This window comes from Aureimonas sp. Leaf454, from assembly GCF_001424685.1.
Taxonomy (GTDB): Bacteria; Pseudomonadota; Alphaproteobacteria; order Rhizobiales; family Rhizobiaceae; genus Plantimonas.
The window spans coordinates 55,491-110,007 of record NZ_LMQT01000023.1 but is presented as its reverse complement, the minus strand read 5'-3'; the positions used below and the strand labels follow the sequence as shown (position 1 = coordinate 110,007).

Below are 54,517 nucleotides of genomic sequence, written 5' to 3'. Positions count from 1 at the left end.
ACTTGGCTCTGATGGACGTCAATCTGGCGCGCGGGACGAACGGCGTCGAAACCGCCATTCAACTGCGACAGCGCTTCGACGTGCCCTCGCTCTTCATCAGCGGCAATCTCGATCCCAAGACCCGCGCCACCGCCTCGCGGTGCCGCCCGGTCGGCTTCGTGCCGAAGCCGTTCTCGCAGACCGACGTCCTCAGCGTGATCGCCACCGTCGCGGCCTGACGTTTCCATTCACCGATCCGCGCCCGTGCGGGACGTGCCGTCCCCGGGAATCGTCGGCGCTGCGCCTGCAGCGAAAGTCTCCGGCCGTCGGACGGGGATGCAAATGGGGATGGCCGGTGCCGCGTCGACGGTCAGAAGAACTCGAGCTCTCCGGTGTCTTCCTCGACCTGCGCCAGACGCGACGGATCGCTCGGCGCGCGTCCATCCAGCCGTTCCTTCAGATCGCTCAGCGTGATCAGGGACAGGGCTTCCTGCGTCTCGACGACCATGGACTCGGGGGATGCCATGGCCAGACAGGCCGCGAAGTCCGACAGATTGGCCAGGATCTGCTGGGTCAGGTCGATGCTCTGGGTGGCCCGGACGAAGTCCATGTTCTGCAGCGCCGGGGTTCCATCCTCGGCGAAGGCGAGGTGGTGAAACTCATCGGTGGCGTCCGCGAGGGCGTGAAGCTCGTAGGACATCCGCATGAGGACGTCGGACATGGTGGTTTTGGTCATGGATCGGACCCCGGCGCTGGACGAGATGGAAGACATCAGAAGAGCTCGAGATCGCCGATCGATTCCTGCCGGACGCGCATAGGCGGCGGCGGCGGAAGGCCAGCGGATTTTTCGATGAAGATTTGGCGGGCCCGCCCGCTATGGGGCCAGTATTCGATGCGTCGGCCCTTTTCGCCGCCGACATCGCCGCCCGTATAGGAGATGCGCTCGTCGGTGAGGAACGTGCGGGCGAACTTGACGTTCTTGGCGCCGATGTCGGTCAGTCCCTCGATCGTGCGGGCGCCGCCGAAGAGCTTGGCTTCCATCCGTTCCTTGCGGGCGCCCTTCTTCAGCAACCCGTTGATGAGGAGTTCCATCAGATAGAGGCCGTAGCTCTCGGAGCGCGAGGACTGGCTGCCGTCGGCCGATCCCGGCAGCAGGAAATGGTTCATGCCGCCGACGCCGGCGACGGGATCGCGGATGCAGGCCGCGACACAGGAGCCGAGCAGCGTGGTGAGGACGAGATCCTCGCCGACACCCCACTTGGCCTCGCCCTGGATGAGATTCAGACGTCTGCGTGCGACCGGCTCGACCATTATTGCAATCGTCCCACAACGGCTTCGAGGGTCTTCTGGAGGACCGGCACGGAGACCGGCTTGACGAGGAAATTGTTGACGCCGAGGGCGGCCGCCTTCTGAACGAGCTCCTTGTCGCCCCGTCCGGTCAGGATGACGAAGGGCGTCTTCTTGGTCGGCGCATAGGAGCGGATCGCCTTCAGAAGCTGCAGGCCGTCGAGCTTGGGCATGTTGAAATCGGAGATGATGAAGTTGGCGGGTNGGCGTCTTCTTGGTCGGCGCATAGGAGCGGATCGCCTTCAGAAGCTGCAGGCCGTCGAGCTTGGGCATGTTGAAATCGGAGATGATGAAGTTGGCGGGTGAGGCCATCATCATCTTCAGTGCCTCTTCGCCGTCCACCGCGAAGCTCACCTGCGTGATGCCGATCTGGTCGAGGGCGTCGCGGATCAGCATGCGGCTCGTACGCTGGTCGTCGACGACCAGGACTTTGAGGCTCTGCTTGCTGGCCATACCATGGAATCCTTCGATACTTGTCTGACGAATGCCGTCGCGGAGCAGACGGGGCCTAGGTTGGCCTTCTCTTCGGTCCGGCGGCGAGTCTGTGCCCCGCCGACCGAACCCTGCAGTCCTGTGTGCCCTTGCATTCAACCCGATCGGGCTTAACAAATGGCTCGCAAGTTCATCGCATCTGTCGCAACCCCTCGACGAACCCCGCACTTTGCGACCGGTCGACGAGGACGATGGCAAGGACCGTTGCGACGACGGGGGAGGCGGTCGCGCCGGAGCGGCGCGGCCTTCGCGAAGCGAGGTTCAGCCGAACGTTTCGCGCACGATGCCGGTCAACGGCACGCGCTTCTGCGCCGCGCCGATCTCATGGGCGACCCTCGGCATCCCATAGACGAGCGACGTCGCCTCATCCTGCGCCATCGTGCGCGCACCCGCCTGGCGCATCTTCAGGAGGCCCTCGGCGCCGTCGCGCCCCATGCCGGTGAGGATGATTCCGGTCATCCGCCCCTCCACGAGCTCGGCCGCGGAGTGGAACAGCACGTCGACGGAGGGCTTGTGTCCGTTCACCGGCTCGTCGCCGCCCAGGCGGATGCGCTGGCCGCCCCGGCCGTGCAGCGACATGTGCTGTGCGCCGGGAGCGACGTAGACATGGCCAGGCTTGATCACGTCGCCGTTGCGTCCTTCCACGACGCGGGCCTTGCAGATCTTGTCGAGCCGGGCCGTGAAGGAGGAGGTGAACGCGGCCGGGAGATGCTGGACGATCAGCGTCGGCGGACATTCGGCCGGAAAGTCCGACAGAACGGTGATCAGGGCCTCGACGCCGCCGGTGGACGATCCGATGAGGACGACCTTCGGCCAGTTCGCATGCTCGGCGTAGACCGCCTGCGCCGGCGCCGGGGCGGCGCGAGCCGTCTCTCGAGCGCCGCGCTGCGCGACGAGACGGGACTTCGCCTTCGCCGCTTCCTTGATGAGCCCCGGCAGATGTTCCAGCGTGTTGCCCTGAAGCCCGCTCGGCTTGGAGATGCAGTCGAACGCGCCCGTCTCCAGCGCCTGCAGCGTCGCGGAAGCGCCCGGCTGGGTCAGGTTCGAGACCATGATGACCGGCGTTGGCCGCAACCGCATGATCTTTTCGAGAAACTCGAGCCCGTTCATGTTGGGCATCTCGATGTCGAGCGTCACGACATCGGGATCGAGTTCCTTCATCTTGTCGCGCGCTTCGAGCGGATTGGCCGCTTCGCCCACGACCTCGATCTGCGGGTCGTGGCTGATCGCATGTTTCAGCAGGGCGCGCATGGTGCGCGAATCATCGACGACGAGGACGCGGACCGGGGTCATCGGACGTCGGTGTCCAGGCGGCGGTAGGCGGTCGTGCCCTCGAAGGCGAGATGGTCCATGGCAGGTCCCGTCAGTCGCTCGGAATGGCCCATGTAGAACCAGCCGCCGGGTTCGAGATAGCGGCAGAAGCGATGCCAGATCTTTTCGCGCGTCGGCTGATCGAAATAGATCGTGACGTTCCGGCAGAAGAGAGCCTGGAACGTTCCTTGCATCGGCCAGTCGCCGATGAGATTGAGTTCGCGGAACGAGACGAGGTCGCGCATGGCGTCCGAGACCTCGCTGGAATCGTTCGGCGCCGGTTTGAACCAGCGCTGGCGCAGCGGCTTTGGAACCGCCTCCAGCGTCGCGTCGTCGTAGATTCCGGCGCGCCCGAACGCGACGACGTTCGGATCGATGTCGGTGGCCAGAATGCGCACGTCGTGATTGGCGGCGTCGGGCATCAGCGACAGGATGGTGAGGGCGATCGAATAGGGCTCGTGCCCGTTCGAGCAGCCGGCCGACCAGATCCGCACGCGGCCCCCGCGCTTGGCCTGCGCCAGGAGCGGCGGCAGGAGGTCGCTCTTCAGGTGCTCGAAGTGATGGTTCTCGCGGAAGAAATGCGTGACGTTCGTCGTCAGTGCCGCGAGCATGCTCATCCGCTCGCTGGCGCCGCTGCTCCCGGCGATGTGCTGGCAATATTCCTTGAAGCTCGACAGGCCCAGCGTGCGCAAGCGCTTGGCGAGCCGCGAATAGACGAGGTTGCTCTTCGACGGCGACAACAGAATGCCGGAATCCTCGTGGAGGATCTTGGCGATCATCGTGAAGTCCGCGTCCGTCAGCAGAAACTCGCCCGAACCCGGCTTGTCTCCATCTCGCCGGTCTGCATCGAGCCTTGCCATCAAACTAGCCTTCCTCATGGGACCGAGGCCGGCGGCTCACGCTGCCGGCCCATTGTCTGCGACTGCCTCAGGCGGCCATTTCGCTCGGGGGCAGGACGCTGTCGACGGCGATCATCGAGATCATGCGGCCCTCGAAGGCCATGACGCCGCGAACGAAGGTCCGAGCCAGTTCCGAGGCGATGTCCGGCGTCGCCTGCAGCAGGTCGTCGCTGACCGTCAGGATGTCCGACACCGCGTCGACGAGCAGGCCGACCATCTGTCGATCGACGCGGACCACGATCACGACCGAGCGGGCCGTGGGTTCGGTCGGGCGGAAGCCGAGCCGCGCCGCGAGATCCACGATCGGCAGAACGGTGCCGCGAAGGTTGATCACGCCGACGACGAAGTTCGGGGCATGGGGGAGGGGGGTGGCCGCCGCGAAGCCGCGGATTTCGCGGACGGAGATGATGTCGACGCAGAATTCCTGCTCGCCGATCCGGAACGCGATCAACTCGCGCAGTCCGACTTTCTCGTTGTGGTCGTAGTCTGCCATGGCCGTCACTCCGCTGCCTGTAGGCCGTTGCCGAAGAAGTTCTGTTCAAAGCGAGAGGTGGCCGCGACGGCATCGACATCGAGGATCAGGGCGACCCGGCCATCGCCCATGATGGTCGCCGCGGCGACGCCGGGCACTCGTCCGTAATTCGACTCGAGGCTCTTGATGACGACCTGCCGCTGGCCTTGGATACCGTCGACGAGGAGCGCCGAGCGATTGCCGTTCTCCGCCTCGACGAGGATGGCGACGCCTTGGATCGCGTCCGTCGGCTGGTGACGGTAGCCGAGCTGCTGGGCGACATCGATGAGCGGCAGGAACGTATCGCGCACCGCGATGAGGCGCTGGTCGGAGCCGAAGCCGCGCACCTCGGACGGTTTGGGCTTCAGCGTCTCGATGATGGCGGTCAGCGGCACGACCAGCGTCTGGCTGCCGGCCGAGACGATCATGCCGTCGAGAACGGCGAGCGTCAGCGGCAGGCTCATGGTGAACATCGAGCCCTCGCCAGGCTTCGAGGCGATCGACACACGCCCGCCGAGCGCCTGGATCGAACGCTTCACGACGTCCATGCCGACGCCGCGGCCGGACAATTCGGAGACCTCCACCTTGGTCGAGAAGCCCGGCAGGAAGATCAGGTTGTCGATCTCCTCGTCGGTCAACGCGGCGTCCGGCGGGATCAGGCCCTTCTTGATGGCGATGTCGCGCACGACCGGACGGTTGATGCCGGCGCCGTCGTCCGAGATCTCGATGACGATGCGGCCCGAGCGATGCATCGCGGCGACGCGGACCGTTCCCTCTTCCGGCTTGCCCGCGGCGAGCCGCTTCTCCGGCGATTCCAGCCCATGATCGATGGCGTTGCGGATCATGTGCGTCAGCGGATCGGACAGGCGCTCGATGACGGTCTTGTCGACCTCCGTGCCTTCGCCTTCCGTCACGAGCTTGACGTTCTTCTTCGTCGCGTCCGCGACCTCCCGCACGAGGCGGGGCAGGCGCTGGAAGACCGACTTCACCGGCTGGGCGCGGATCGCCATCACCGAATCCTGGATCTCGCGCGTCAGCTGCTCCAGCTCGTCGAGGCCGACGGCGACGTCGGAGGCGTGGGCGAGGCCCGCCTGGGTGACGCGCTGGGAGAGCATGACCTGGTGGATCACGAGCTCGCCGACGAGATCGATCAACCGGTCGACGCGCTCCAGATCGACGCGGATCGTCGCGCCGGCCTGGCCTCCACCTTCGTTGCCGGAGGCGGGGGCAGCGGCGGCCGGAGCGGCGGCTGCCTTCGCAGGCGCCTTGGCGATCGCCGGCGGGGCATCCGCCACGGCCGCGACGGCGGCGGGCTTGGCGGGCGACTTGGCCTTGGCCTTGGGCTCGACCGTCTCCACGGCCTTCGGGGCTTCCGCCGCCTCGTCCGCCGCCTGCATCCGGGCGAGAAGCGCGGCGATCTCCGGGTCCATCGCGACGTCGTCATCGCCGGCGTCGAGGACCCGCTCGATGATCACTTCGGCCTCGTAGGAGGCGAACTCGAAGATCTCCTGGAGCGCGGCCTCGTCCCGGTCGGTCGTCAGATCGATCGTCCAGGCGAGGAACGCGCCTTCCGGATCGCAGTCGGGGAGAAGCGGCGTGTCGGTCGTATCGCAGGTCACCCGGCCGAGACCGAGAGCGAGCACCTCACGGATGAGGCGTGCCGTCTCGTTCGCCTTGGCGTACATTTCCGGGCGCGGCTTGAAGGTGATGCGGAACTTCGTCGCGGTCTCGGCGAGGAGATCGTCGAATTCGATGGCGACCGGGGTGAAGTCGAGGCCGTCCATTCCGTCGCCGTCCATGGCGGGGAACAGCGACTCCTCGGCCTCCTCCACCTCCGGCGCTTCCTCTTCCTCGACCTCGGCGGTCTCGGAGGCCGACAGCGGCTTTCCCTCGACGAGCTCCTTCAGCTCCGCGACGAGCGTCTTGGTGCGCGCGGCATCGACCGAACCGCCGTCGCGCGCCACCGTGATGAGGTCGGCCAGGACGTCGGCGGCGCGAAGGAGGACCTTCAGCACATCCGGCGTCGGCTCCATGCGATCGGAGCGGACCTCGTCGAGCGTCGTCTCGAAGATGTGGGCGAAGTGGACGAGATCGTTGAGGTTGAAGGCACCGGCGCCTCCCTTGACCGAATGGACGGCGCGGAACACCGCGTTGACGGTATCGGAGTCGGCCGAACCGCTCTCCATGGCGAGAAGGCCGGATTCGAGCTCCCCAAGCTGCTCGACGCATTCCTCGAAGAATGTCGCCCGGATTTCCGCCATCGCGTCCATAGTCGTCTCCAAGGTGCCGGACATGTCCGGCGGTCAGGTCTGGTCTGCGCTTCCGGGCCTACGTCTTCCACGATGGGGCAGGAACGAGGCTGGAGAGACGCAATCCCCGTTCCGCCCCGTGTCGCGGGCCGGCATGTCCGCCGGTGCGCGAAAGGGCGTCAGGCCGCCACGCGCCGGATGGCGTCGACGAGCTTCACCGGGTCGAACGGCTTCACGATCCAGCCGGTGGCGCCGGCGCGGCGGGCGCGGGCCTTCTTCTCCGCGTCGCTCTCCGTGGTGAGGACGAGGATCGGGATGGCGCGGAACGACTGGTCCGAACGGACCTCCTCGATGAACTGGAGGCCGTCCATGCGCGGCATGTTCACGTCGGTGATGATGACGTCGGGATAGGCCATGCCCTGCAGCACTTCGATGCCGTGGACGCCGTCTTCTGCCTGCACGACGTTGAAACCCGAAGCTTCGAGAGCGCGGCGCAGCATCTCGCGCATGGTGCGGGAATCGTCGACCGTGAGAATGGTCTTCGTCATCGGGTGATCTCCTTGTCGATCAGACTGTCGACGGTGAGCCCCAGCAGCTGCAGCCCGTCCTGAAAGCCCTGGGAGGGCTTGGCGATTTCGAGGGCGGTCATGTCGCTCTTCCAGGTCACGACTGCCGAGAGCAGGACCTGGAGACACTGGCCGCCGATCCGTTCGACGGCCGAGGCGTCGATCACGATCGGTTCTCCGCGGGCGGCGAGGAGGCTCTCGTGAAGCGCTGCCGCGGCGGGATAGTCGAGATGGGGCACGAGCTCGATCGTCGCCCCGGCTTTCGGGGCCGCCTTCGCGGCGGCCGTCTTGGGCTTGCGCATTTAGAACTCTTCCCCATCGCAGGTGTTGAGGTCGACGGCGGGAGCTGGGGCTTCGGCCGTCCGGGACGACGCCGCCGACATCGCGTGTCCGCATCTTCCGGTCCGACCGTCCCGGACGAAGGCGCGTCCGGTCGTTCGGCGGGAAGGGGCGGAGACGTGGCGCATGGTGGCTCGTTTCGAGTGGATCGGGACCGACCGTGGCGATGATGCCGGCAGGACACGCAGCGCGCCGCGCTCCGCTTTGCCTTCGGGGTCTTGCAAAACAACCGTAGGCGGGAACTCCTAAACCTTGGTTACTGGCGGACCAAATATCAACCAAGCATTGTCGTGCCACAGCCTGATGATCTCCCGCGCATCGCGGGAGACGCAAAGACTTTGTTCGGCGTTTTCATGCAAGGCTCGGACGTGCCAGCAAGGACCCGACCATGCCCGATCTCGAGAGTGCCGGACCGAGCGCCGACGTCTCGCCCCAGCGTCTGACGGGCTGGGGACGCACGCGCCACGCGACGACGACGGTGGCCGAGCCGTCCGACGAAAGGGACGTTGCGACGTCTCTCGCCACGATGCGCAGCGCGCGGGGCATCATCCCCTTCGGCGCCGGCCGGAGCTATGGCGACGTCGCGCTGAACGACGGCGGCGCGACGCTGATCGCGACGGACCTCGATGCGATGGCCCCCGTCGACGAGGACGGATGCCTAGTCTGCGGCCCCGGCGTGACGTTTCGACAGGTGCTCGAAAAGGAACTGCATCGCGGATGGATCATGCCGGTCTCGCCGGGGACGGCCTTTGCGACCGTGGGCGGCGCCATCGCGAACGACGTCCATGGCAAGAATCACGACCGCGCGGGAAGCTTCGGCGACCACGTCCGCTGGATCCGTCTGGCACTCCCCGATGGACGCATCGTGAGGACGTCGCCGGTCGAGGACCCCGACCTCTTCGACGCCACGATCGGCGGGCTCGGCCTCACCGGCATCATCGTCGAAGCCGCGATCGGATTGAAGCGCGTGGCGTCCTCCCACGTGACCTTGCGGGAGGATCGCGCGGGCGATATCGAGGCGTTGATGGACGGCTTGCGGCGGGGGCGCGAGACGTCGAGCTACACGGTGGCCTGGATCGATGCCGTTGCGCGAGGAAAGAGCCTCGGACGGGGAATCCTCCAGGCGGCGGAACCGGCGGACGGTCCTCTCGAGCCGGCACCGCCGCTGCGCGCGCGTCGCCTGCCGTTCGATCTTCCCGCTCTGGCGTTGAATCCGCTCAGCATCGGGGCCTTCAACCAGCTCTACTTCCGGCGGGTTCCAGCGGCCGGCCGGGACAGCCGGGTGCCCCTGACGACCTTCCTATATCCGCTGGACGCCCTTCTCGACTGGAACCGGATGTACGGGCGGCGCGGCTTCTATCAGTTCCAATGCGTCATCCCGGAGGCGCAGGCCGATCTCGGCATCCGGCAACTGCTGGAAGCCATCGCGGCGGACGGATCCGGTTCCTTCCTGGCCGTTTTGAAGACGCTCGGCCGAAGCGGACGGGGGCATCTTTCCTTTCCCATGCCCGGCTTCACGCTGGCGCTGGATTTTCCGGCGCGGAACCGGACCCCGGATCTCATGAGCCGCCTGGAGCGGCTGACCCTCGACCACGGCGGGCGGATCTATCTCGCCAAGGACGCCTGTCTCTCGCCGGGGGGATTTGACCGCATGTATCCGCGGCTCGGCGAGTTCCGCAGGGTCCTCGACCGGATCGACCCGGAACGACGAATGGCCTCCGATCTCTCGCGCAGATTGCAGATCCGCGCGAGATGAACGGGCTTCACCCCTTGTCGCGGGACCTGCGCGCCGGCTTCTTCTGGTCTGCCGACAGCGGCAGTTCGTCGGCGAGGCTGACCTCGACCTCGTGGCTCGGCCCACCCGCGTCCTCGCCGAGATCGGTGAGGCCGGGCACGTCGGCCTGGTTCTCCGCCATGAATGCGGGCTCGACGACCTCGTCGAGCGTCTCCCCGACTGGTGTCAGGGTGGCGTCGTAGCTGTCCTGCAGCGCGATGATCTCGCGCGCCGAAGCCCAGTGGCTCGCCGCCCGTCCGTCCGGACGGCCTTCATGTTCCCAAAGCTCGTGCGCCTTCTGGCGAATGCGGTCGTCATCGTTCATGGCCCGTCTCCCATTTCGCGGATCAATGGTCGACCGTTCCGTAAGTTCCCCCGCAACAAGCAGCGAAGTATCGAGAAGCAAACTGATTTATCGGCAAAATGTGTTCACTGAACTTTAAATCGGCGATGACAGTTTGAGACGGAGAGCCACCGAAGAGTCTGAACCGATGACGATCCTCAATCGCCGCTCCGTGATCCTCTTGGGAGCTGGTATCATGACCCTCGGCTTTCATCGGGCCTTCGCCGACGAGCCGATTTTGACCGTGAGCGGTGCGATCTCGGCTCCTGCTGAGCGCAGGTTTACACTGGCTCAACTCGAGGCGCTTCCGGCCCTTCGCTTCACGACGACAACGCCTTGGCACGAGGCCCCGGTCACGTTCGAGGGTGTCGATCTCGATGCCTTCCTCACGACGCTGGGAGCCACCGGCTCGAAACTGCGCCTCACCGCCCTCAACGACTACGTCGCCGACATGGACATCGCGAGCGTCGCCGGTCAGGGCGCCATTCTCGCGTATCGTGAGAACGGGCAGACGATGTCTGTCACCGAGCGGGGACCACTCTTTCTGGTCTTTCCGTTCGACGACAACGCGGCTTTGAAGCTCCCCTCGTTCTATGCACGCTGCGTCTGGCAGCTCGCTTCGCTCGAAATTCTCTGAGGCCGGGAACGACATGTTTCGGCTGGCCCGCTCTTTCAAGCTCTTGCTTGCGCTGTTGACCGGTGCCTTCGCCGTCCTTGCGATCTGGGCGTCGTTTCTCATCGTGAAAAGCCAGAAGCAGATCGTCACGACGCCGCGCTACAACTACTCCTTCGATATCGCGCAGGCGAGCAGCGAGATGTTGCGTCTGCAGGTCGCCCTCGCATCCCGGCTCGTCCCGCAAACGGGGGCGACGGACGATGACGTCGCGCTGCGCAGAGATATCCTCCAATCCCGGATCAAAGGCCTGCTGGACAAGATGCTGATCGGCTACGGACCCAGCGTCGCCGCATCTCGCCAGACCTTCGAGGATATCAACGTCGCGGTTGAGACGATCGGAGCGATGTTTGAAGACCTCGATCGGCCCGAAGTGGTCGGAAAGGCGATCGCGATCCTCAAGCCCTTGAACCGCCAGCTCGTCCGCCTCGCGTCGATTTCGCATGTCGAGGGCAGCGACGCCCACACGCGCGAGCAGGGTCATTTGAGCGACGCGTTCACCGCGCTGTCGGCGATCATCGTCGCGATGATCTTGTCCGGTATTTCCCTTCTCTGTGCCGTGTTTGTCCAAAGTGAAAAGGCCAAGCGTACCGCGCTGCGGGATGACCTGACGGGTGTCTCGAACCGCTTGGCCTTCAGGAACCAACTCCGATCCAAAAAACCCTATCAATCTCAGGCCGTCGTGCTTCTCGACGTCGATCACTTCAAGAACATCAACGACACGCTCGGCCATGCGGCGGGCGACCTCTTGTTGATCGCGATGACCGGACGGCTCGTCGACGCGGCGGGTGAGGCCGCCATGCTGGCGCGCCTGGGAGGAGACGAATTCGGCATTCTCTTCGTCGGCGAAGCGGCCGGGTCCGAAGCGCAGAGTTGCGCGGAAGCCATTCTGGGATCGCTTCGCGCGCCGCTCTTCGTGGACGGACATTCCCTGTCCGTGAGCGCCTCGATGGGGATCGCCGTCGACGAGAGATCGGAATGGCGCGACGAAACACCCTTGATGAAGAGCGCCGATCTCGCGCTCTACGCCGCGAAGGCCGCCGGTCGAGGATGCGCGCGGCTGTTCGCGCCCGAAATGGAGAATGGTCTCATCCGGCGCCAGCGGATCCTGAACGGCCTGAAGATGGCGATCGCCCGGAACGAATTCTCCCTCGCCTTCCAGCCGATCGTCTCGCTCGAAACCCGACGGCTCGAAGGCTTCGAAGCCCTTCTGCGATGGCGCCATCCCTCGTTCGGTCCGGTTTCTCCCGCCGAATTCATTCCGGTCGCAGAAGACAGCGGGCTGATCGTGGAGATCGGCCGATGGGTCGTGGAGGAAGCCTGCCGGACGGCCGCCGCATGGCCCGAGAGGATCAGCATCTCGATCAACGTGTCCGGCCGCCAGTTTGCCGATCCTCGGCTCTGCGGCTGCATCGAGGACGCGCTTCTGCGCCACGGCATCTCGGCCGGACGTCTCAACGTGGAACTCACCGAGAGCATCCTCGTCGAGCAGGACGAGGACGTGCTGGCGATCCTCATGCGGCTTCGCAAGCTGGGCGTGGCCATCTCGCTCGACGATTTCGGCACGGGCTATGCGTCGCTCGGCTACCTCCGGCGCTTCGCCTTCGACAAGTTGAAGATCGACCAGAGCTTCGTTCGCGACAGCCCGTCCGACCTGTCGAGCCTCGCCATCATCCGGGCGATCTGCGACCTCGCTCTGGCGCTCGGCCTGAAGATCGTCGCGGAAGGGATCGAGACGCAGGAGCAGCTCGACCAGATGATCGCCGCCGGCTGCCACGACGGGCAGGGCTACCACTTCGACCGTCCCCTGTCGGCCGAGGCCGCGAGCGAGCGGGTCGCGCGCGATGGCGTCGTCGCGCTCTCGGCGATGCCGGCCGCCGCCATGCGCTGTCCGGTCGAGCAGGTTCGGCAGATCGCCTGATGCCGGGAGACATCGCAAATGGCTCCCGGGGCTTTGTTTTGGGGACTGTCGCAAGCCTCTGGCGCGTCTGGGACCTTCGCCATCTCTTCAGCGGCTGGACGCGTCCGCGTCTTCGGCCGCTGGTATGACGCGGTCGGCGTGTCTACGACATCGCGGTGCGCGAGGAGACATGCCTGGGGCGACATGGCTTCCTAAGCTTTGTCAGGGATCCGTGGAAACCGGTATCCCGAAGAGACAAGCGGCATCGTCCAACGAGGGGCCTTCTGGTTCAGCATGAACCGGAGAGTCTCGCGTGTCGAGCGAAGACGCCCCACGCCTGGAACCGCGCAAAGCCATGACCGAACGCCCCAACATCCTGATCTTCATGGTCGACCAGCTGAACGGGACCTTCTTTCCCGACGGGCCTGCGGACTTCCTTCATGCCCCGAACCTGAAGGCCCTGGCCGCCCGCTCGCTCCGCTTTTCCAAGGCCTACACCGCGAGCCCGCTCTGCGCGCCGGCGCGGGCGTCCTTCATGGCGGGTCAGTTGCCCTCGCGCACGGGCGTCTACGACAACGCCGCCGAGTTCGCCTCCTCGATCCCGACCTATGCCCATCACCTGCGGCGCGCCGGCTACCACACCGCCCTGTCCGGCAAGATGCACTTCGTCGGACCCGATCAGCTTCACGGCTTCGAGGAGCGACTGACGACCGACGTCTATCCCGCCGATTTCGGCTGGACGCCGGATTACCGCAAGCCCGGCGAGCGGATCGACTGGTGGTACCACAATCTCGGCTCGGTCACGGGCGCGGGCGTCGCCGAGATCACGAACCAGTACGAATACGACGACGAGGTCGCCCATTTCGCCGGTCAGAAGCTCTACGACCTCGCACGCGGCCGCGACGATCGCCCGTTCTGCCTCACCGTCTCCTTCACCCATCCGCACGATCCCTACGTAGCCCGTCGCCGCTATTGGGATCTCTACGAGGATTGTCCGGCTCTGGCCCCAACGGTCGGCCGCATCCCCTTCGACGAGCAGGATCCGCATTCCCAGCGCCTGATGCGCGCCTGCGAGGACGAGAAGTACGAGATCTCTCCCGAGGCGATCGCCCGCGCGCGTCGCGGCTATTTCGCCAACATCTCCTATGTCGACGAGAAGATCGGCGAGATCCTCGACATCCTCGCCCGCTGCCGGCTGGAGGAAAACACGGCCGTCCTCTTCCTCTCCGACCATGGCGACATGCTGGGCGAGCGGGGGCTTTGGTTCAAGATGAACTTCTTCGAGGGCTCGTCCCGCGTGCCGCTGATGCTCGCAGCCCCTGGGCTCGACGGCCGCCGCATCGATGCCCCGGTTTCCACGCTCGACCTCGTGCCCACGCTCGCCGAACTCGGCGGCATCGATCTATCCGAGGTCGAGCCCTGGACCGACGGTCTGTCGCTGCTCGGCACCGCCGAGCGGGGCGAGCGCGCGGCGCCGGTCCCCATGGAATATGCCGCCGAGGGTTCCATCGCCCCGATGGTCGCCCTGCGGGACGGTCCCTTCAAGCTCTCGCGCTGCAGCGCCGATCCCGATCTTCTCTTCGACCTCGACGCCGACCCGAACGAACTGGCCGATCTCTCCGGAGATCCGGCCCATGCCGCGACGCGCGAACGCCTCTCCCGGGCGATCGACGCGCGCTGGGATCTCGCCGCCTTCGACCAGGCGGTTCGCGAGAGCCAGGCGCGCCGCCACGTCACCTATGCTGCCCTGCGCAACGGCGCCTATTACCCCTGGGACCACCAGCCGTTGCGCCAAGCTTCCGAGCGCTACATGCGCAACCACATGGACCTCAACGTCCTGGAGGAGAATCAGCGCTATCCCCGCGGCGAATGAGGGCGGCCGCGCCCGCGACCGGCGAGGGGCGATCGGCGAGGGGCGGTAGTCGGGGGCGGCCGGCGAGGGGCCGGCGAGGGGAATGGGCCGGCGGCTTGGCGGCGACCGGAAAGAGCTTCGATCTCTCGGTGCTTTCGCAGGTCGAACGGGTTATGAGACCGCGAACGGCCTTCGGCCACCAGGGCTCCTCATTCCCGGCAGTGCATGTGAACGGCAACAGACTGATCGTCGGCATCGTCCTGACCGTCTTCGCGGGCACGGTCTTCTCGGCGATGGACGCGGGCGCCAAATATCTCACCCTCCATCTGCCGGTGCTGCAGGTCGTCTGGGGGCGCTACGTGTTCCAGACGCTCCTGATGAGCGGTTACCTCGCGGCGACCACCGGCCCCCGCTTCCTGAAGACACGCCGTCCCGTGCTGCATCTTCTGCGCGGCATGACTCTGCTCGGCGCGACGCTTCTCATGTATATCGGCCTGTCCCGCGTCTCCCTTGCCGATGCGACGTCGGTGATGTTCTTCTCCCCGATCATCATCACGATCCTCTCGGTCCTGTTCCTCAAGGAGACGATCGGCCTTCACCGGATCCTCGCGGTCGTCGCGGGCTTTCTCGGCGTTCTCCTCATCGTGCGTCCCGGCGCCTCGGGCACCGATCCCTATCTCTTCTTTCCGCTCGCGGCGGCCGTGTTGAACGCGGTCTATATGCTGCTGACGCGTCAGCTGGCGGGCAGCGACGAGGCGCCGGCCACCCAGTTCAACACCACGGCGGTGGGGGCGCTGATCCTGACAGTCCTCGTCGTTCCGCAATGGCAGACGCCGAGCGCGACCCATTTCGCCCTGCTCGTCTTCGTCGGCTGCGTCGGGGCGATCGGTCACTTCTCCCTCGTCGTCGGCTTCCGCTACGCCTCCGCCTCGCTCCTTTCCCCGTTCCTCTACAGCCAGGTCCTGTCGGCCACCGCCATCAGTCTGCTCCTGTTCGGCGATCATCTGCGCTGGACGACGCTGGTCGGGACGGCGATCCTCATCGCGAGCGGGCTCTACATATGGTGGCGCGAGAACCGCCGCGTCCTTCCCGCGGTCGTCGAGACGACGGATCCGTAGGAGCGCACCCATTCGGGGCGATCGCCGGGCGGAACGGACCGGCCGTATCCAGGCTTCCGTTGGACGAAGCGAGGATTCGACGTGCTGATCTTTCATCCCGTCCTGGTGGCCACCGACAGCAGCGACGAGGAAGGCCAGCTCGCCTTTCACGACGGCAAGCTCGTCGCGATCCTCGTTCGCCTCGCCGGGGTGGAACATCGCGAGGATCGGGGCCGGCTCTATGTCGAGGCGAGCTTCGGCTCGCTGTCCGGCCATCCCGCGCAGACCTTTTCCTCGCTGGACGAGGCCGCGGACTGGCTGAACGTGGAGCTCGGCGCGGGTGCGCAGACGCCGGCTTGCGGCCGCACCTACGAGACCGGCAAGCCCGTCAGCCCGGGGGAGGTCGCCGCTCTCGCCCAGCGCGACGATCGCGCCGCCCCGCGCTGACGGAACACCGGCGCGTTGAAGCGTCGGGCCATCGACGCCATCTGCGTCCCGTCCGCTTCCCGAGACGAAGGCTTCGCCCGTGCGCTTCATGCTTCCCGCCGTCATCGCCGCCTTGTTCGTCGGCCTGCCCGCTCTCGCGGACGAGGTCGGGGACATCGGAACGGACTGGCTCGGCAACGAGATCAAGATTGAAGCCGTGGCGGATCCGAAGATCCGGGGCGTCACCTGCCATGTCAGCTATTTCGATCGCGGCGTCGTGGATCGTCTCAGCCAGGGCAACTGGTTCGAGGATCCCTCCAATTCCTCGATCGCCTGCCGCCAGACCGGGCCGATCGTGATCGGCGACATCGACCTCGACGAAGATGGCGAGGAGATCTTCTCCACCCGTCGGTCCCTCGTCTTCAAGGCGCTGCAGGTCAACCGCGTCTATGACAAGGCCAACGACACGCTGATCTATCTCGCCTTCGCCCGCGAGATCGCGGAGGGCAGCGCGAAGATGGCGATTTCCACCATCCCGCTCTTTTCCGCGGCCCCCACCTGGGAGAAGGGTCGCCCGCAATAAAGAGAGCCGAGGAGGGCCTTGCGGGCGCTTGCCACCCGGTCCCTCTTCGCCCGCCGTCTCGCCGTCTCGCCGTCAGGCCGAGGCCAGCGCCGTCTCGGCGAGCGAGACCCAGTAGGCGATGCCGAACGGCAGAGCGCGATCGTCGAAATCGTAGCGCGCCTGGTGAAGATTCGCCGAGGGGCCGTTTCCGATGAAGACATAGGCGCCCGGCCGCGCCTCCAGCATGTAGGCGAAGTCCTCTCCGGCCATCAGCGGGGGCGCGGCTCGATCGACCTGCGCCTCGCCGACGAGCCGGGCCGCGACGTCGCCGCAGAAGGCCGCCGCCCCGGCATCGTTCACGGTGACGGGATAATTCCGCACGTAGCTCGTCGTCGCCGTGCAGCCATGGGCGAGGGCGGTTCCCTCCGCGATCGCGTGGATGCGCCGCTCGGCGGCATCGCGCGTTTCGCCCCGCAGCGAGCGCACGGTGCCGGAGACCAGCGCCTCGTCGGGAATGACGTTGTGCGCGAAGCCCGAATGGAATTGCGTCACCGAGACGACGAGCGAGTCCAGCGGATCGGTGTTGCGCGAGACGATCTGCTGGAGGGCCTGCACGATGGCGGCGCCGGCCAGGATCGGATCGGCCGTGCGGTTCGGGATCGCCGCATGACCGCCGCGTCCGGCGATCGCGATCGAGAATTCGTCCGTCGCGGCCATGATCGGACCGGGCCGCATCGCGAACCGGCCGACGGGAAGACCGGGCAGGTTGTGCATTCCGTAGAAGGCGTCGGGGGCGAAACGGTCCACGAGCCCGTCCTCGATCATCGCGCGCCCACCGGCGCCGCCCTCCTCGGCCGGCTGGAAGACGAGGATCACCGTGCCGTCGAACGCCCGCGTCTCGGCCAGTGCGCGCGCGGCGCCGAGCAGCATGGCGGTGTGCCCGTCATGGCCGCAGGCATGCATCACGCCCGAAGTCTTGGAGGCGTAGGCGAGGCCGGTTTCCTCCAGGATCGGCAGGGCGTCCATATCGGCCCGGAGCGCGATGCGGCGCGAACTCTCGCCGCGGCGTCCGCGGATGGTGGCGACGACGCCGGTGCGCCCGATGCCGGTCGCAACCTCGTCGCAGCCGAACGAGGACAGACGGGCGGCAACGAAGGCGGCCGTCTCGTGAACCTCGTAGAGAAGCTCCGGGCGCTCGTGCAGATGATGCCGCCAGCCGAGGGACTCGTCGATGGCGAGCGCGATGCGGCTGTCGTGAAGCATGAGGTCCATTTCGTTGGTCGCGCCGCTTGGCGGCCGGGATCCGACACCCTTTGCCGGCGATGTGACGCCATCTTGCCATGACACGGTCACACAGGCGAGATAGCGCGACTCCGGAAGCCTGTCGCGGTCGGTCCGCGAAGAATGGCGAAACCTGAAGGAAATCCGCTTGAAAGCCATCCGGCTTCCCTTGCGTGGCGCCACGGCTCTCCTGGCTGTCGCCTTTGCCGCCACGGTTGTCTCCGGCGCCCGCGCCGAAACCTCGATCGTCGTCGATGTCGCGACCGGCGCCGTCCTGTCGCAGAAGGACGCGACGAAGCGCTGGTATCCCGCTTCCACCACCAAGCTCATGACGGCCTATGTCGTCCTGAAGGCGGTGAAGGAGGGACGGATCAAGCTCGACGCTCCGGTCGTGATGACCCGCTACGCCGCGGCGCAGGCGCCATCCCGGATGGGCTTCGAGCCGGGCTCGGTCATGCGCCTCGACAACGCCTTGCGCATGATGATGGTGAAGTCGGCCAACGACGTCGCCGTCGCCATCGCGCAGACGGTCGGAAGCCATCTGCAGACCGGAGGAGCCGCGTCGGCCGAACGGTCGCCGGCGGCCGAGCCGGTCTCGGTCGGCGGGCCGCCGAAGGCTCCGACCCTCGACATCTCCTCGCCGGAAGCGGGCGCGCTGGCGGCTTTCGTGGACGCCATGAACGCCGATGCCGATCGGCTCGGGCTGAAGGACACCCATTTCATCAACCCGAACGGCCTGCCCGGCGAAGGTCAGCATTCGAACGCGCGCGATCTCGCCCTTCTCGGCGTCACCATCCGGCGCGAACTGCCGGAGTTCCTCCCGTATTTCGGCACCGAGGCGATCTCGGCTGGCGGTGCCGTGCTGCACAACGGGAACGGTCTGCTCGGCCGCTTCTCCGGCGCCGACGGCATGAAGACCGGCTATATCTGTGCCTCCGGCTTCAATCTCGTGGGGTCGGCGACGCGCAACGGCCGAACGCTTGTCGGGGTGGTGCTCGGCTCCGATCGATCGAGCGTGCGTGATCGTCACATGGCGGCCCTGCTCGAGGACGGCTTCGGCGCGACGCCCGGCGCAGGCTCCATGAAGATCACCGACATGGCCGCCGGCGGCGGGGAGACGGCCGATATATCCGAGCGCATGTGCTCGCCGGCCGGTCGCACCGCGCGCGCCAATGCCGTCAAGGCCGAGGAGGCCGCCATCGCCGAGGCGACCGCCAAGAAGAAGCCCTCTCCGGTGGATCTCGAAGCGCTGCCCGAGGCCGGCGGTCCCCCGACGATCGTCCAGGTCGGGCTCGGCGGCGCGGCGGGCACCGAACGGATCGCGGCGAACATCTCGCTGATCCCGTCCTACGGAATACCCCGGCCGACCTTCCGCCCGAACCAGCCGAACGACGCCGCCCATGCCGCCGCGGCGGCCGCCAAGGACGCCCCCTTGCGCGGCTCCGACGACACGCGGACGGCGTCGGCCGCCAATCTGGCGGATGATCTCGGCGTCACGAAGCGCGGCGGCATTCCCGTTCCGACGCCGCGGGCGGCAAACTGAGCGCCCCCGGCCTGCCCGCGGGCGCAGGGCCGAGGCGTCCGGCTCTGACCGGTCCGGTTCGCGTCACGGTTCTCACCGGGTTCCTCGGAGCGGGCAAGACGACGCTTCTCAACCGGCTTCTGTCCGATCCCTCGGTCACCGAGACCGGCGTCATCGTCAACGAATTCGGGGAGGCGGGGATCGACCATCTCCTCGTCGAGACCGCGCGCGACGGCATCATCGAACTGTCCGATGGCTGTCTGTGCTGTACGGTGCGCGGGGATCTCGTGGACACGCTCGCCGACCTCGCCGACCGCATGCAGACGGGCCGCACGCCGGCCTTGACGCGCGTGGTGATCGAGACGACGGGTCTCGCCGATCCGACGCCTGTGCTCGCCGCGCTGATGAGCCATCCCGCACTCGTCCAGGCCTACGCGCTGGACGGCGTCGTCACCGTCGTCGATGCGCTCTCGGGTCTCGAAACCCTCGAAAGTCACGAGGAGGCGCGCCGTCAGGCCGCGGTCGCCGACCGGCTGGTGATCACCAAGACGGACCTCGCCCCCGCCGGCGCGAAGGCCGCGCTGTCGGACGTGCTCGTCGCGCTGAACCCGCGGGCGCCGATCCTCGATGCCGGCCGCGGCGAGGCGCTTCCCGCTGTTCTCTTCGGCTGCGGCCTCTTCGACCCCGAGACCAAGATCGCGGACGTCGCGGGTTGGCTCGGGGACGGTCGACGCAGCCTCGCACGCATGCCGACGGAGCCTCGGCATCATGAGCATGAGCATGAGCATGAGCATGAGCATCACGGGCACGATGCTCATGGACACCATGGACACCCTGCCCATGAGCACCATGACCATGGGCAAGTCGGCCCGGTCTCCTCGCGCCATGGCGGCATCAATTCCTTCTCGATCCTGCACGGGGCGCCGATCCCGGTTGCCGTGATCTACGAGTTTCTCGATCTTCTCGCGGGCACGCAGGGTCCCCGGCTTCTCCGGATGAAGGCGGTCGTTGCGACCGTGGAGCAGCCCTCGCGCCCGCTCGTCCTGCACGGGGTTCGGACCTACCTGCATCCACCGGTCCGGCTGCCCTCCTGGCCGGGGGGAATGGCGCCGAGCTCGCGGCTCGTCCTCATCGGAGACGATCTCGACGAGCGCCACGTCCGCGATCTCTTCGCCGCCTTCACCGGCACGCCGCGCCTCGACGCGCCGGATCGGGCGGCGTTGACCGACAATCCTCTGGCCGTTCCAGGCTTCGCCTTCTAGAGCCTCGTGCGAGACTTGGATCTGCCTCCGCCGGCTTCGTCGCCGGGCAGCGCTGGCGGCATGGGGCAGCGCTGGCGGCTAGGGAAGCACTGGGGGGATGGGCGGCGCCGGGTTGATCGCGGCATGACGTTTCGCGCGCGGCTCCGGCGACATGGGAAAAATGTGCCGGGCGGACTTCGCTAAATGTTCAGGGATTTGACGGAGTGTCGTCGGGCCTCCTGATCGGGGCCACGTTGATTCCGCCGCTTCCAAACTCCTCCGGGCGATCCCCATGTTCCGACGCATTGCGCCGCGAGATCTTCGCCTGGGAATGTTCGTGGAGCGCATCGACGGCGACTGGATGGACCATCCGTTCTGGCGTGCCGGCTTCGTGATCGCCAAGGCGACGGACCTTCTCAAGCTGCAGAACAGCGTCGTACCCTCCGTCGTCATCGACGAGAGCAGGGGCGTCGCGGCAGAGCGGATCGCTGCGGCCAACCCGGCGAGGCCGGGCTCGTCGAACCCGCCGAAGCTATCGGGACAATCGAACGTCGCGCGACGCCGCCCGCTCCAAGCCGCCGCGCGAACGAGCGAGGCGCTGCGCCTCAACCGCAAGGTTCACGTCTGGCGTCGCGCCGTGAAGGATCTGTTTCTCGACGTGCAGTCGGGAAAGGCGATGCGGCCCGAAGCGTGCCGCGAGGTGGTCGATCAGATCTCCGCCTCGCTGGCCGAAAACCCGAAGGCCCTGATCCGTCTCACGCGCCTGAAATCGATGGACAACTACACCTTCCTCCATTCGGTGTCGGTGTCCGCACTCCTCATGCACCTCTACCGGCACCTGGGACGCGAGGAGGCCGAGATCCAGGAGATCGGGCTCGCCGGGCTCTTCCATGACATCGGCAAGCTCACGGTGAAGCCTTCGATCCTCGGCAAGATCGCGCCCCTCACCGATGCGGAACGCGAGGTCATCCGATCCCATCCCGAGCGCGGCCGTGACATCCTCGAACGCTCTCCCGATCCCTCGCAGATCCTGCTCGACGTCTGCCTCCATCACCACGAGAGGATGGACGGCACCGGCTATCCCATGGCCCTGGCGGGCGAGGAGATCAGCTTTCATGCGCGAGCCGCGGCGATCTGCGACGTCTTCGATGCGCTGACCTCCGTGCGTCCCTACAAGGCGGCCTGGACCCCGGGCGCCGCCTTGTCGAAGATGCGCAGCTGGACCGGAGCCTTCGATCCGGACCTGCTGGAGGTGTTCGCCACGTCGATGGAGCTCAGCGTCGACGAGGTCGAGTCCCCTGCACCGTCCGACACGTCGTCCTTTTCCATCAACGGCTATTCCGATCCCTCCGCCGCCTGAACGGCCGGTCTCGGGGCTGCTCCATCGCCGCCCCTTCGCTCAGGTCTCCTCCGCGCGCTCGATCAGGAAGCGTCGCGCGCCCGCGTCCTCGCTGGTGTCGATCAGGCGATGGCCCTCCGACCGGCAGAGATGGGGGATGTCGATGCCGGCCAGCGGGTCGTCCGCGATGACGAGGAATCGCGTCCGCGGGGCGGATCGCGACAAGGCCCGCCGCGTCCGCAGGGCGGGCAGCGGGCAGCGGAGGCCGCGAAGATCAAGCTCTCTGACGTCTTCCGACATGCGGGTCTCGTTCCTACATTGACGCTCGATCCTACCGCGCTGCAACGGAAGCTGCCATGAGCGACTATTCCATCGATCCCCAGCGGATCGTCGATTTCTGGCGCGATGCCGGCCCGGACCGATGGTTCGTGGCGGACGAGGCCTTCGATGCCACGATCCGGCAGCGCTTCGAAGACATCTACGAACGGGCCGCGCAGGGCGATCTCGACGCCTGGGCGGACGACGCGACGGGCGCGCTGGCGCTGGTGCTCCTGCTCGACCAGTTTCCGCGCAACATGTACCGGGGCACGCCCCGCATGTATGCGACCGACGCCAGGGCGCTCGCCATCGCCAAGGCGGCGCTCGCCCGCGGCGACGCGGTGACGCTCGGCGAGGACGTGAACCAGTTTCTCGCCATGCCGCTGATGCATTCCGAGGATCTCGCCGATCAGGATGCCTGCGTCGAATGGATGCGGGAGATCGGTCCGGAGAACCTGCCCTTCGCCGAGGAGCACCGCGACGTCGTCGCCCGGCATGGGCGTTTCCCGCATCGCAACGCAATTCTCGGACGGGTTTCGACCGACGGCGAACGCGCCTTTCTGGACGAAGGCGGCTTCGCCGGTTGATGCGATGGACCGTTCCGGCGCGCGGCCGACGCAAAGCGATCCCGCCGCTTTCGCCGCGAACGGGGCCTTAAGCTTCCTCGGCTAAGGATCATCGCGACGGGATCGTGTCGAGTCCCCGGTAGAAGCGAGTCGATCCGAACGTGATGCCTTCGGCGGAACGGATGGCGGGGCACCTGATGCCGCCGCGCTGGATGGAGCGGGCAAGGCCCTTCCTGGCCGGTCTCGACGCGCTTCTCGGCGGACGCGGGGAACGGGCGGTCTCGGCGCGGATCGCTCTCTTCGCCTTCTCCGTCCGGGTCGTTTCCGCTATCATCGCCTTCGTCAGCCAGGTGCTTCTGGCGCGTTGGATGGGCGCCTTCGAATACGGCATCTTCGTCTTCGTCCTCGTGGCCTCGGTCATTCTGGGCGGACTGTCCTGCCTCGGCTTCCAGACTGCGGTGATCCGCTTCGCGCCGGAATATCGGGCGACCGGACGGCTGGAACTGCTGCGCGGGCTGCTTCTCGCCAGCCGCCTCTTCGCCGTCGCCGTGGCGAGCTTCGTCGCCGGGCTCGGTCTTCTCGCGCTGCGCCTCGCCCCGGACGCCGTTCCCGACTACTATGTGCTGCCGCTGGTGATCGGCGCCTTCTGCCTGCCCGTCATGGCGCTCGGCGAGGTGCTGGATGGAACGTCGCGCGCGCATGCCTTCGCCAAGCTGGCCCTCTTGCCGACCTTCATCGTCCGCCCCTTGCTGCTCCTTCTCTTCATGGAGGTCGCGACCGGTCCTCTCGGCTACGGCGCGAGCGCGGTGACGGCCACCGGCTGTCTTCTCGCCGCGACCTGGGCGACCACGGCGGTTCAGCTGCTGCTCGTCGGGCGCAACGCGGCGAGGGCCGCGGGGCCCGGATCGCGCGCGATGGCCTTCCGGACCTGGGTCGCCGTTGCCCTGCCGATCTTCCTGGTGGAGGGCTTCTTCAACCTCCTGACCAATGTCGACATCCTCATGGTCGGCCACTTCATGACGCCGGCCGACGTCGCGGTCTACTATGCCAGCGTGAAGACGCTGGCGCTCGTCCACTTCGTCTATTTCGCGGTGAAGGCGAGCGCGGCGCAGCGCTTCTCGCAATATCTGCACGCCGGCGACCGCGCCCGCTACGACGCTTTCGTGCGCGAGACCATCGCTTGGACGTTCTGGCCTTCGCTGGCCGTCGCCGGCGCCATGCTCGTCGGCGGCGAGCTCCTGCTCGGGCTCTTCGGCCCCGATTTCGAGACGGGGTTCCCGCTGCTCTTCGTGCTGGTGGCAGGCGTCCTCGCCCGTGCTTCGGTGGGTCCCGCCGAAAGCGTGCTCACCATGTCGGGCGAGCAGAAGGCCTGCGCAGGGGTCTACGTCGCGACGATCGTCGTGAACATCGCCCTCAACATTCTGCTGATCCCGGCTCTCGGCCTCTTCGGCGCCGCCCTCGCGACGAGCTCGGCCATGATCTTCGAGGCGCTCGCGCTCCATGCGATGGCGCGCCGCCGCCTCGGGCTCGTCCTCTTCGTTTTCGCGCGGCAGGTGCGCGTCCCATCTCGAACGGCAGATCCAGCGGAGTGCGACCGATGAGCGCCAAGCCCCTCGCCGACGAACTGATGGCCTCGCCGAGCGCGGCGCCGGCCATGGCCTTCGTGCAGAGCGCGACGGAGACCGGCCTGCCCGATGCCAGCGTCTCGCTGCTGCGCGAGGACGGCGTGCGCCGCGTCTCGATCTATGCCCCGCGCGCGGCCTTCTCGCTCGTCGACGAGCTGGATTTCCTGACGCGACGGGCGATCGACCACAATGTTTTCTTCGCGCCGCAATTTCTGATCCCGGCCATGCCGCGGCTCGACGACCGGACGGTTCGCCTCTTCGTGATGCGCGACGAGGGAGCCCGGCGCAGCCGCGTTCGCCTTCTCATGCCTTTCTCGGTGGAGCGCGCCGGTCTGATTGCCGGACCGACCGTGATCCGCGCCTGGACCCATCCGTTCGGGCCCCTCGGCACGCCTCTCGTCGACAGCGACGATCCCGCCGGGACCTTGATCAGTTGTCTCGAAACCATGTCGGCTCCCGCGCTTGGACTGCCGGGTCTCGTCGTGTTTCCGGACCTGCGTCTCGACGGCGCCTTCGCGCGGACGCTGATCGCAGCAGCCGAGAAACTCCGCCTGCCCATGGCGAGCGCCAACACGTTCGACCGCGCCAGTCTCGACGCGACCGCGAAGCAGAGCGTCACGTCGGCCTTGTCCTCGAAGCGTCGACGGGAAATCCAGCGCCAGCGGCGGCTTCTGGAGGCCAAGGGCGAGGTCGTCTTCGAAACCGCGCGCGAGACGACGGCCGTGCGCCATGCCCTGGAGGACTTCCTGACGCTGGAGGCCAGCGGCTGGAAAGGGCGCTCGCGCAGCGCCCTCGTCATGGACCGCTACAAGGCCGCCTTCACGCGCGAGAGCGTCAATCGTCTGGCGGAAAAGGATCGCACCCGCATCTTCACGCTGCGCCTCGACGGCGCGCCGGTGGCCAGCCTCGTCGCCTTCGTCGTCGGCGGCGAGGCCTTCGCCTGGAAGATGGCGTATGACGAGAGCCACGCCGCGGCCTCGCCGGGACTGCAGATGATGATCGAGGCGAGCGATGCCCTGATCGCCGACCCCGACGTCCTGCGCGCCGATTCCTGCGCGGTGCCGGATCATTTTCTGATGAACCGCCTGTGGAAGGATCGCCTGACCATCGGCACGCTCGTCGTCGGCCTTTCGCCGGATGTCGGGCGACGCGTCGACCAGGCCGCGGAGGGCTTGGAGCGCATGCGCCGCTCCCGCAACATGGCGCGCCTGATGCGCGAGCGTCTGAAATCCATGTTGAAGATCGGCTGATCGGCGCGTCGGCTCAGAACCGGACGTCGAGACGCTCCAGCCCGCGAAAGTGCCAGCTGTTTCGCACCCGCGGGGCGTCGGCGATCGCGATCTGCGGCAGGCGCTCGTAGAGGACGCGAAGGGCGAGGCTGAGTTCGAGGCGGGCGAGCGGGGCGCCGAGGCAGAAATGGATGCCGCCGCCGAAGGCGACATGAGCCGGCGCCGCTCGCGTCGATCGATAGCGATCGGGCCGAAACGCGCCGGGCTCGTCGTAGACGGCGGGATCGCGATTGGCCGCTCCGAGCAGGAGGCCGACGCCGTCGCCGCGCCGGAGCCGCCATCCCGGCGCGATCTCGAAATCCTCGAGCGCCAGCCTCTTGAAGAGATGCAGCGGCGTGTCGAAGCGCAGCATCTCCTCCACCGTCGCTGCGCTCGACGTCTCGCTTGCAAAGAGCGCCGCGCCGGAAAGGCCGGCTTCGGCGATGGCCCGGACGCCGTTTCCGATCTGATGCACGGTCGCCTCGTGACCGGCATTGAGGAGAAGGACGAGCGTCGAGACCATCTCGTCCTCGTCGAGCCGCCCACCGTCTTCCTCGGCCGCGATCAGGTGGGACACGAGGTCGCCGCGGGGCGTCCTGCGACGCTCCGCGATGGTGCCGCGCAGGAGATCGCCGAAATCGCGGGACGCCTCGTCGGCCGCTTTGCGCGTCGCGGCGTCCGGGTTCGGGCGGTACATCTCGACCATGGCGTGCGACCAGGCGAGGAGGGAGGGCGTGGCCGCCGCATGGACGCCGATCAGTTCGGCGATGATCGCGACGGGGAGGGGCGTCGCGAAGGCCTCGACGAGATCTACCCGGCCCTTGGGAAAGGCGTCGATCAGCTCGTGGGCGACCGTTTCGATGCGCGGCGCCAGACGCTCGATCGCCCGGGAAACGAAGGCGCGCGTGACGAGGCCGCGCAGCCGCGTGTGGGTCGGCGGTTCGAGTTCGAGCAGCGAATGGGCTTCCAGGGCGTCGAAATGGCGGAGATCGCCGCTCGGCGACGTGCGAAGGGCCCGTCCCGTTCCCTCGTCGATCGGCAGGACGCGCCCCAGCCGCCGGTCGCGCAGGAGCCCGGAAACGCCGGCATGGGAGGCGACGAGAACGAGGTGTTCCTCCGTCCAGACCGCGATTCCGCCCGCCGCGTGGAGCCCGGCATAGGCGGGATAGGGATCCTGGAAGAAACCGGGATCGCCGGGATCGAAACGGATCCGGCGGTCGGACAGGTGGAACGAGGCGTCGTGCGAGGACATGTCCCGTTTTACAACATCGGTCCCGGGACCGAGAGGGGATTTTGGATGCGAGCGGCCCTCGTCGAGCACGAGAAGCGCCGGCCAGTGGTTCGAGAGAGCCCCGACGTCGTCATGGCCCTCGACCGGCGCGCTCCGACCCGTTGGCGTCGCGCCGCCACCGCGCGCGGCCCTTGGGGCCCTTCGCGGTCCGGTCCGAACGGCAGGATCGGAACATCCGTCGTGCGATGGCGACGACAGGGTGTCTTCGTGCCGAAGGCATGGGATCGAGCAAGAAAGAGATGGTGCGGGTGGCCGGGGTCGAACCGGCACTCCTTGCGGAACCGGATTTTGAGTCCGGCGCGTCTACCAATTCCACCACACCCGCAGCGGCCCGGTCGTTGCGCCGACCGGTGGACCGTCGGCAGCGCGAGCTTCTCGTCTCATGCCACGGCAGGCCGAAACGGTCCAGAACTTTCCGGCGTCGGGCGCTCCCATCAAGCTCCGAACGCCGATCCTCTCCGCGTCTTCCCCGGCGACGATCTTCCCGCTGGCCGATCGCGATGGTAGAGCGAGGGCTCCCATGGGCGGCCGCCCCGTGCGGTCGCGGAAAGGAAGCCACGCTCCATGTCGACGTCCGTTTCCCTTCGCCGACCGACGGGCCTGCGCCAGACGCTCGGCGCGGCGATCCTTCTCGTCGGCAGCGCCGCGACGGTCGGCACCGCGCTGCTCTTCGAGCATGTCGGCGGCTATATCCCTTGTGCCCTCTGCCTGCAGCAGCGCACGCCCTATTACGTCTCCATCGGTCTCGCGCTCGCGGCCCTTCTCGCGGCGAGGACGCGCGCATCCGCGATCCTGACGCGCACGCTCCTGCTCCTGATCGCGGCGGCCATGCTCTACGGCCTCTATCTGGCGGTTTTCCATGCGGGCGTGGAATGGAAGATCTGGGCCGGCCCGACCGACTGCGCCCTGGCCGGCGGCGCCGATCTCACCGGCGACATCCTCGGCACGATCGATCGCATCCAGCCGCCGGCCTGCGACCAGGCCGCAGGCCGCTTTCTCGGCCTGTCCTTCGCCGGCTGGAACGTTCCGGCCTCGGCTCTCTTCGCCTTCGTCGCGCTGCGCACGGCTTTCGGCCCGGCGGACCGCTTCGCCTGAGCCCGGCGCTCGGGGGCCGTCGACCGACCTATTCCGGATCGAGTTCGGAATCCCAATAGAGATAGTCGAGCCAGCTTTCGTGAAGGAAATTGGGCGGGAAGAGCCGGCCGTTGTTGTGGAGGTCGTGGACCGTCGGCTGGAACGGGGTCTGATGCGGCACCATGCCGGCATCCCTCGGCATCAGGCCGCCCTTCTTGAGATTGCAGGGCGAGCAGGCCGCGACGACGTTTTCCCAGGTGGTGAGACCGCCGCGCGAGCGTGGAATGACGTGGTCGAAGGTGAGTTCGTTGGGCGAGCCGCAATACTGGCACTGGAAGCGGTCGCGAAGGAAGACGTTGAAGCGGGTGAAAGCGGGATGCCGGGCCGGCTTCACATAGGCCTTGAGGCAGACCACGGAGGGAAGCTGCATCGTGAAGGTCGGGCTTCGGACCTCCTGGTCGTATTCGGCCAGAATGGTCACACGGTCGAGGAACACGGCCTTGATGGCGTCCTGCCAGCCCCAGAGCGAGAGCGGGTAATAGCTGAGAGGACGAAAATCCGCGTTGAGGACCAGCGACGGTGGCAAATGCTGCGCGACCGCGATCGTCAAGTACCCGACTCCTTTACGAACCGTGACTGCACTTTACGTCTGTCGACTATCGTGTCCTATCATGTCGCCTTTGTGAAGCCTTGGTTTTCCGCGTCGAATGGGCGCGTTCCCGGCGTGTCGGCGGGTGTCGGGCCGCCTCGCACGAGGACGGCATAGAACGCCCAGAGGAGACGCGCCGCGATCGAGCGATGGGGTGCGAAGCTCCTCGCGTGCTCCGCGACCGCCCGGATGCCCGGCCGCTCGGCCCGTCCGAGCGCGTGGCCCAAAGCTGCGCGCAGCGCCAGATCGCCGGCGGGAAAGATGTCGACATGCCCGGCCGAGAAGAGAAGGAAGCACTCCGCCGTCCAAGGGCCGATGCCGGGCAGGCGAACGAGTTCGGCGAGCGCTTCGTCCGGTGCCGCGCGGGACAGGCGCACGAAGTCGAGCTCTCTCCGGTCGACCGCCTCCGCGATGGCGAGGAGCGTGCGCTGCTTGGCGCGCGACAGGCCCGCCGCCCGAAGCACATCCTCGCCCGCGCCGCGGATCGCCGCCGCGTCGTCGAGATCGACGAGGGTGCCAAGGCGCGTCAGGATGGCGTCGGCGCTCGCCCGCGACACCTGTTGTCCGATCATCGTGCCGACGAGGCCGCGCAGACCCGGCGGCGAGACGCGCAGCGGGATCGGCCCCGCGCGATCCGCCACCGCTTGGAGAGCGGGTGCGAGGGCGAGGAGGGCGCGAAGCTCGCGGGCGATGTCGTCCTCGGTTCGGATCATGCGTTCCGTCGTGTCTCGTTGATATTCCCGGCACCGGGCCGGAGCCCGCCGGTCGAGGTCCGCCCCCCTTGCATCCACCACCACCGGCCCGGCAGCATCGCGCGATGAGCTTTCGCGATCCACCCGTTTTCCGCTTCGCCCCGAGCCCCAACGGAGACCTTCATCTCGGCCACGCCCTGTCGGCGCTGATCAATCACGCGATGGCACGCGAGTCCGGCGGACGGTTCCTCCTGCGCTTCGAGGACATCGATCCCGAACGCTGCCGTCCCGATTTCGAACACGGCATCCGGCGCGACCTCGCCTGGCTCGGCATCGACTGGGACGGCGAGCCCCGTCGCCAGTCCGAGCATTTCGCGGACTACCGCGCCGCCCTCGAACGGTTGCGGGACGAGGGGCTCGTCTATCCCGCCTTTCTGTCGCGCGGCGAGATCCGCGCCGCCGCAGAGCGTTCGGAGCGCGAGACGGGGCTGTCCTATCCGCGCGATCCCGACGGCGCGCCGCTCTATCCCGGCCTCGACCGCGATCTGCCGCAGGCGACGCGGGCCGCGCGCATCACCGCCGGCGAGCCCCATGTCTTTCGCCTCGACATGACGCGGGCGGTGGCGCGCGCGGGTGTCCTCGGCGTCGAGGAGACCGGCTCGGGGCCGGACGGCGAAACGGGCCGTCTGACGGTCGATCCCGCCGCCTGGGGCGACGTGGTGCTGGCGCGCAAGGGCCTGCCGACGAGCTATCATCTCGCCGTCACGCTCGACGACGCCATTCAAGGCGTCACCCATGTCGTGCGGGGGCGCGATCTCTTCGCCGCGACCGCCGTCCACCGTCTGCTCCAGGCCCTCCTCGATCTCCCGGTGCCGGTCTATCATCACCATGCGCTGGTGCTCGGCCAGGATGGGCGCAAGCTCTCCAAGAGCCGCGGCGACGTCTCGATCCGCGCGCTTCGCGAAGCCGGCGCGAGCCGGGAGGACCTTTGCCGGCGTCTCGGACTGCGATCAGCCGAGAAGGGCGAGCCAGAAGCTGAGCGAGGCGACGGCGAGGAAGGTTGAAACGAGGATCACCGTCGCCGCCAGCCGCTCGCCGGACTGGAAATGCGTCGCGAGCAGGAAGGCGTTGATGCCGGCGGGGCAGGCCGCCGTGATGACCGCCGCCTTCAGCCAGACCGGCGGAAGAAGCCCGACGCCGAGCACGTAGACGATACCCGGCATCAGAAGGAGCGACAGGAGCGAGACCAGGGTCGCGGCTCGCAGGTCGCCGCGCAGGCCGTAGCGCGTCAGCGACATTCCCATGGCGAAGAGCGAGACCGGCCCCGCCGTCGAGCCCAGAAGCCGCGCCGCCTCGTCGAGATCGCTCGGCAGGCCGAGACCGGTGAGGCGAAGGGCGAGTCCGCACAGGATGCCGACGACGATGCCGTTGCGCGAGAGGTTGCGACCGATCGCGGCCAAGGTGCGGGCGACGCTGGAAGGCTTGGGAACCCCATCGTCGCCCGGCGCGTCCTGGGTTGCCGCGCGCTCCATCAGCAGCGTCGCGGCGATCATCATCGTGGGGAGATGCACCGAGATGATGAGGAACAGCGCTTCCAGCGCCTCCGCGCCATAGGCGCGGTCGACGGCGGGAATGGCGACGAAGACGGTGTTGGCGAAGCTCGCGGAAATGCCGGCGACGACGCTCGTGCGCCGGTCGGTCGCGAAGAACCACTTCACGAGGATCGACGCGGTCCCCCAGGTCACGGCGACGGCGACGAAATAGGCGAACCAGAGATAGAGCGGATTGGCGTCGGCGAAGCTTGCCGTCGCCATGGTGCGGAAGAGAAGGGCGGGCACCGCGATCACGAAGACGAACTTCGTCAGCCCGTCGCCGACGGAGGCGGCGAGCAGGCCCGTTCGAGACGAGAGATAACCCGCCGCGATCAGCGCGAAGATCGGGACGACGACGTTGAGGATGGTCTGCATGAAGGCTCGTTCGCCGGTCGGGGTCTCGTCGCGGCGCATCGCCTTTGCAAGATGTTCAGAGTGTGGATTTCCCGCTGATTTGGCAAGGCATTTCCATTCCGTCCTGCCGGCTGCTATCTCGCGGGTGCGCGTCGTCTCGGCGGCGCGGTCTGCCGGACGCACGCCCGATCGCCGGGTGCCCACGCGTCGTCGCCGCATGCCCGCCGGCCCGCCGGCCATCACGATGAGCCCTCCGCATGCCGCGCCTTCTCCCGGTCTTTCCCGCCCTCTTCGTTCTTCTCTGGTCGACCGGATTCATCGGGGCGCGCTACGCCATGCCCCATGCCGAGCCCTTCACCTTCCTCGCGTTGCGATTCGTGCTGGCGCTCGTCATTCTCGTTCCGCTCGCCGTCCTCGCCCGCGCGCCGCGTCCGGCGCTCCGCCCGGCGCTCCACGCGGGGTTCGCGGGGCTGCTGATCCACGGGCTCTATCTCGGCGGCATCTTCTTTGCGGTGCGCCACGGGCTTTCGGCCGGACTGGCCGCCCTGATCGCGGGCCTCCAGCCTCTCGTGACGACGCTGCTGGCGTCCCGGTTCCTCGGCGAGACCATCCGGCTCCGCCATTGGCTCGGGCTTGGGCTCGGCCTCGTCGGCGTCGGCCTCGTGATCCTACCCAAGCTCGATCTCGATCCGACGCTCGGCTGGTCGACGCTTGCGCCGGCGGTGCTCGCCATGCTGGCCATCTCCGTCGGCACGATCTGGCAGAAGCGCTTCGTCGGCGGCCTCGATCTTCGCGTCGGCACGGCGATCCAGTATGTCGGGGGGCTCGTTCCCGTCACGATCGGCGCGTCTCTCTTCGAGACCGGGCGCATCGACTGGACAGGCGAATTCGTCTTCGCGCTTCTCTGGCTGACCCTCGTCCTGTCGATCGGAGCGATCTTCCTCCTCCTCTTCCTCATCCGGGAGGGCGCGGTGTCGAAGGTCTCCTCGCTCATGTACCTGACGCCCGGCGTCACCGCGGTGATGGCCTTCCTTCTCTTCGGGGAGCGGCTGGCGCCGATCCAGCTCCTCGGCATGGCGCTTGCCGGCATCGGCGTCGCCGCCGCGACGCACACCCGCCGCCCGAAGACCGCGCCGGTATTCGATTCGACCGCCTGAAGCCGCGTCGCCCCGCCGCCTCGCTCGAAAGGCGAGGCTTGCCTATATGGAGCGTGCAACGGTCCATCCGGCCTCAGACGGTCCCATCCCAAGGCAGAGCCCCAGCGATGTCCAGCGTTCTCAATGTCCTCGCCCTCGTTGTCATGGTCGCCGTCGCGGTCGTCCTCCTGATGGGTCTCCTCAACATGATGCGCGGCGGTTCCGGCAACACGTCGCAGAAGCTCATGCGCGCCCGCGTCATGCTCCAGGCGATCGCCGTCCTGGTCATGGTCGGCGCGCTTCTCCTCGCGCGCTGAGAACGGAGTCACGGTCATGGTCAAGCTGAACCGCATCTACACCCGCACGGGCGACGACGGCACGACCGGTCTCGGCAGCGGCCCCCGGCGCCTGAAATCCGATGCGCGGCTGGAGGCGATCGGAACGGTGGACGAGTTGAACGCGACGGTCGGGCTCGCGCGCCTCCAGGCCGACGCGGCGCTGGACGCGATGCTCTCGACGATCCAGAACGATCTCTTCGACCTCGGCGCCGATCTCGCGACGCCGGAAACGCCGGAGCCGCTGCCCTACGAGCGCTTGGCGATCACGCAGGGACAGGTCGAGCGGCTGGAGCGCGAGATCGATGCGATGAACGCGCGGCTGGAGCCCCTGAAGAGCTTCGTTCTGCCCGCCGGTTCTCCCTGCGCCGCTCATCTGCATCTTGCGCGGACCGTCTGTCGGCGAGCCGAGCGGGTGATGGTGGCGCTCGCGCGCGTCGAGGGCGAGATCGTCGGCCGGCCGGCGCTGCTCTACGTCAACCGCCTCTCCGACCACCTCTTCGTCGCCTCCCGGATCGCCAACGACGAGGGCCGCGCGGACGTGCTCTGGGTGCCCGGCGCCAGCCGCTGAGCCCTCGGCCGACGGACGAACGGCGCGCGGCCGCTTGCCGGCCTCGCCCTTCCCGCGCTTGATAGGCGGCAAGCTGCCGGAGGCCCGATGTTCGTTCCCTTCCACGACGACAACCATCTCCGCTTGATCCGCTTCCCCTATGTCACGGCGGGCATCGTCGGCGTGAACGTCCTCGTCTGGTTGTTCTTCGTCCTGACGGGGGAAAGCGGCGCCTATCTCTCCGGCGTCGAGGTCTCCTACGGCCTCATCCCGGCGGTCGTGAACGATTATGCCTATCTGCCCGTCGAATACGTGCGGCAGCCCGAGACGTTCTCGTACCTCACCTACGCCTTCCTGCATCTCGACGGCTGGCATCTCCTCGGGAACATGATGTTCCTCTGGGTCTTCGGCGACAATGTCGAGGATGCGTTCGGGCATGTCCGCTTCCTCCTCTTCTACATGCTCTGCGCCGTCGTCGGCGCGGCCGCCCACGCGCTGTCGATGCCGCAATCCGAAGCGACGCTCATGGGCGCCTCCGGCGCCGTGTCGGGTGTCGTCGTCGCCTATCTCCTGCTTCATCCCAGGGTCTGGATCTGGGTGCTTGCCTTCGGGCGGCTGCCGTTGCGGCTGCCGGCCTGGATTCTCCTCGTGCTCTGGATCTTCTATCAGTTCACCATGCTGGTGCTGGGCGCCGTGGACGTGTCCTACGGAGCCCATGCCGGCGGGATCCTCGCCGGAGCGCTTCTGACCCTCCTCCTGCGACGTCCCGGCGTTCCCCTCTTCGGTCCCGCGCCTTCCGCTTGAGGGGGCGGGGAGGGCGCATGTCGCGAAGCGGCAGACTGTCGTCGTCCCCGGACTTGAAAGATGGAGCCCGACCCGTCAGAACCTCTCCCAGAAGTGGTCCGCCACCATGAGGATACCCCTCGTCCAGCCGATCCGAACCGGGTCGGCCGCGACGGGAACAGCGGGAGAAGTCGCCATGAAGGTTCTCGTCTGCGTGAAGCGCGTCGTGGACTACAACGTGAAGATCCGCGTCAAGGCGGACGGGTCGGGCGTCGACCTCGCGAACGTCAAGATGTCGATGAACCCGTTCGACGAGATCGCCGTGGAAGAGGCGATCCGGCTGAAGGAGAAGGGCGTGGCGACCGAGATCGTCGCCGTTTCCATCGGCCCGCAACAGGCGCAGGAGACGATCCGGACCGCGCTCGCCATGGGCGCCGACCGCGGCATCCTCGTGAAGGCCGACGGCGTCGTCGAGCCGCTCGCCGTCGCCAAGATCCTGAAGGGCGTGGTCGATGCCGAACAGCCCGGCCTCGTCATTCTCGGCAAGCAGGCGATCGACGACGACTGCAACCAGACCGGCCAGATGCTGGCGGCCCTGCTCGGCTGGGCGCAGGGCACCTTCGCCAACAAGGTCGAGCTCTCCGAGGGCAAGGCGGTCGTCACGCGCGAGGTCGACGGCGGCCTCCAGACGGTGGAACTGAAGCTGCCCGCGATCGTCACGGCGGACCTTCGCCTCAACGAGCCGCGCTACGCCTCGCTGCCGAACATCATGAAGGCCAAGAAGAAGCCGCTCGAGGAAAAGAGTCCGGCCGATTTCGGCGTCGACGTCTCGCCGCGCCTTACCGTGGTGAAGACCGTCGAGCCTGCCAAGCGCGGCGCCGGCATCAAGGTCGCCTCGGTGGAGGACCTCATCGGCAAGCTGAAGAACGAGGCCGGCGTTCTCTGATCCTCGTCGGATCCGCTGAAGGATCCGGCCTGCGGACGAGACTGCTTCCCCTGACGAGAGGATCGAAGACATGACCACGCTGCTGATCGCCGAGCACGACAAGGGCGCGCTGTCGGAGCAGACCGCCAAGGCGCTGACGGCGGCGCTCGCCATGGGCGGCGCGGTGCACGTGCTGGTCGCGGGCACCAACGCCGCCGCCGCGGCGGCCGAAGCCGCCAAGCTCTCCGGCATCGAGAAGGTGCTCGTGGCCGACGGTGGTCCGACGGCCAACGGGCTCGCCGAGCCGCTGGCCGACCTCATCGTGACGCTCGCCGCGAACTACAACGCGGTGGTCGGTCCCTCCACGACGACCGTGAAGAACGTGCTCCCGCGCGTCGCGGCGCTTCTCGACGTCATGCAGATCTCCGACGTCACGGCCGTCCAGAGCGCCGACACGTTCGAGCGCCCGATCTATGCCGGCAACGCCATCCAGACGGTGACCTCCGCCGACCGGATCAAGGTGGTCACCGTCCGCACCGCCTCCTTCAAGGCGACCGAGGCCGGTGCGAATGCAGCCCCGGTCGAACCGGTCGAGGCTGCGGGCGATCCCGGCGTCTCGACCTTCGTCGAGGACAAGCTCGCCGTCTCCGAGCGCCCCGATCTCACCAGCGCCAAGATCGTTCTGTCCGGCGGCCGTGCGCTCGGCTCGAAGGAGAAGTTCGAGGAGGTGATCCTGCCGCTCGCCGACAAGCTCGGCGCCGCCGTCGGCGCATCCCGCGCGGCGGTGGATGCCGGCTACGCGCCGAACGACTGGCAAGTCGGACAGACCGGCAAGGTCGTCGCGCCCGATCTCTACATCGCAGCCGGCATTTCCGGTGCGATCCAGCATCTAGCGGGCATGAAGGACAGCCGCGTCATCGTTGCGATCAACAAGGACGAGGAAGCCCCGATCTTCCAGGTCGCCGATTACGGCCTCGTCGGCGACATCTTCCAGATCCTGCCGGAATTCGCCGAGAAGCTCTGATCCTGCGGCGCCGGGTTCGCTGTTTCGCGGCGAACCCGGCGCGGTTTGAAATTTGATCCTTGCATCCCCGCGAAAATCGTTATGCTGCGACTGCAAACGTGCAGCACGATGGCGAGACGCATGACGGATGAGATGAGGAAGATCGGGATTGTGGGTGCGGGCCAGATGGGGCCGGGCATCGCCCATGTCGTCGCGCTGGCCGGTTACGACGTGACGATCTACGACCTGTCTCCCGAACGCGCGAGCCGGGGCGTGGAGAAGGTCTCCGCCTCCTTCGAGCGCAAGGTCGCGAGCGGCAAGATCACGTCGGAGGACATGCAGGCGGCCTTGACCCGCGTCCATGCCGCTGCCGGCGTCGCCGATCTCGCCGACATGGATCTCGTGATCGAAGCCGCCACCGAGGACGAGACGGTCAAGCGCAAGATCTATGCGGCGGTCTGCCCGGTCCTGAAGCCGGATGCGATCCTCGCCACGAACACCTCTTCCATCTCGATCACGCGGCTGGCCTCCGCGACGGACCGGCCGGACCGCTTCATCGGCATTCACTTCATGAATCCCGTACCGGTCATGAAGCTCGTCGAACTGGTTCGCGGCATCGCCACCGGAGACCGCACCTTCGAGATCTCTCGCGGCTTCGTCGGTTCGCTCGACAAGACGACGACGGTCTCGGAAGACTTTCCGGCCTTCATCGTCAACCGGATCCTGCTGCCGATGATCAACGAGGCGATCTACACGCTCTACGAGGGCGTCGGATCGGTCGAGTCGATCGACACCGCGATGCGGCTCGGCGCGAATCATCCGATGGGACCGCTGCAACTCGCCGACTTCATCGGCCTCGACACCTGCCTGTCGATCATGCAGGTGCTGCACGACGGTCTGGCGGACTCCAAGTATCGGCCCTGTCCGCTGCTGGTGAAATATGTCGAGGCGGGATGGCTCGGCCGCAAGACCCATCGCGGCTTCTACGATTACCGAGGCGACGTTCCCGTGCCGACGCGGTGACATCGACGGGGGCGCAAACCCGCCCATCGTCTTCACCGGACGCATCCGGTCCAGCGCATGAGCACGCCGTCCGCGACCGGTCACGCAGAAGCTGACACGGGAGGTGCTTGAGGCAGCAGGCGCGCCGGTCGGCGAGGCCCGTCAGGGCGTCCGGAGCAGGCGCTCCAGGTAATCCCGCTCCTGCTGCGGCGACAGCTGGTTGCCGAGGCGGCTGCGAATGGAATCGAGAATGCGTCGCGCGCGCTGTGTGTCGATCTCGTCGGGCACGTCGACGTCCTGGCCGAAATCGGGCCCCTGCGTCGCCCGCTGGCGGCCGAGCGGGTCGCGGCCGGAGCGCTGCTGGCCGCGGCCGTAGCCTTCGCCCATCTGGCCCTGGCCGGGCTGCTGTCCTTGGCCCTGCTGCATGGCCTGCTGCATCTGGCTCATCATGTCCTTGGCGCCCTGACGCAACGCCTCCATCGCCTTGCCCTGCTCGCCGACGGCGCTGCCGTCGTCGCCCTCGCCAAGGGCGCTCCCCGCTCGACCCATGGCCTTGCCGGCTTCGCCGAAGCCTTCGCCGGGCTCCATGCCCATGCCCTTCATCGCTTCCTGCATTTCGCCCAGCTCCTTCTGGAGCTGAGACTGCTGCTCCTGCAGCGACTTCAGCGCGTCGGCCAGTTGTTCCGGCGTCATCGGTTCGCCACTCTCGCCGGGCTGGCTCTCGGGGCTCTGCTCGCCGCTTTCGCCCGGCTGGCTCGGCCGGCGCTGCTGCTGCTCCACCTGCCGGCGGCCGAGGTCGAAGGTCTGGTCCTTCAGCGCCTGCTGCTTGCGCAGCATTTCGCCGAGCTTGTCCATCTGCTCCTGCATGGCGTTCTGTTCGCCGCTTTCACCCTGCTGGCCGGGTTGCTGCTGCATGGCCTGCATGTTGTCCATCATGGACTGCAGTTCCGAGAGAAGCTGCTGCGCGGCATCCTTCGAGCCGGACTTGGCCAAGTCCTCGATCTGGTCGAGCAGCTTGTCGAGATCCTGCGGGCGGACCTCCTGCGCGTTCGCCATCTGCTCCTGCGACAGAGGCGGGCGATCCTTCATGGCCTCCGCCATGGCCTGCATGTACTCCTGCATGGCTTGCCGAAGCTCGGCCATGAGCTTGTCGATCTCCGCGTCGCTGGCGCCGTTCTCCAGGGCCTCGGAGAGCTTCTCGCGGGCGTCTCGCAGGTTCTTCTCGGCGATCGACAGATTGCCGTCCTCGATGCCGAGCGCGATCTCCCAAAGGAAATCGACGGCCGAGCGCAGGGTGTCGTCGTTGGTCGCGGTGGCGATGCGCGTGCGTGCGGCGCGCAGCGCGAGATAGGCGCTGGAGTTCTCGATGAACTCGGCGCCGCTGAGCGTCACCGCGTCCAGCATGCCGACGACCCGGCGCGTCGCGTTGCCGTCGAGGGCGAGGATCCGGCGTTGCTCGATGATCGCGCGGGCGAGCGGGTTGGTGAAGCGGCGTTCGGGCAGGGTGAGCGTCTTCGGCTCGGACGTTCCGGCCTGTCCGGGATCGTCGTAGGCGACGAGGGTCATCGTCACCTTGGCGCCGGCATAGGGGCTTTCGGCGATGTCGGCGGAGGTGCGGCCCTTGCCTTCGCCCTTGCTGCGGCGCGGCATGGCGAGGTTGATCTCGGGCGCGGCGACGAGGGGCCGCGCTCCGGGGGCCGCCTCCTCGGCAAGCTTGAGCTCCACGAGCCCGCGGCGCACGCCGTAATCGTCGGTGACCGTATAGGCGATCTCCATCGCGCCGTTCCGCGCGGCGCCGGGCTCGCCCGCGAAGGCAATGGTCGGCGCGTTGTCGGGCGTCACGTCGAAGCGCCAGCTTCCCAGGCTGGAAAAGGCGCCGGACAGGTCGGCCGATCCGCTTTCTGCCAGCTTGATCTCGTAGACCCCCGCCGCGGAAGCCTCGGAAGGCCCGGCGGCCTCCCCGGAGGGTTCGGGAGCCGCCGCGTTTTTGGGGCTCGCCGCGTCCGCCGATGCGCCGGGCTCGACGACGACGGCCGCTCCGCCGTCCGGCGTGTAGGTCAGGCCCGAATGGGACCCCGCGGAGACGCGCACCGAAAGCACGCTGCCTTCGGGCACCTTGATCGCGGCGCTCGCACCGGACGGGCCGTCGTCGGCGACCGCGACGGCACCGGTGGACGTGCCGGTCAGGAAGATCGGCGGCTGGCCCGTATAGGTCGGGGGCGTGACCCAGGCGTCGACGCGGGCGCCCGGCAGGATTGGCCCCGTCGTTCCCGCGAAGGCGTCGCCGAGCCGCCCGCCGCGCGAGCCGAAGGAAAAGGCGAAGGCCGAGACGAGAAGCAGCGCCAGAACGGCGCGGAGCGCGAAGGGATCGAAGCGCTCGGGCTCCGTGCGCGGCGTACCGGCGGAGAGGTTCCTGAGACGGGCGGCCATGCGGGCCTGATGCTCGCGCCACAGGGCGATCGCGAACGGATCGTCGGACGTCGGGCGCTCCATCTGCGCGGCGAGAGGCTGGTGGTCGAGCTGGCTTGTCGCCTCGATCCGACGGTCCACCGCCTCGTGGGACGGAAGGCGCAGACCGCGGGCCTTCCACAGAACGATCATCCCTGCGAGGGCGAGGGCGCTCAGAATCGTCCAGCGCAGCAAGGCCGGCACGGCAGCGAAGATCCCGGACCAGGACAGGATCAGGAAGAGCGCCGCCAGGGACGCGAGGCCGAGCATCGTCGGATAGGCGCGTTCGAGCAGGAGAGCGCCGGTCGCCCGACGCCGGGTCGAGGCCAGCCGCGAGGCGCCGGCCGCGCCGGTCGATCCGCTATTCCTCGTCATGGCGCCGCCTTCGTTCTTCGTCATCGAAGAACGAGCCTAGCGCATTTTACGGCGAAGGCGAGGCGCTGACGGCGACGTGAAGCCGCGGGCAGCGTCAGCGAGGCGTCAGGACGCGGCCTCGGCGAGCCAGGGCGGCAGCCGATCGAGCGCGATCAGCTCCTCGACCGTCTGGCGCGGGCGGACGGCGAAGAACCGGTCGCCCTTCACCAGCACCTCCGGCACGAGCGGGCGGGTGTTGTAGGTTCCGGCCTGCACGGCACCGTAGGCGCCCGCCGTTCCCAGTGCGAAGAGATCGCCCGCGGCCAGCGGAGCGATGGCGCGGTCCTTGGCCATGTAGTCGCCGCTTTCGCAGACGGGGCCGACGATGTCGACAACGATCCGGGTCGCGTCGGAGGCCGGCTCCGCGACCGGGATCACGCTGTGCCAGGCCTCGTAGAGCGTCGGCCGGATGAGGTCGTTCATCGCGGCGTCGGCGATCACGAAGGTCTTGTCCCCTGTGTCCTTGACGTAGATGACCCGGGAGACGAGGACGCCGGCATTGGCGACGAGGAGGCGGCCGGGCTCGAAGATCACCTTGCAGCCGAGGCCGCGCACGCGCCGCTTCACGATATCGGCATAGGCGCCCGGGCCGGGCGGAACGGCCTCGGTCTCCTTGTAGGGAACTCCGAGCCCGCCGCCGAGATCGACATGGCGGATCTCGTGTCCGGCCGCACGCAACTGCTCGACGAGCTCGGCCAGTCTCGCAAAAGCGAGGTCGAAGGGTTCGAGATCCGTGATCTGGCTCCCGATGTGCATGTCGATGCCGGAGACGCGGATGCCGGGCAGGTTGCGCGCATGGTCGTAGATGCCGAGCGCCTTGTCGTAGGCGACGCCGAACTTGTCGGATTTCTTGCCGGTCGAGATCTTGGCGTGGGTTCGTGCGTCGACATCGGGATTGATGCGGAAGGACACGTCTGCGGTGCGGCCGAGCGCCACGGCGCGCGCCGAAAGATGTTCGAGCTCGGGCACGGACTCGATGTTGAAGCAGAAGATGCCGGCGGCAAGACCCGCGTCGATCTCCTCCTGCGTCTTGCCGACGCCGGAGAACATGATCTTCTCCGGCGCGATGCCGGCCGCGAGCGCGCGCTTCAACTCACCGCCCGAAACGACATCGGCGCCGGCGCCGAGATCGGCCAGCGTCTTCAGAACCGCCTGATTGGAATTGGCCTTCATGGCATAGCAGACGAGGGCATCGAGATCGGCGAAGGCCCCGGAGAAGACCTCGTAATGTCGCGTCAGCGTCGCCGTCGAATAGCAGTAGAAGGGCGTTCCGACCTCGGCCGCGATCGCGCGGATGTCGACGTCCTCGGCGTGCAGGACGCCGTCGCGGTACTCGAAATGATTCATGACGCTCGACGAGGCGGCCGGCCCCGGCTCCAAGGTCGGCGGCCGTCGAACGGCGCGCGAGGAAAGAAAATCAGTTCAGGAGGGGGTCGAGAACGAAGCTTTTGCGTTTGGCGGCCGGGTTTCGGCTGACTTCGGCCGGCGAGACCGTGAGATCGCCCGGTTGCGAGAGACGCGCCGCGCGCTGAAAGGTCTGCGTTCCCGTCAGGCCGGCGGACGTCTGCGGAGAACCCGGATCGTCTTCCGTGCCGATCGGAACCGTCGCCCCGCTCGGGGCCACGGGGAGGTTCTTGCGCCCGCAACCCGTCGCCGCGAGCGATGCGCTGAGCATCAGCAGAAGGAGCGTTCCGCGCAGTCCCGTCACTCGTCTCGTCCCTTCCGGCATCATCGTTCGGCTCCCGTGATAGCCGGTTCCGCCCGCGAAAGCATCTGTCGCATCGCGGCGAGCCGCTCCCGCCAAGCGGCGATCTCGCGGCGCACGTTGTCCGGTGCTGTTCCACCGAAACTCGTGCGGCTGCGAACCGAAGCGTCGACGCCCAGAACCTCGAAGACGCGATCGTCGATCGCGGGATGCAGCGTCTTCAGATCGTCGAGGGACAAGGCTTCGAGCCCGATCTGGCGCGCCTCCGCCATGGCGACGGCGCGCCCGGTGACGTGATGGGCCTCGCGGAAGGGAAGGCCTGCCTCGCGCACCAGCCAGTCCGCGAGATCGGTCGCGGTGGAAAAGCCGTGGCCGGCGGCGCGGCGCATCGCCGCGACGTCGATGGTCATGTCGCGGACCATGCCGGTCGAGGCTGCGAGCGCGAGCGCGAGGCTGTCGATCGCGTCAAAGACCTGCTCCTTGTCCTCCTGCATGTCCTTGGAATAGGCGAGCGGCAGGCCCTTCATCACGGTGAGGAGCGAGATGAGGGAGCCGTTGATGCGGCCGGTCTTGGCGCGCACGAGTTCGGCCGCGTCCGGATTGCGCTTCTGCGGCATGATCGAGGAGCCGGTCGAGAAGGCGTCAGAGAGGCGCGCGAAGCCGAATTGCGGCGTCGACCAGATCACGATCTCCTCGGCCATCCGCGACAGGTGCACGGCGGCGATCGAGGCCATCGACAGAAAGTCGAGCGCGAAGTCGCGGTCCGAAACCGAATCGATCGAGTTGCGCGTCGGCTCGCGAAATCCGAGCGCCGACGCCGTCTGGTGCCGGTCGATCGGGAAGCCGGTTCCCGCCAGCGCCGCCGCGCCGAGCGGGCATTCGTCCATGCGCGTCACGGCGTCGAGGCAGCGCGAGCGGTCGCGGGCCGCCATTTCGACATAGGCGAGGCAGTGATGGCCGAAGGTCACGGGCTGGGCGACCTGGAGATGGGTGAAGCCCGGCATCACGGTTTCGGCATGCTCGTTTGCCCGGTCGAGCAGGGCCTCGATCAGCCGGTCGAAGGCGTCGGCCGCATCGAGCAGCGCACGCTTCACGTGAAGGCGAAAATCGACGGCGACCTGATCGTTGCGCGAGCGCGCCGTGTGAAGCCGACCGGCGGCGGGCCCGATCAGTTCGGCGAGGCGGGCCTCGACATTCATGTGGATGTCCTCGCGCTCCCGCGAGAAGGCGAAGTCGCCGGCCTCGATCTCGGCCCGCACGTCGTCCAGCCCTTTCAGAATCGCCTCGGCATCGGCCGCCCCGATGATGCCGCGATCCCCCAGCATGCGGGCATGCGCTTTCGATCCGGCGATATCTTCGGCATAGAGGCGCTTGTCGAAATCGATCGACGCGTTGATCTCCTGCATGATCGCGTCGGGCTTCTTCGAGAAGCGGCCGCCCCACATCTCGTTGCCGCTGGCAGACCTGTCGCTCGTATCGTTCATGAAATCCACGAAGAGGTTCGTCGCTGATGTCCGTTGAAAGCCCGATCCCGCCGTCGTCCGAGCCGCCGAAGCGGCGCCGGGGTCTCCTGGGGATCGGCCTCGCAGCGCTCTGTCTCGGCGCGCTGTCGGGTGCCGGCGTCCTATACGTGATGGAGGCGCGCTCTGGCAACGAAGCCTTGAGCGCGAACGCATGCCCGCTGGACGACGGCATCGCCAAGGCGCTCGACGACGGCGCGCGAGGCGAGGTGGCGGGCGTGAAGGCGTTGGACGAGCCCTTTGACGCGAGCGCCATCGCCTTCAAGGACGGCGACGAGAAGCCCGTCCGCATCGGCGATCTCGCGGGCAAGACGCTGCTCGTCAATCTCTGGGCGACCTGGTGCGTGCCCTGCCGGGCCGAAATGCCGGCGCTCGACGCGCTGGAGCGCGAACGCGGCGACGAGGCCTTCGCGGTCGTGCCGATCAACGTCGATCTCGGCGCGCCGGAAAAGCCCAAGGCCTTCTACGCCGAGACCGGCCTCTCGCATCTGCCGTTCTACCGCGACGAGACGATGGGCGTCTTCACCGACCTCAAGGCGAGGGGACTGGCCCTCGGCCTTCCCGTCACCCTCCTCGTCGACCCCGCCGGTTGCGCCCGCGGCATTCTCAGCGGACCCGCCGAATGGGCGAGCCCGGACGCGCTGAAGCTGATCGACGGGCTGGTCGGTCTCGGTGGGGGAACGGCGAGCTGATCGTTTACCCGGCGGCGGCCGGAGCGCCATGCTCGCTCCGGACCGACCGGGACCGGAGGACGCCATGGGCCTGATGAGCACCGTCAGCGCAGAGGTCGACGAGACGGTCCGCGACGAGGCGACGGCCGTTTTGGCCGAGCGTGGTCTGACCGTCTCCGACGCCATCCGGATCGTCCTCGAGAGATTGGCGGCCGATCGGAGCTTCGCGAACGACCTGGTTCCGATCTGAGGCGAACAGAAGCGAGCCGGCTCGGCCGCAGTCTTCGATGCGCCGGGGATCGAGATCGAGGAGCCTGACGACCTTCCGCCGCAGACTCGTGAAGCTCTCTGATGCTTCTCGCGATGCTGGATACGAACCTCTGCATTCGTCTTTTGCGCGATCGTCCGAAAGGGCTGCGGTCTCGCTTCGAACGCGAGGCTGAGACATTCAGCATCTCGATGATCGTTCTCTACGAATGGCTGCTGGGCGCTGAAAAGTCGGCAGGAAACGCATGCAATTGACGCGAAATCAGCGTTTTGGCTTCGAAGATCGCTGTTCTCCTGTTCGGAGATGACGCTGCCGACCACGCTGCGGTCATCAGAGCCGAACTGGAGCATAGGGGGCGTTCAATCGATGCGTACGATCTCTTGATTGCGGGTCACGCGCGAAGCCGAGGCTTGACGCTCGTCACCAACAATCTCGGCGAGTTCCTGCGTGTCGACGGACTGCGCTGCGAGGACGGGATCGACGCTCAGCCGTAACGCAGCGCCGGCGTGTCTTCGACGCTGGTCTGTGTCTCGCGCAGCACCTCCCGCACGCGCTGCCGGATTTCGGCCAGGGTGAACGGCTTGTCGACGACGCCGACGATGATGCGCATCAGGTCCTCGGCCGCTTCCTTCTGCTCGGCATAGCCGGTCATCAGGAGAATGGTGAGGTCCGGCCAGCGCTTGGCGGTGGCATAGGCGAGTTCGATGCCGGTCATCGCGGGCATGCGGATGTCGGAGAGGAGCAGGTCGAAGTCGGGATCGGCGACGAGCCGCTCCAAGGCGATCTCGCCATCCTCGGCGACCACGATCTCGTGGCCGTCCAGTCGCAAGGCCCGCGCCACGAGAAGACGGACGCCGTCGTCGTCCTCCGCGATCAGGATCCTGGCCATGGGTGTCGCCCTCTCGTCGAAGCGCCGCAAGGGTTCACCCGAAGCACCGGAATTCCCATTCCTAGTCAGGCGAGCTTGCGCGAAACTGATGAAAAGCCCCAGCCTCATGCTTCCTTCGATAGGAAGGAAACCGTCCTGCCGGGGGACGCGGTGAACGTCAGCTCGCCTCCACCACCTCCCCGACGAAGGGAAGCTCGCGAAAGGCGTGGCCGACATCCATGCCATATCCGACGACGAAGCGGTCGGGACAGGCAAATCCGACATAGTCGGCCTCGATGTCGGCCTTGCGGCGCATGTGCTTGTCGAGAAGGACCGCGATCTCGACGCGAAGCGCACCGCGCGAACGCATGAGATCACGGGCATATCGGATGGTGCGGCCGGATTCCAGGATGTCGTCGATCATCAGGACCGTTCGACCGGCGACGTCCGTCTCGACATCGCGCAGGACCCGGACCTCGCCGCCCTCCGTGCCCGCGCCGTAGCTCGACAGCGAGATGAATTCGACCTCGGGTGCGACCCCGGCCCGGTGCAGGGCGCGGATCAGATCGGCCGCGAAGACGAAGGAGCCCTTGAGAACGGCAACGACGAGAAGATCGTCGGTCGTCGTCGCCGCGATCTCCCGGGCGAGACGGTCGATCTCGCCGGCGATCTCCGCCTCTCCGAAGAGCGTTTCGATGCGGCGGCCGCGGACTGTGATCATTCGAAACGCGTCTTTCCCGTGGAGCCCGTGGCGATGAGGTTCACCTCGATCTTGCCTCGGGTTTCCTTAGCAACGGCGACGGACGAATGGAAGCGCACGCCGTGTCCGGCGCGCAGGGTGGCGACACCGGTCACGAGAGACTTGGACCGAACCCCTCCGCTGGGCTCGGCGAGAGCGATGCGCAGCGGCGGAACCGCCGCGATGTCCTCCGACATGTTGCGGATGCGGCCGGAAACCGTGAGCACGGCGCCTGCGCCGCGCGGGGAGATCGAGGTCACGAGCTCGTCGAGGACGAGGGAATCGCCTCCCGGCGTCGCCACCGCAGGGCCGATGGGCGCGGACAGGACCATCAGGGGGAGGACGAGGAGGGCAAGCGCGCCCGCAAGGCCGGCCGCGCGCCGGTCGCGTGTCCGCACGCTGAAATCCGCCACGGCCGAGAAGACGGAAAGGCCGCGGCGCGGGGCTGGCATCGGCGTCGATCCGACGGGCGTGCGCTCGCCCGGGAACACGAGATCGGGTGCCGGCGGCCGGCGGTTGGCCGCCCGGCGCCCGAAGGAGAGCGTTCCGTCGGCGGTTGCCTCGGGGCGGTTGGAAGTGCGAGGGTTCGGGATCGCGGAGGCAGGCTGCGCCGCGGCGGCCTTGGCCGGGAACGGGTCGGACAGGGGCCGCCGGGAGACGAGGATCGCCTCGCCGTCGATCACGGGAGCCGGACGCGCGGGCCGCTTCTGCCTTCCGGATGCATGCAAGGACATCGGACTCATCCCTTCGGCTTCTGGCGTTCAGGAATGGGTAAGGTTTTATGGTTAACGAAGGGTGAAAGCGGCAGGCGTCGGTTCCGCTGCTTCGCCTGCGGCGTGAAATGACCACACTCGGCGGTTTGGAAGGGGGCGGTGCGGTCCCCGTCGTCCGGACGTTGGGTGAGAGGTGCGAGGCTCCAGTTGATTCGTTTCGAGAATGTCGGCCTTCGCTACGACATGGGGCCGGAGGTTCTGCGCGATCTCACCTTCGAGATCCGCAAGCAGTCCTTCCAGTTTCTGACCGGTCCGTCCGGCGCGGGAAAGACAAGCCTCCTGCGCATGCTCTTTCTGGCGTTGAAACCGACGCGCGGCGTCATCACCGTGCTCGGCCAGGACGTCTCGACCCTGAAGCGCGCGGATCTGCCGTCGATCCGGCGGCGGATCGGCGTCGTCTTCCAGGATTTCCGCCTGCTCGACCACATGACGACCTACGAGAACGTTTCGCTTCCCTTGCGGGTGCGGGGCAAGGAGGAGGCGAGCTATCGCCAGGACGTCGTCGATCTCATCAAGTGGGTGGGTCTGGGCGAGCGCATGAACGCGCTGCCCGTCGTCCTGTCCGGCGGCGAGAAGCAGCGCGCGGCGATCGCCCGCGCGCTGATCGACCAGCCGGACATCCTTCTCGCGGACGAGCCGACCGGCAACGTCGACTCGCCGCTCGCCCGCCGGCTCCTGCGCCTCTTCATGGAACTGAACCGAACCGGCACGGCCGTGATCATCGCGACCCACGATCTGTCGCTGATGGATCAGGTGGAAGCGCGCCGCCTGATCCTCTCGGACGGGAGGCTCGAGATCTATGATTGAGGCCCTTCGCGATTTCGGATCGCGGCACATGCCGCAGCGCCTCGTCCGCCGCCAGGCGCAAAGCCGCCTGACGCCCATCGTGCCGCCCGGCAACGTCGCCGGCCGCGCGCTGATGACCGTCATCGCGATCATGACCTTCCTCGCCAGCCTGACCTTCGGCGCGGTGACGCTCGTCGCCGACACCGCGTCGATCTGGGAGAGCCAGATCTCGCGCGAGGTGACGGTGCAGGTCCGGCCCGACGAGGGGCTCGACATGGCCGCGGCGCTCGCCCGCACCCGCGACATCGCGCTCGGCACGCCGGGCGTCACCGCGGCCGACGTCATGGACGACGCCGCGACGGGTCGCCTTCTCGAACCCTGGCTCGGCGAAGGCCTCGATCTCGACGAGCTTCCCGTGCCGCGGCTCATCCTCGTCTCGATCGACGAGACCCATCCTCCCGATTTCGCCGCGCTGCGCGAGACCATCGTCGCCGCGGTCCCGCAGGCCAGTCTCGACGATCACCGTGCCTGGGTCTCCCGCCTCGTCTCGATGGCGAATGCGACGGTCCTCGTCGGAGCGGCGATCCTCGCTCTCGTGATGATCGCGACGGTCCTCACCGTGATCTTCGCCACGCGCGGCGCCATGTCCGGCAACCGGCAGATCATCGAGGTGCTGCATTTCGTCGGGGCGCGCTCGAGCTTCATCGCAGGCGAGTTCCAGGGGCATTTCCTGAAGCTCGGCCTCCTCGGCGCTGCGGCCGGCGGCCTGGCGGCCTTGTCCGTCTTCGTCGCCATGGGCTGGTGGACGCGCTCCAACCAGGCGACGCCCGAGGCCGACCAGATCAGCGCCTTGTTCGGATCCTTCGCCATCGGCTGGACCGGCTATGCGGGCGTCGTCCTCGTGGTTGCAACGGTCGGCGCCCTGACGGCGTTGACCTCGCGCTGGACCGTGTTGAACCAGCTGTCCGCGATCGACATGATTTCGCCCGTTGAGATGTAGACGATATCGTTAAGACATTCGCACGATCCTGAAGAGCCAAGCGAGCCGAAGCACCGATGACGATGACCCCCGCATTCCCCTCCTCAGCCGAGCGCGCCCGCGACGGGCGGACGGTGGAGATGCGGGAAGCGGGGCGCCCGCATCGACGGGGCCGCCGGGCGATCCTGGCCCTCGTCCTCGCTCTCGTCGTCGGCGGCGGTTATCTCTTCGGCGGTTTCCTGCGGTTCACGCAGGAGGTCGCCGGTCTCACGACGCCATCGCGCATTGAGCGGGCCGACGGAATCGTCGTGCTCACCGGCGGAGCCCTGCGCCTCGATCAGGCGATCGGCCTCCTGAAGGAGGGACGCGCCGAGCGCCTTCTGATCAGCGGTGTCGGACCCGACACCGGGATCGAGGCGCTATCGCGGCTGACCGGCACCGATCGCGCCCTCTTCGATTGCTGCGTCGATCTCGACTACGCCGCGCTGAACACGATCGGCAACGCCGAGATGACCGATCGCTGGGCACAGCAGCGGGGCTTCGACGAACTGATCCTCGTCACCTCCGACTATCACATGCCGCGCACGCTCATGACCTTCGACCGTTTCGCCCATGTGCCCGTCATACGGCCCTATCCGGTGGCGCGGGCGGACCTGTGGAGCGAGGGCGCGGTGCCGAGCGGCTTCGGCATGAAGGTGCTCCTCACCGAATATGCCAAATTCCTGGCTGCGCGAGTGCGCCTCTTCGTGATGCGGGACGCGCCGGAGACCTCCGTCACCGCGCATGTGGAGGCCTGGGGCAAGCCATCCTGAGACGGTGAGTTCCGCCGCTCGGGATGGGCCGCTCGATCCGCTGGAACGGATCGCGGTCGCGTCCGGCTCGCGGCGTTGTGGCCTCGGCGGTCTTTCGTCCGGCCGCGTCATGGTGCAAGGGTCCGGCGGTCGCGCTTCGTCCCTGCGCTCTGATCCGGATCCCTGCCGCCCCATGACGACCCTTCGATCCCTGGCCTTCGGCGTCCTCTTCTACAGCTTCATGGCCCTCTACCTGATCGTCTTCCTGCCGATCTTCGCCGTCTCCTCGGTCGATTTCGCCTGGAAGATCACGCGCGCCTGGGCGCGCCTCAGCCTCCGGCTGCTGCGCGTCGTCGTCGGCACGCGCGCGGAGTTCACCGGCAAGGAGCATCTGCCGCGCGGGCCGGCGATCATCACGCCGAAGCATCAATCCTATTGGGAGACGCTCGCCCTCGTTCCCGAACTGAAGCGGCCGGCCTTCATCCTCAAGAAGGAGCTGATGAGCATCCCGCTCTTCGGCTGGTACGCACGGCGTCTCGGCATGATCCCCGTCGACCGGTCGCGCCGGGGCGCCAGCCTGTCCTCCATGCTCGTCGGCGCCAAGCGGGCGGCCGAGGAGGGACGTCACATTGTGATCTTTCCCGAGGGCACCCGCACGCAGCCCGGCGAAAAGGCCGAGTACAAGCACGGCGCCTTCTTCCTCTACGCCCAGCTCGGCCTGCCCGTCGTGCCCGCCGGGCTGAATTCCGGCCTCTACTGGCCGAAGAAGTCCGGGCCCTATCGGCCGGGCACCGTCCGGGTCGCCTTCCAGCCGGCGATCGAGCCGGGCCTCGAGCGGGCGGAGTTCGTCGAGCGTCTCAAGATCGGCATCGAGGAAAGCTCGGTCGAGCTCCTCCGGCAGGCCTATCGCGATCCCGACGCCCCGCCGATGACGCCCGCCGTCGCCGCCCGGCTCGCGCCGGAGACCTGATCAGCCGCGGCCGGGCAGCCGGTGCACCAGCTGTTCCAGCCACCCGTCCCTGAGGCCGAGCGCGGCGATTTCCTGGTAGCAGGAGCGGACGTAATCGATATTGGCGCCGGACTGCCCATGCGATCGCCGCACGATCGCCGCCGCCGTCTCGACGTCGAGGCTTCCCGCATATTGCGAATGTCCGCGATCCACCACGTAGGTCAAGGCCTCGACGCGGCGTCCGTCCGCGAGCCGCACCGGGAGCCGAAGCTCGCGGTAGACGTTGGTCACGAGCTCGCGTTCGCGAAGATAGGCGGTCACGTCCTCGCCTTTCTCTCCGGCGATGCGAAACGCCATGCCGACGCAGGACCCGCCCCGGTCGAGACCGAAGACGAGCCCGGGGCGTTCCGGCGTGCCGCGATGGACATAGGAATGGATGCACAAGGCGCGTCGATAGCCGCCAAGCCGGGCCTTCGCCCGCTCCTCGTAGTCGAAGCCGGGCCGCCAGATCAGCGACGCGTAGCCAAACACCCAGAGATCGTTCATGTCGGTCCGCCGGTCCTTCGCAACCCCGCCTTGCCGAACCGGGTGGCGGAGGTGAGCCGGCGCACAGAAAGGGAATGAGAATGCCCGCGTCAACTCTCAACGAACATCGCCGCACGCGCCGCGCCTTCCTCTGGATCGCGATCGTCGCGGTCCTCCTCTTCGCCGCGCTCTCCGCGGCCTGGTTCGTTCTGGCGCAACGGCTCGAGACCGCGACGAGCCAATGGCTGACGCGGTCCGCGCAGAGCGGCGTCCTCGTCTCCTGCGACAACCAGGATGTCTTCGGCTACCCGTTCCGGCTGGGAGTGCGCTGCGACGCCACCGGCGTCGACGCTGGGGCTGCCGGAACCACGCTGACGGCGGGCGCGCTTCGCACGGCCGGGCAGATCTATGACCCCACCCGCTTCGTCGCCGAACTCGACGGACCGCTCGTCGTCGATACGGCCGAGGCGCCGCCGCTCGACCTGCGCTGGCGCCTCGCGCAGGCGAGCGCCCATGTCTGGACGACCGGTCTCGATCGCCTGTCGCTGCTCGTCGAAGCGCCCGAGATCGCGCTGGCCGAGCCTGCCGCCGGCCGGCGGCCGCTGGCGCGCTCCGATCGCCTGGAAGCCCATGTCAGACGCCGCGGCGACGCGCTCGACATCGCGGTTTCCGATCGAGGGATCGTCATGCTGGAGCCGGCCCTGGCGGGCTTGCCGACCTTCGACGTCTCGGCCGACGCGAGCGTCGAGGGCGCCGCCGGCTGGTTGACCGGACAGGCGGGCGCGACGCTCGGCGAGGCGCTTGCCGGGAGAACCGGCACCATCCGCTCGCTGAAGATCGCGCTGGCTCCTCCCGGCGGCACGGGCGGCGCGTCGAACGCGGTGGCGGCTCCGGCGAGTGCCGAAATCTCGGGCCCGTTCCAGGTTTCGGCGGATCGGCGACTGTCCGGCAGCTTCGAGATCGCGCTGACCGATCCCGGCGCGATCGCTGCTCTGGTCGGCCGGCTGAACCCCGCCTTGGCGGGAACCGCCGGCACGGTCGCCTCCGCCGTCGGTTTCGCAGGCCGGACCGAAGGTGGGCGCACGCTGATCGACGTCACCGTCCGCGACGGTCAGGCGACGCTCGGCTTCGTTCCGCTCGGCACGATCCCGCCGCTGCGCTGAGCCCTTCCTTGTGTCGATCCCGGTCGATCGATCGTGACGGAAGGCCGGTCAGCCCTCCGGATGCGTCTCGTTCCAAGGGTCCTTGCGCACCTTCTGGCGACCGAAATTGGCCTCCTCGGTGTCCTGACCCGCTTCCACGATCGAACGGCGGATGGCCCGCGTGCGCGTGAAGAGATCGAACAGCGCGTCGCCGTCGCCCCAGCGGATCGCGCGCTGCAGCGAGGCGAGATCCTCCGAGAAGCGCGCGAGCATTTCCAGCACGGCCTCGCGATTGTTGAGGAAGATGTCGCGCCACATGGTCGGGTCGGAGGCCGCGATGCGCGTGAAGTCGCGAAAGCCGGAGGCCGAGAACTTGATCACCTCGGACCGCGTGACGGTCTCGAGATCGGCGGCCGTGCCGACGATGTTGTAGGCGATGAGATGCGGCACATGGCTGACGATGGCGAGGACGAGGTCGTGATGCTCGGCCGTCATCGTCTCGACGCGCGCCCCCGTCGCCTCCCAGAGGCGGCCGAGCCGGGCCGTCGCCTCCGGATCGGTGCCCTCGATCGGCGTCAGGATGGTCCAGCGGTTCTCGAAGAGTTCGAGGAAACCGGCGTCGGGGCCGGACTGCTCGGTGCCCGCGATCGGATGGGCCGGCACGAAGTGAACGCTGGAGGGGAGGTGAGGGCGCATGGCCTCGACGACGGAGGCCTTGACCGAGCCGACGTCCGACACGATCGCGCCGGCCTTCAGCGCGGGCGCGATGGCTTTGGCGATCTCGCCGCAGGCGCCGACCGGCACCGACAGGATCACGAGGTCCGCGTCCCGCACGGCTTCGGCCGCGTCGGCATGGAAGCTGTCGCCGAGGCCGAGCGCCTCGGCCCGTGCGAGCGTCGCGAGGCTGCGCGTCGCGATCGCGACATGATCGGCCAGCTTTCGGTCGCGAAGATTGATCGCGATCGACGAGCCGATGAGGCCGATGCCGATCAGCGCGACCTTTTTGAAGAGAGGATCGCTCATGCCGGGGCTTTCGTGCCGAGAAACTCGGCGAGCACAGCGACGACGCCCCGGCAGGCCGCTTCCGATCCGACCGTCAGCCGCAGCGCGTTCGGGAAGCCGTAGGACGTGACGCGCCGGAGGATGTAGCCGCGGTTGGTGAGGAACGCGTCGGCCTCGGCGGCGGTGCGACCGGGCTCGTCGGGAAAATGCACGAGCAGGAAGTTGCCGACGCTCGGCGTGACGTCGAGCCCGAGCGCGGACAGCTCCGCCGTGAGGAAGGCGAGCCACTCGGCGTTGTGACGGGCCGCGCTCTCGACATGGTTGCGGTCGCGGATCGCCGCCGCACCGGCCGCGATGGCCGGCGCGTTGATGTTGAAGGGTCCGCGGATGCGGTTCAGCGCGTCGACGATCGGTTCGGGTGCGTACATCCAGCCGATCCGCAGCGCGGCGAGGCCGTGGATCTTCGAGAAGGTCCGCGTCATCACGACGTTCGCGTTGGCCGAGACGAGTTCGACGCCCGCCCCGTAATCGTTCCGCGCGACATATTCCGCATAGGCGGCGTCGAGAACGAGGATGACGTGGGACGGCAGCCCGCGATGCAGCCGCCGCACCTCGTCGTAGGAGAGATAGGTCCCGGTCGGGTTGTTGGGATTGGCGAGGAAGACGAGCTTCGTCTTCTCCGTCACGCGCGACAGGATCGCGTCGACATCGGCGCGGCGATCCGTCTCCGGCGCCACGACCGGGGTCGCCCCGTTCGCGCGGATGTAGATGTCGTAGACGAGAAAGCCGTGCTCGGTGTGGATCGCCTCGTCGCCGGCGCTGAGATAGGCCGCGCAGAGAAGGCCGAGCAACTCGTCCGATCCGTTGCCGCAGAGGATGTTCGCCGCGTTCAGGCCCTGCGTCTCCGCGATGGCGGCCTTGAGCGTGCTCGCCTGCCCGTCCGGATAGAGTTCGAGATCGGAGGCCGCCGCGATCATCGCCTCGCGCGCACGGGGGGAGGGGCCGAGCGGGGTCTCGTTGGAGGACAGCTTGTGGAGCTTCACGCCGGCCGGCGCCTGGCTCTTGCCGGGAACATAGGCCTCGATGTCGAGGACGCCCTTCTTGGGAACCGGTCGTGCGGCTTGGCTGACCATCGCTCTGTCATCCTCGGGGAGGTTGGAAAGATCGCGCCTCGAACCCCTCAGGCGCCCGTGCTGCCTCAGGCGCTTCAGGCGCCCGTGCTGAGGGGTGCCGCATAGCCGCCGACCGAGCGGATGTCGAGCCCGGCCGGCCCGGCGCGATCGAGAAGTGCGGCGGCGCTTTCGACCGCGACGAGGCGGGAGCATCGAGCGCCTTCGCAAAGCTCCGTGATGGTCTCGGACCGAAGTCCCTCCAGCGCGGCGGCGATCCGGTCGGCGGGACCGTCGAGCGCGAGGCAGGAGACCTCGAAGGGAACGGGATCGGCCAGCGGCGGGGCGAGGACGAGCGCGGGGAAGGCCGCCTCCCGTCGGCTCGCCTGGAGGAAGGGAAGGCGGGCGACGACCTGCGTCTTGCCGAGCTGGCGCCACCAGGCGCCGGCGCTCTCGCCGAGTAGGACGATGCCGAGCCGGTCGTCGCCGCCCTCTTCCATCCAGGCGACGACGGCGTCCGCCGTGTCGAGAACGCTCAGCGGAACCGAGAAGCCGAAGGTGAAGCGCGCGGCGTCGACGGCTTCCGTCCATCCGCCGCCGCGCGAGACCGCGACCTCGAACGGCGCCTGGAGGGCGGTGAAGGTGGAGATGATCTCGCGCCAGAGATGCTCGACGGCGGTGAGCGGAAGATGGCCCGCATGGCGGGCCGCCAGCCGCCGCATCATGTCGGCCTCGCGCCCCGGCCGGAAGGCGGCGCCGCTCCGGGCCGTGCCCTTCACCTCGATCAGTTCGTCGATCACGGTCGCGCGCTGCATCAGGAGCCGATGCACGGACTCGTCGATGGCATCGATCTTGGCGCGCAGTTCCGCAAGCCTCGAAGGATCACCAAGCGTCGCAGCCGTCATTCCAGCACCTTTTGCTCTTCTTCGGGGGCGTTCTAGCGGGGCCGCGTGCGACTTGCA

At 67.7% G+C, this 54,517-nt stretch carries 57 protein-coding genes, 1 tRNA gene and 1 pseudogene (1 of these 59 running past the window's edge); 31 read left to right on the top strand and 28 right to left on the bottom strand.

The features are described from left to right. Nucleotides 1-218: the 3' portion of a response regulator gene (locus tag ASG43_RS18250; RefSeq protein ID WP_056508110.1), read on the top strand. It extends 145 nt beyond the left edge of the window; the window shows 218 of its 363 coding nt (coding positions 146-363); the start codon falls outside the window, past its left edge; its stop codon occupies nt 216-218. A gap of 131 nt (nt 219-349) precedes the next feature. Here the strand turns inward: ASG43_RS18250 and ASG43_RS18245 are convergent, their stop codons facing one another. The 9 genes from ASG43_RS18245 to ASG43_RS18205 all read right to left on the bottom strand — a co-directional run bounded on the left by ASG43_RS18245 (nt 350) and on the right by ASG43_RS18205 (nt 7,656). Then, nucleotides 350-715: a hypothetical protein gene (locus ASG43_RS18245; RefSeq protein ID WP_156386769.1), complete on the bottom strand. Its 366-nt coding sequence runs from the start codon at nt 713-715 to the stop codon at nt 350-352. A 35-nt stretch (nt 716-750) separates the two neighbouring features. Next, nucleotides 751-1,290, bottom strand: a complete 540-nt coding sequence (locus ASG43_RS18240; protein ID WP_056508107.1) for a chemotaxis protein CheD — start codon at nt 1,288-1,290, stop codon at nt 751-753. Then, nucleotides 1,290-1,499, bottom strand: a complete 210-nt coding sequence (locus ASG43_RS22955; protein ID WP_280137230.1) for a response regulator — start codon at nt 1,497-1,499, stop codon at nt 1,290-1,292. Before ASG43_RS22955 ends, ASG43_RS18240 begins: the two co-directional genes overlap by 1 nt. A gap of 580 nt (nt 1,500-2,079) precedes the next feature. Continuing rightward, entirely contained in the window at nt 2,080-3,111 is a 1,032-nt protein-coding gene (locus ASG43_RS18230; RefSeq protein ID WP_056508105.1) for a chemotaxis response regulator protein-glutamate methylesterase, read from the bottom strand. Next, nucleotides 3,108-3,989 carry a protein-glutamate O-methyltransferase gene (locus ASG43_RS18225; RefSeq protein WP_056508103.1) on the bottom strand — a complete coding sequence of 294 codons (882 nt, stop codon included), beginning with the start codon at nt 3,987-3,989 and terminating at the stop codon, nt 3,108-3,110. The genes ASG43_RS18230 and ASG43_RS18225 overlap by 4 nt, the downstream gene beginning before the upstream one ends. 67 nt (nt 3,990-4,056) lie before the next feature. Beyond that, a complete protein-coding gene (locus ASG43_RS18220) occupies nt 4,057-4,521 on the bottom strand; it encodes a chemotaxis protein CheW (RefSeq protein ID WP_056508398.1) in 465 nt (154 codons plus the stop codon). A 5-nt stretch (nt 4,522-4,526) separates the two neighbouring features. Beyond that, nucleotides 4,527-6,809, bottom strand: a complete 2,283-nt coding sequence (locus ASG43_RS18215) for a chemotaxis protein CheA (RefSeq protein ID WP_056508101.1) — start codon at nt 6,807-6,809, stop codon at nt 4,527-4,529. A gap of 158 nt (nt 6,810-6,967) precedes the next feature. Continuing rightward, entirely contained in the window at nt 6,968-7,336 is a 369-nt protein-coding gene (locus ASG43_RS18210) for a response regulator (RefSeq protein WP_056508099.1), read from the bottom strand. Continuing rightward, entirely contained in the window at nt 7,333-7,656 is a 324-nt protein-coding gene (locus ASG43_RS18205) for an STAS domain-containing protein (RefSeq protein WP_056508098.1), read from the bottom strand. Before ASG43_RS18205 ends, ASG43_RS18210 begins: the two co-directional genes overlap by 4 nt. Nucleotides 7,657-8,081: 425 nt before the next feature. Between ASG43_RS18205 and ASG43_RS18200 the strand changes: the two genes are divergently transcribed. After that, entirely contained in the window at nt 8,082-9,449 is a 1,368-nt protein-coding gene (locus ASG43_RS18200; protein ID WP_056508096.1) for an FAD-binding oxidoreductase, read from the top strand. 7 nt (nt 9,450-9,456) lie between these two features. On the opposite strand, the gene ASG43_RS18195 is transcribed toward ASG43_RS18200, so the two are convergent. Next, on the bottom strand, nt 9,457-9,792 hold the full coding sequence (locus tag ASG43_RS18195; protein WP_056508094.1) for a DUF2934 domain-containing protein: 336 nt from the start codon (nt 9,790-9,792) through the stop codon (nt 9,457-9,459). 166 nt (nt 9,793-9,958) lie between these two features. Between ASG43_RS18195 and ASG43_RS18190 the strand changes: the two genes are divergently transcribed. The 6 genes from ASG43_RS18190 to ASG43_RS18165 all read left to right on the top strand — a co-directional run bounded on the left by ASG43_RS18190 (nt 9,959) and on the right by ASG43_RS18165 (nt 16,341). Continuing rightward, nucleotides 9,959-10,447: a hypothetical protein gene (locus tag ASG43_RS18190; RefSeq protein WP_056508092.1), complete on the top strand. Its 489-nt coding sequence runs from the start codon at nt 9,959-9,961 to the stop codon at nt 10,445-10,447. 13 nt (nt 10,448-10,460) lie between these two features. Then, on the top strand, nt 10,461-12,404 hold the full coding sequence (locus tag ASG43_RS18185; protein ID WP_056508091.1) for a bifunctional diguanylate cyclase/phosphodiesterase: 1,944 nt from the start codon (nt 10,461-10,463) through the stop codon (nt 12,402-12,404). Between the two features lie 334 nt (nt 12,405-12,738). Beyond that, entirely contained in the window at nt 12,739-14,256 is a 1,518-nt protein-coding gene (betC, locus tag ASG43_RS18180; protein WP_056508090.1) for a choline-sulfatase, read from the top strand. A 206-nt stretch (nt 14,257-14,462) separates the two neighbouring features. Next, nucleotides 14,463-15,353, top strand: coding sequence for a DMT family transporter (locus ASG43_RS18175; protein ID WP_244488156.1), 891 nt, complete (start codon nt 14,463-14,465; stop codon nt 15,351-15,353). 81 nt (nt 15,354-15,434) lie between these two features. Then, on the top strand, nt 15,435-15,779 hold the full coding sequence (locus tag ASG43_RS18170) for a hypothetical protein (RefSeq protein WP_056508088.1): 345 nt from the start codon (nt 15,435-15,437) through the stop codon (nt 15,777-15,779). Nucleotides 15,780-15,867: 88 nt separating this feature from the next. Then, nucleotides 15,868-16,341, top strand: a complete 474-nt coding sequence (locus ASG43_RS18165) for a CreA family protein (protein ID WP_056508394.1) — start codon at nt 15,868-15,870, stop codon at nt 16,339-16,341. 72 nt (nt 16,342-16,413) lie between these two features. On the opposite strand, the gene ASG43_RS18160 is transcribed toward ASG43_RS18165, so the two are convergent. Next, nucleotides 16,414-17,583, bottom strand: a complete 1,170-nt coding sequence (locus ASG43_RS18160) for a M20 aminoacylase family protein (RefSeq protein WP_056508087.1) — start codon at nt 17,581-17,583, stop codon at nt 16,414-16,416. A gap of 166 nt (nt 17,584-17,749) precedes the next feature. Here ASG43_RS18160 and ASG43_RS18155 point away from each other — a divergent pair, with 166 nt between their 5' ends. The 3 genes from ASG43_RS18155 (at nt 17,750) to ASG43_RS18145 (ending at nt 21,724) form a co-directional block, all read left to right on the top strand. Then, nucleotides 17,750-19,144: a D-alanyl-D-alanine carboxypeptidase family protein gene (locus ASG43_RS18155; RefSeq protein ID WP_082491036.1), complete on the top strand. Its 1,395-nt coding sequence runs from the start codon at nt 17,750-17,752 to the stop codon at nt 19,142-19,144. A 44-nt stretch (nt 19,145-19,188) separates the two neighbouring features. Next, the gene (locus ASG43_RS18150) at nt 19,189-20,385 is read left to right on the top strand and encodes a GTP-binding protein (RefSeq protein WP_056508085.1); all 1,197 of its coding nucleotides are present in this window, start codon (nt 19,189-19,191) and stop codon (nt 20,383-20,385) included. Between the two features lie 271 nt (nt 20,386-20,656). Continuing rightward, nucleotides 20,657-21,724, top strand: a complete 1,068-nt coding sequence (locus tag ASG43_RS18145) for an HD-GYP domain-containing protein (RefSeq protein ID WP_082491035.1) — start codon at nt 20,657-20,659, stop codon at nt 21,722-21,724. A 39-nt stretch (nt 21,725-21,763) separates the two neighbouring features. Here ASG43_RS18145 and ASG43_RS18140 read toward each other — a convergent pair whose 3' ends face one another. Then, complete coding sequence (locus ASG43_RS18140) at nt 21,764-22,003, bottom strand: sulfurtransferase TusA family protein (protein WP_056508082.1); 240 nt, start codon at nt 22,001-22,003, stop codon at nt 21,764-21,766. A gap of 56 nt (nt 22,004-22,059) precedes the next feature. On the opposite strand from ASG43_RS18140, the gene ASG43_RS18135 reads away from it, so the two are divergent. The 3 genes from ASG43_RS18135 (at nt 22,060) to ASG43_RS18125 (ending at nt 25,462) form a co-directional block, all read left to right on the top strand. Next, nucleotides 22,060-22,608 (top strand): DUF924 family protein, encoded by a 549-nt coding sequence (locus ASG43_RS18135; protein WP_056508080.1) that lies wholly within the window; start codon nt 22,060-22,062, stop codon nt 22,606-22,608. 161 nt (nt 22,609-22,769) lie between these two features. Then, complete coding sequence (locus tag ASG43_RS18130) at nt 22,770-24,188, top strand: lipopolysaccharide biosynthesis protein (RefSeq protein WP_156386768.1); 1,419 nt, start codon at nt 22,770-22,772, stop codon at nt 24,186-24,188. Beyond that, the gene (locus ASG43_RS18125) at nt 24,185-25,462 is read left to right on the top strand and encodes a GNAT family N-acetyltransferase (RefSeq protein WP_056508076.1); all 1,278 of its coding nucleotides are present in this window, start codon (nt 24,185-24,187) and stop codon (nt 25,460-25,462) included. The genes ASG43_RS18130 and ASG43_RS18125 overlap by 4 nt, the downstream gene beginning before the upstream one ends. Before the next feature lie 13 nt (nt 25,463-25,475). Here the strand turns inward: ASG43_RS18125 and ASG43_RS18120 are convergent, their stop codons facing one another. Together ASG43_RS18120 and ASG43_RS18115 are read right to left on the bottom strand one after the other, a co-directional pair. Then, entirely contained in the window at nt 25,476-26,732 is a 1,257-nt protein-coding gene (locus tag ASG43_RS18120) for a cytochrome P450 (protein WP_056508073.1), read from the bottom strand. 279 nt (nt 26,733-27,011) lie between these two features. Next, nucleotides 27,012-27,096: transfer RNA gene (locus ASG43_RS18115), tRNA-Leu, on the bottom strand. Between the two features lie 239 nt (nt 27,097-27,335). Between ASG43_RS18115 and ASG43_RS18110 the strand changes: the two genes are divergently transcribed. Further along, nucleotides 27,336-27,866, top strand: coding sequence for a disulfide bond formation protein B (locus tag ASG43_RS18110; RefSeq protein WP_056508071.1), 531 nt, complete (start codon nt 27,336-27,338; stop codon nt 27,864-27,866). Nucleotides 27,867-27,894: 28 nt separating this feature from the next. On the opposite strand, the gene ASG43_RS18105 is transcribed toward ASG43_RS18110, so the two are convergent. Together ASG43_RS18105 and ASG43_RS18100 are read right to left on the bottom strand one after the other, a co-directional pair. Further along, on the bottom strand, nt 27,895-28,455 hold the full coding sequence (locus ASG43_RS18105) for an HNH endonuclease (RefSeq protein WP_056508069.1): 561 nt from the start codon (nt 28,453-28,455) through the stop codon (nt 27,895-27,897). Nucleotides 28,456-28,514: 59 nt separating this feature from the next. Next, nucleotides 28,515-29,207, bottom strand: coding sequence for a DNA-3-methyladenine glycosylase (locus ASG43_RS18100; RefSeq protein WP_056508067.1), 693 nt, complete (start codon nt 29,205-29,207; stop codon nt 28,515-28,517). 104 nt (nt 29,208-29,311) lie between these two features. Between ASG43_RS18100 and gluQRS the strand changes: the two genes are divergently transcribed. Beyond that, complete coding sequence (gluQRS, locus tag ASG43_RS18095) at nt 29,312-30,250, top strand: tRNA glutamyl-Q(34) synthetase GluQRS (protein WP_056508065.1); 939 nt, start codon at nt 29,312-29,314, stop codon at nt 30,248-30,250. On the opposite strand, the gene ASG43_RS18090 is transcribed toward gluQRS, so the two are convergent. Then, complete coding sequence (locus ASG43_RS18090; protein WP_056508392.1) at nt 30,197-31,153, bottom strand: AEC family transporter; 957 nt, start codon at nt 31,151-31,153, stop codon at nt 30,197-30,199. The genes gluQRS and ASG43_RS18090 overlap by 54 nt on opposite strands. A 236-nt stretch (nt 31,154-31,389) precedes the next feature. Between ASG43_RS18090 and ASG43_RS18085 the strand changes: the two genes are divergently transcribed. The 7 genes from ASG43_RS18085 (at nt 31,390) to ASG43_RS18055 (ending at nt 36,887) form a co-directional block, all read left to right on the top strand. Continuing rightward, nucleotides 31,390-32,289, top strand: a complete 900-nt coding sequence (locus ASG43_RS18085; protein ID WP_056508063.1) for a DMT family transporter — start codon at nt 31,390-31,392, stop codon at nt 32,287-32,289. 107 nt (nt 32,290-32,396) lie between these two features. Further along, a complete protein-coding gene (locus ASG43_RS18080; RefSeq protein ID WP_056508061.1) occupies nt 32,397-32,585 on the top strand; it encodes a twin transmembrane helix small protein in 189 nt (62 codons plus the stop codon). Nucleotides 32,586-32,601: 16 nt separating this feature from the next. Then, the gene (locus tag ASG43_RS18075; protein WP_056508060.1) at nt 32,602-33,174 is read left to right on the top strand and encodes a cob(I)yrinic acid a,c-diamide adenosyltransferase; all 573 of its coding nucleotides are present in this window, start codon (nt 32,602-32,604) and stop codon (nt 33,172-33,174) included. 87 nt (nt 33,175-33,261) lie between these two features. Beyond that, nucleotides 33,262-33,957: a rhomboid family intramembrane serine protease gene (locus tag ASG43_RS18070; protein ID WP_056508058.1), complete on the top strand. Its 696-nt coding sequence runs from the start codon at nt 33,262-33,264 to the stop codon at nt 33,955-33,957. Between the two features lie 175 nt (nt 33,958-34,132). Further along, nucleotides 34,133-34,882 (top strand): electron transfer flavoprotein subunit beta/FixA family protein, encoded by a 750-nt coding sequence (locus ASG43_RS18065; RefSeq protein WP_056508056.1) that lies wholly within the window; start codon nt 34,133-34,135, stop codon nt 34,880-34,882. A gap of 70 nt (nt 34,883-34,952) precedes the next feature. Then, complete coding sequence (locus ASG43_RS18060) at nt 34,953-35,885, top strand: FAD-binding protein (RefSeq protein WP_056508054.1); 933 nt, start codon at nt 34,953-34,955, stop codon at nt 35,883-35,885. A gap of 120 nt (nt 35,886-36,005) precedes the next feature. Beyond that, complete coding sequence (locus tag ASG43_RS18055; protein WP_056508053.1) at nt 36,006-36,887, top strand: 3-hydroxybutyryl-CoA dehydrogenase; 882 nt, start codon at nt 36,006-36,008, stop codon at nt 36,885-36,887. Between the two features lie 141 nt (nt 36,888-37,028). Here the strand turns inward: ASG43_RS18055 and ASG43_RS18050 are convergent, their stop codons facing one another. The 4 genes from ASG43_RS18050 to argH form a co-directional block, all read right to left on the bottom strand. After that, nucleotides 37,029-39,689, bottom strand: coding sequence for a TIGR02302 family protein (locus ASG43_RS18050; RefSeq protein ID WP_056508051.1), 2,661 nt, complete (start codon nt 39,687-39,689; stop codon nt 37,029-37,031). A gap of 105 nt (nt 39,690-39,794) precedes the next feature. Continuing rightward, nucleotides 39,795-41,075, bottom strand: coding sequence for a diaminopimelate decarboxylase (gene lysA, locus ASG43_RS18045; RefSeq protein ID WP_056508049.1), 1,281 nt, complete (start codon nt 41,073-41,075; stop codon nt 39,795-39,797). 70 nt (nt 41,076-41,145) lie between these two features. After that, nucleotides 41,146-41,436 carry a hypothetical protein gene (locus ASG43_RS18040; RefSeq protein ID WP_056508047.1) on the bottom strand — a complete coding sequence of 97 codons (291 nt, stop codon included), beginning with the start codon at nt 41,434-41,436 and terminating at the stop codon, nt 41,146-41,148. Between the two features lie 20 nt (nt 41,437-41,456). Beyond that, entirely contained in the window at nt 41,457-42,917 is a 1,461-nt protein-coding gene (gene argH, locus ASG43_RS18035; RefSeq protein WP_056508390.1) for an argininosuccinate lyase, read from the bottom strand. A 26-nt stretch (nt 42,918-42,943) separates the two neighbouring features. Here argH and ASG43_RS18030 point away from each other — a divergent pair, with 26 nt between their 5' ends. The 3 genes and pseudogenes from ASG43_RS18030 (at nt 42,944) to ASG43_RS23805 (ending at nt 44,386) form a co-directional block, all read left to right on the top strand. Beyond that, nucleotides 42,944-43,645, top strand: coding sequence for a TlpA disulfide reductase family protein (locus ASG43_RS18030; RefSeq protein WP_056508045.1), 702 nt, complete (start codon nt 42,944-42,946; stop codon nt 43,643-43,645). A 73-nt stretch (nt 43,646-43,718) separates the two neighbouring features. After that, nucleotides 43,719-43,874, top strand: a complete 156-nt coding sequence (locus ASG43_RS18025; protein WP_244488155.1) for a type II toxin-antitoxin system RelB/DinJ family antitoxin — start codon at nt 43,719-43,721, stop codon at nt 43,872-43,874. A gap of 101 nt (nt 43,875-43,975) precedes the next feature. Then, nucleotides 43,976-44,386, top strand: a pseudogene (locus ASG43_RS23805) (PIN domain-containing protein). Here ASG43_RS23805 and ASG43_RS18015 read toward each other — a convergent pair. The 3 genes from ASG43_RS18015 to ASG43_RS18005 form a co-directional block, all read right to left on the bottom strand. Next, nucleotides 44,377-44,781, bottom strand: a complete 405-nt coding sequence (locus ASG43_RS18015) for a response regulator (protein ID WP_056508040.1) — start codon at nt 44,779-44,781, stop codon at nt 44,377-44,379. The pseudogene ASG43_RS23805 and the gene ASG43_RS18015 overlap by 10 nt on opposite strands. A 157-nt stretch (nt 44,782-44,938) precedes the next feature. Then, complete coding sequence (gene hpt / locus ASG43_RS18010) at nt 44,939-45,481, bottom strand: hypoxanthine phosphoribosyltransferase (RefSeq protein ID WP_056508039.1); 543 nt, start codon at nt 45,479-45,481, stop codon at nt 44,939-44,941. Next, the gene (locus ASG43_RS18005) at nt 45,478-46,233 is read right to left on the bottom strand and encodes a hypothetical protein (RefSeq protein ID WP_056508037.1); all 756 of its coding nucleotides are present in this window, start codon (nt 46,231-46,233) and stop codon (nt 45,478-45,480) included. The genes hpt and ASG43_RS18005 overlap by 4 nt, the downstream gene beginning before the upstream one ends. Nucleotides 46,234-46,419: 186 nt before the next feature. On the opposite strand from ASG43_RS18005, the gene ftsE reads away from it, so the two are divergent. The 4 genes from ftsE to ASG43_RS17985 all read left to right on the top strand — a co-directional run bounded on the left by ftsE (nt 46,420) and on the right by ASG43_RS17985 (nt 49,798). Next, a complete protein-coding gene (gene ftsE / locus ASG43_RS18000; RefSeq protein WP_056508035.1) occupies nt 46,420-47,079 on the top strand; it encodes a cell division ATP-binding protein FtsE in 660 nt (219 codons plus the stop codon). After that, nucleotides 47,072-48,058, top strand: coding sequence for an ABC transporter permease (locus tag ASG43_RS17995; RefSeq protein WP_056508033.1), 987 nt, complete (start codon nt 47,072-47,074; stop codon nt 48,056-48,058). Before ftsE ends, ASG43_RS17995 begins: the two co-directional genes overlap by 8 nt. A gap of 56 nt (nt 48,059-48,114) precedes the next feature. Further along, nucleotides 48,115-48,849, top strand: coding sequence for a YdcF family protein (locus ASG43_RS17990; protein WP_056508031.1), 735 nt, complete (start codon nt 48,115-48,117; stop codon nt 48,847-48,849). A gap of 172 nt (nt 48,850-49,021) precedes the next feature. Next, nucleotides 49,022-49,798: a lysophospholipid acyltransferase family protein gene (locus tag ASG43_RS17985; RefSeq protein ID WP_056508029.1), complete on the top strand. Its 777-nt coding sequence runs from the start codon at nt 49,022-49,024 to the stop codon at nt 49,796-49,798. Here the strand turns inward: ASG43_RS17985 and ASG43_RS17980 are convergent, their stop codons facing one another. After that, nucleotides 49,799-50,323, bottom strand: coding sequence for a gamma-glutamylcyclotransferase (locus ASG43_RS17980; RefSeq protein ID WP_056508028.1), 525 nt, complete (start codon nt 50,321-50,323; stop codon nt 49,799-49,801). A gap of 80 nt (nt 50,324-50,403) precedes the next feature. Here ASG43_RS17980 and ASG43_RS17975 point away from each other — a divergent pair, with 80 nt between their 5' ends. Next, a complete protein-coding gene (locus ASG43_RS17975) occupies nt 50,404-51,465 on the top strand; it encodes a DUF2125 domain-containing protein (RefSeq protein ID WP_056508027.1) in 1,062 nt (353 codons plus the stop codon). A 48-nt stretch (nt 51,466-51,513) separates the two neighbouring features. On the opposite strand, the gene ASG43_RS17970 is transcribed toward ASG43_RS17975, so the two are convergent. From ASG43_RS17970 to pheA, 3 genes are all read right to left on the bottom strand, one after another. After that, the gene (locus tag ASG43_RS17970; protein ID WP_056508025.1) at nt 51,514-52,467 is read right to left on the bottom strand and encodes a prephenate/arogenate dehydrogenase family protein; all 954 of its coding nucleotides are present in this window, start codon (nt 52,465-52,467) and stop codon (nt 51,514-51,516) included. Then, nucleotides 52,464-53,579: a histidinol-phosphate transaminase gene (gene hisC, locus ASG43_RS17965; RefSeq protein WP_056508023.1), complete on the bottom strand. Its 1,116-nt coding sequence runs from the start codon at nt 53,577-53,579 to the stop codon at nt 52,464-52,466. The genes ASG43_RS17970 and hisC overlap by 4 nt, the downstream gene beginning before the upstream one ends. A 74-nt stretch (nt 53,580-53,653) precedes the next feature. Continuing rightward, nucleotides 53,654-54,460: a chorismate mutase gene (gene pheA, locus ASG43_RS17960; protein WP_056508021.1), complete on the bottom strand. Its 807-nt coding sequence runs from the start codon at nt 54,458-54,460 to the stop codon at nt 53,654-53,656. Nucleotides 54,461-54,517 lie beyond the last annotated feature (57 nt).

What these genes read in the sequence shown, in the direction of transcription:
- ASG43_RS18245 (WP_156386769.1), bottom strand. Translation starts at nt 715, where the DNA reads ATGACCAAAACCACCATGTCCGACGTCCTCATGCGGATGTCCTACGAG.
- ASG43_RS18240 (WP_056508107.1), bottom strand. Translation starts at nt 1,290, where the DNA reads ATGGTCGAGCCGGTCGCACGCAGACGTCTGAATCTCATCCAGGGCGAG.
- ASG43_RS22955 (WP_280137230.1), bottom strand. Translation starts at nt 1,499, where the DNA reads ATGCCCAAGCTCGACGGCCTGCAGCTTCTGAAGGCGATCCGCTCCTAT.
- ASG43_RS18230 (WP_056508105.1), bottom strand. Translation starts at nt 3,111, where the DNA reads ATGACCCCGGTCCGCGTCCTCGTCGTCGATGATTCGCGCACCATGCGC.
- ASG43_RS18225 (WP_056508103.1), bottom strand. Translation starts at nt 3,989, where the DNA reads ATGGCAAGGCTCGATGCAGACCGGCGAGATGGAGACAAGCCGGGTTCG.
- ASG43_RS18220 (WP_056508398.1), bottom strand. Translation starts at nt 4,521, where the DNA reads ATGGCAGACTACGACCACAACGAGAAAGTCGGACTGCGCGAGTTGATC.
- ASG43_RS18215 (WP_056508101.1), bottom strand. Translation starts at nt 6,809, where the DNA reads ATGGACGCGATGGCGGAAATCCGGGCGACATTCTTCGAGGAATGCGTC.
- ASG43_RS18210 (WP_056508099.1), bottom strand. Translation starts at nt 7,336, where the DNA reads ATGACGAAGACCATTCTCACGGTCGACGATTCCCGCACCATGCGCGAG.
- ASG43_RS18205 (WP_056508098.1), bottom strand. Translation starts at nt 7,656, where the DNA reads ATGCGCAAGCCCAAGACGGCCGCCGCGAAGGCGGCCCCGAAAGCCGGG.
- ASG43_RS18200 (WP_056508096.1), top strand. Translation starts at nt 8,082, where the DNA reads ATGCCCGATCTCGAGAGTGCCGGACCGAGCGCCGACGTCTCGCCCCAG.
- ASG43_RS18195 (WP_056508094.1), bottom strand. Translation starts at nt 9,792, where the DNA reads ATGAACGATGACGACCGCATTCGCCAGAAGGCGCACGAGCTTTGGGAA.
- ASG43_RS18190 (WP_056508092.1), top strand. Translation starts at nt 9,959, where the DNA reads ATGACGATCCTCAATCGCCGCTCCGTGATCCTCTTGGGAGCTGGTATC.
- ASG43_RS18185 (WP_056508091.1), top strand. Translation starts at nt 10,461, where the DNA reads ATGTTTCGGCTGGCCCGCTCTTTCAAGCTCTTGCTTGCGCTGTTGACC.
- betC (WP_056508090.1), top strand. Translation starts at nt 12,739, where the DNA reads ATGACCGAACGCCCCAACATCCTGATCTTCATGGTCGACCAGCTGAAC.
- ASG43_RS18165 (WP_056508394.1), top strand. Translation starts at nt 15,868, where the DNA reads ATGCTTCCCGCCGTCATCGCCGCCTTGTTCGTCGGCCTGCCCGCTCTC.
- ASG43_RS18160 (WP_056508087.1), bottom strand. Translation starts at nt 17,583, where the DNA reads ATGCTTCACGACAGCCGCATCGCGCTCGCCATCGACGAGTCCCTCGGC.
- ASG43_RS18145 (WP_082491035.1), top strand. Translation starts at nt 20,657, where the DNA reads ATGTTCCGACGCATTGCGCCGCGAGATCTTCGCCTGGGAATGTTCGTG.
- ASG43_RS18140 (WP_056508082.1), bottom strand. Translation starts at nt 22,003, where the DNA reads ATGTCGGAAGACGTCAGAGAGCTTGATCTTCGCGGCCTCCGCTGCCCG.
- ASG43_RS18135 (WP_056508080.1), top strand. Translation starts at nt 22,060, where the DNA reads ATGAGCGACTATTCCATCGATCCCCAGCGGATCGTCGATTTCTGGCGC.
- ASG43_RS18130 (WP_156386768.1), top strand. Translation starts at nt 22,770, where the DNA reads ATGGCGGGGCACCTGATGCCGCCGCGCTGGATGGAGCGGGCAAGGCCC.
- ASG43_RS18125 (WP_056508076.1), top strand. Translation starts at nt 24,185, where the DNA reads ATGAGCGCCAAGCCCCTCGCCGACGAACTGATGGCCTCGCCGAGCGCG.
- ASG43_RS18120 (WP_056508073.1), bottom strand. Translation starts at nt 26,732, where the DNA reads ATGTCCTCGCACGACGCCTCGTTCCACCTGTCCGACCGCCGGATCCGT.
- ASG43_RS18110 (WP_056508071.1), top strand. Translation starts at nt 27,336, where the DNA reads ATGTCGACGTCCGTTTCCCTTCGCCGACCGACGGGCCTGCGCCAGACG.
- ASG43_RS18100 (WP_056508067.1), bottom strand. Translation starts at nt 29,207, where the DNA reads ATGATCCGAACCGAGGACGACATCGCCCGCGAGCTTCGCGCCCTCCTC.
- gluQRS (WP_056508065.1), top strand. Translation starts at nt 29,312, where the DNA reads ATGAGCTTTCGCGATCCACCCGTTTTCCGCTTCGCCCCGAGCCCCAAC.
- ASG43_RS18090 (WP_056508392.1), bottom strand. Translation starts at nt 31,153, where the DNA reads ATGCAGACCATCCTCAACGTCGTCGTCCCGATCTTCGCGCTGATCGCG.
- ASG43_RS18085 (WP_056508063.1), top strand. Translation starts at nt 31,390, where the DNA reads ATGCCGCGCCTTCTCCCGGTCTTTCCCGCCCTCTTCGTTCTTCTCTGG.
- ASG43_RS18080 (WP_056508061.1), top strand. Translation starts at nt 32,397, where the DNA reads ATGTCCAGCGTTCTCAATGTCCTCGCCCTCGTTGTCATGGTCGCCGTC.
- ASG43_RS18075 (WP_056508060.1), top strand. Translation starts at nt 32,602, where the DNA reads ATGGTCAAGCTGAACCGCATCTACACCCGCACGGGCGACGACGGCACG.
- ASG43_RS18070 (WP_056508058.1), top strand. Translation starts at nt 33,262, where the DNA reads ATGTTCGTTCCCTTCCACGACGACAACCATCTCCGCTTGATCCGCTTC.
- ASG43_RS18065 (WP_056508056.1), top strand. Translation starts at nt 34,133, where the DNA reads ATGAAGGTTCTCGTCTGCGTGAAGCGCGTCGTGGACTACAACGTGAAG.
- ASG43_RS18060 (WP_056508054.1), top strand. Translation starts at nt 34,953, where the DNA reads ATGACCACGCTGCTGATCGCCGAGCACGACAAGGGCGCGCTGTCGGAG.
- ASG43_RS18055 (WP_056508053.1), top strand. Translation starts at nt 36,006, where the DNA reads ATGACGGATGAGATGAGGAAGATCGGGATTGTGGGTGCGGGCCAGATG.
- ASG43_RS18050 (WP_056508051.1), bottom strand. Translation starts at nt 39,689, where the DNA reads ATGACGAGGAATAGCGGATCGACCGGCGCGGCCGGCGCCTCGCGGCTG.
- lysA (WP_056508049.1), bottom strand. Translation starts at nt 41,075, where the DNA reads ATGAATCATTTCGAGTACCGCGACGGCGTCCTGCACGCCGAGGACGTC.
- argH (WP_056508390.1), bottom strand. Translation starts at nt 42,917, where the DNA reads ATGAACGATACGAGCGACAGGTCTGCCAGCGGCAACGAGATGTGGGGC.
- ASG43_RS18030 (WP_056508045.1), top strand. Translation starts at nt 42,944, where the DNA reads ATGTCCGTTGAAAGCCCGATCCCGCCGTCGTCCGAGCCGCCGAAGCGG.
- ASG43_RS18025 (WP_244488155.1), top strand. Translation starts at nt 43,719, where the DNA reads ATGAGCACCGTCAGCGCAGAGGTCGACGAGACGGTCCGCGACGAGGCG.
- ASG43_RS18015 (WP_056508040.1), bottom strand. Translation starts at nt 44,781, where the DNA reads ATGGCCAGGATCCTGATCGCGGAGGACGACGACGGCGTCCGTCTTCTC.
- hpt (WP_056508039.1), bottom strand. Translation starts at nt 45,481, where the DNA reads ATGATCACAGTCCGCGGCCGCCGCATCGAAACGCTCTTCGGAGAGGCG.
- ASG43_RS18005 (WP_056508037.1), bottom strand. Translation starts at nt 46,233, where the DNA reads ATGTCCTTGCATGCATCCGGAAGGCAGAAGCGGCCCGCGCGTCCGGCT.
- ASG43_RS17995 (WP_056508033.1), top strand. Translation starts at nt 47,072, where the DNA reads ATGATTGAGGCCCTTCGCGATTTCGGATCGCGGCACATGCCGCAGCGC.
- ASG43_RS17990 (WP_056508031.1), top strand. Translation starts at nt 48,115, where the DNA reads ATGACGATGACCCCCGCATTCCCCTCCTCAGCCGAGCGCGCCCGCGAC.
- ASG43_RS17985 (WP_056508029.1), top strand. Translation starts at nt 49,022, where the DNA reads ATGACGACCCTTCGATCCCTGGCCTTCGGCGTCCTCTTCTACAGCTTC.
- ASG43_RS17980 (WP_056508028.1), bottom strand. Translation starts at nt 50,323, where the DNA reads ATGAACGATCTCTGGGTGTTTGGCTACGCGTCGCTGATCTGGCGGCCC.
- ASG43_RS17975 (WP_056508027.1), top strand. Translation starts at nt 50,404, where the DNA reads ATGCCCGCGTCAACTCTCAACGAACATCGCCGCACGCGCCGCGCCTTC.
- ASG43_RS17970 (WP_056508025.1), bottom strand. Translation starts at nt 52,467, where the DNA reads ATGAGCGATCCTCTCTTCAAAAAGGTCGCGCTGATCGGCATCGGCCTC.
- hisC (WP_056508023.1), bottom strand. Translation starts at nt 53,579, where the DNA reads ATGGTCAGCCAAGCCGCACGACCGGTTCCCAAGAAGGGCGTCCTCGAC.
- pheA (WP_056508021.1), bottom strand. Translation starts at nt 54,460, where the DNA reads ATGACGGCTGCGACGCTTGGTGATCCTTCGAGGCTTGCGGAACTGCGC.